Raw genomic sequence first — 57671 nt, 5'->3', positions numbered from 1 at the left:
CCTTTGCAGAACAAGAAACGTGGCGGAGTAAAACCATGTTCGACTGGTCGGTCATTACCCAGAACGTCGATCTGATCCTCAAGGGGCTCGCGATCACGCTCTACTACACCGTCGTGACAACTGTGCTCGGTCTCGTCATCGGTCTCATTGTCGCTCTGGCGCAGCTTGCAAAGATCGGCGTCATCCATTGGAGCGGCCGAATTTTCGTGGAATTCTTCCGCAATGTGCCGCTGCTGGTCTGGCTCCTTTGGAGTTACTACGCGCTGCCGATCTTTCTCGACCTCAACATCACCAAGCAACTTGCCGGCATCCTGGCGCTCAGCCTCTACGGCGCGGCCTATTACGCCGAGATACTGCGTGCCGGCATCCAGTCCCTGGACAAGGGACAGAGCGATGCGGCCAGGGCGCTCGGCATGTCGACCGGACAGGCGATGCACCGCATCATCCTGCCTCAGGCCTTCCGGCGGATGATCCCGCCGCTTGCCGGCCAGACCATCATCCAGATGAAGAACACGACCCTTCTGTCCGTGATCACCGTTCCCGACCTGCTCTATCAGGCCGGCTACATCTCCTCCTTCACGTACAGGCCGATGGAGGTCTACACGGCCGTCGGCGTGGTCTTCCTGGTCATCCTGATCCCGTCGAACTATCTGGCGCGCAAGCTGGAGACTCATAACTCATGAACATGACCAGCAAGAAGGAAGGCCAGTCCCTGGTCTCCGTCAGAGGCCTGTCCAAATCCTTCGGTGCCCACCAGGTCCTGCGCAATATCGACCTTGACGTCCATGAAGGTGAAGTCGTCGCCCTGCTCGGCTCGAGCGGGTCGGGCAAGACGACACTGCTGCGCTGTATCAATCTGCTCGAAATGCCCGACTACGGCGAGATCGAGATCGCAGGCAATCCGATCTTCAAGTGCAGCGGCGAAGGCCAGACCCGTTCCAGCATCTCGCAGAAACAGGTCAATGCCCTTCGCTCTCGCGTCGGCATGGTGTTCCAGCACTTCAATCTGTTTCCGCACATGAGCGTGCTCGGCAACGTGATGGAGGGCCCGCGCACCGTCCTGAAGGAGAAGCCGGCGGAAAACCGGGAGCGCGCGCTCGACTATCTGGCGAAGGTGGGGATGAGCGATTTCGCCGAACGCCGGCCCGACAGGCTTTCGGGCGGCCAGAAGCAGCGCGTCTCGATCGCCAGGGCCCTGAACATGCGCCCGAAGGTCATGCTCTTCGACGAGCCGACCTCCGCACTCGACCCGGAACTGGTTGGCGAGGTTCTCGAAACCATGATGACGCTGGCCAAGGAAGGCATGACGATGATCGTGGTGACGCACGAACTGGGCTTCGCCCTCGAGGTTGCGGACCGGGTCGTCTTTCTCAACGAAGGCTGCGTCGAGGCGGATGGACCGCCCGGCGACGTACTGCTGCATCCAGAAAACGAACGGGTCCAATCCTTCGTGAACCGTTTCCACGCCACAGCGGAACTCATGCGTCCCCTGCTGCAGGAAAGCTAAGCAAAACAAGCGAGAAAAACATGTCCAAGATTAACTGGAAGGGCATTCACAGTGTCCTCGTGAGCCCCTTTTTGCCTGATGGATCCATCGACTACGCCCGTTTCGCCGAGCTGGTGGAGACCAATATCGCCAATGGCGCCGACGGCGTGATCGTGTGCGGCAGCACCGGCGAATTCTACACCATGACTGTCGAGGAGCGGGTCAGGTTGTTCAAGGCGACCGTCGATGCCGTCAAGGGCCGTGTCCCCGTGATCGCCGGCGTTTCGGACCTTCAGACCGATATCGTCCTCGAGCTTGTGAAGGCTGCGAAGGAAACCGGTTGCGACGGCATTCTTGCCCTGCCTCCGATCTATGCAAAGCCGGATCTGCGGGAAACGGAACAGTTCTACCGGCGCATCGCGCAAGCAAGCGAATTGCCGGTCATGCTGTACAACAGCCCTGCGCGCATCGGCGTGAACCTGACACCGGATTTCGTCGCCAGCCTCGCGGACATTCCGAACGTGGTCGCGATCAAGGACTCCTCCGCCGACATCCAGCAGGTTACGGAACTGTGCACGAAGGTGAAGGACAAGCTGGCCGTCTTCGTCGGTTACGAGACAATGATCCGGTCGGCCCTTCCCGTCGGCTGCGTGGGCGTGGTCGCCATGGCGCACCAGCTCTCCGGCAAGCTCGTGCGCAGCTACTTTGACGCCTGCGTGGCTGGCGACGCCGCCACTGTCGACGCTCTGGAGCCGGCCCTTTTCGGCATCTACCGCTGTTTCAAGGCGGGCAGTTTTTATGCCGGCATCAAGGCGGTGATGAACGAACTCGACCAGCCGGTCGGCATTCCGCGCGAACCGCTGCTGCCCTTCTCCGATGCCCAGCTCGAGAGCGTCCGCACCATTCTCGGGACCGCGAAGGTCCGCGAAGCGATCGCTTCGGTGGAGTAGATCATGCGCAGTTCCAGAATTATCCAGGGAATAGACTCCCACACCGCCGGCTGCCCGCTGCGCCTGATCACGTCCGGCTTCGGACCGATTCCGGGCAAGACGATGGTCGAAAAGCGCGCGAACCTCATGACGCGTGACTGGCTTCGCCAGCTCGTGCTGTTCGAACCGCGCGGCAGTTTCAACATGCCCGCGGCCGTCCTGACGGAAGCCTGCTCCGAGGATGCCGATATCGGCATGATCATTCTCGAGCCCGATACCTATCCGCCCATGTGCGGTCATTGCGCCATGGCCGTTGCCACGATTGCGGTGGAGGCCGGCTATGTGGATGCCGAAGAGGGGGAAACCCTCATTCGTCTGGACACGCCGGCAGGCGTCGTCCCGGCCAGGGTCCTGGTGGAAGGCGGACGCGCCGTCTCGGTGACGCTCGAGATGCCGGCAAGCTTTCTCTACAAGAAAGACATCCTTGTGGAGACGACGAGCTTCGGCAAGGTGCGGGCGGACATCGCTTTCGGCGGCGATTTCTATCTCATCGTCAAGGCGTCGGACCTCGGTCTGGAAATTCACCCGGACCGGGCCTGGGAGATCGTTTCGGCCGCGGCCGAGTTGCGTGACGGGCTCAAGGATCATCCGGTCCAGCACCCCACTCTGGAGCACGTGAACGAGATCTACCAGATCGAGATCGTTCAGGACGGCGACGGCGAAGCAACCGACGGCAAGAATGCCGTCGTCTGCCCGCCGACCGTCATCGACCGCTCTCCCTGCGGCACCGGCACGGCCTCGCGCATGGCAATGCTGAGCGCCAGGGGCGACCTGAAGGTCGGCGACACCTTCCGGCACGCCGGTATCCTCGACACGGTCTTCAAGGGACACATCACGGGCGAGGCCATGGTGGGAGACCTTCCGGCCATCACCTGCACGGTGACCGGTTCGGCCTATGTCACCGGCACATTCAACTTCTTCCTCGACCCCAACGACCCCTTCCCCGCCGGTTTCCGGTTGACCGGGGTCTGAACGGACAAAGGAGCATACCCATGTCCAACGATTTCAATCCGGACAACGTCGGCCTGACAGCCGCCCATCTGATCGGCGGCGAACGGATCACCACCGGCGACGACCTGGCGGTGCATCGCCCGTCGGACGGACTTGCCACGAAACCGATTCCGGCAGCCGACGAGGAGACGGTCCACCGTGCCGTCGAGTCTTCTGAGAAGGCTTTCAGGACAAGCGGATGGGCGCAGGCCTCCCCGATGGACCGGGCAGCCGTGCTGCACAAGTGGGCCGACCTGCTGGATGCCAACCGGGAGCGCATCGCACGCATCGAGGCGGTCTCCTCCACCCGTCCGATCGATGACCTCCTTGCCCGGGACCTCGTGCGCGCCGCCGGTGCCCTGCGCTACTTCGCCGAGTGGGCAGACAAGGTCGAGGGACAGGTCTTTGCCGGAAAGGCAGGGGCAACCACCTTTGCCAAGCCGGAGCCCTATGGCGTTGTTGCGGCGATCGCTCCTTTCAATTTTCCCGCCATCAACGCCATCTGGAAGTCGGCGCCGGCACTTGCGGTCGGCAATGCCGTCGTCCTGAAGCCCTCCGAGGCGACCCCCTATTCCGCGGTCGCGATCGCCGAACTGGCCCTGGAGGCGGGTCTGGCCCCGGGCCTGTTCAACGTGGTTCTGGGAGGGGGCGCGACGGGCTCCGCATTGGTCCGCCATCCGCTTGTGCGCAAGATCACCTTCACCGGTTCGTCGGCCACGGGTGCCCGTGTCATGGCCGATGCCGCCATGAGCGGCACCAAGCCGGTGACCCTGGAACTGGGCGGCAAGACGCCCCAGCTCGTAATGCGCGACGTGCACGACGTGGACGCGGTGGCGACCAACATCGCCAACGGCTTCCTGGCCAACTCCGGCCAGGTCTGTACAGCCGGCAGCCGCCTCATCGCCCCGCGGAACCTGCGCGACCAGCTTCTGGAAAAGATCATCGCCATAGCAAACGGCCGCCGGGCCGGTCCGACCTGGGCCAGCGGCAACACGCTGCCGCCGATCATCAACGAGAAACAGGCGAAACGCATCGACGACATGATCGCACAAACCGTGTCTGACGGTGCCGAAGTCATCTTCGGCGGAAGCCGGGTCGCCGAGATCAACAGCGGCGCCTACTACCAGCCGACCATTCTCGCCAATGTCCCGGACACTTCCGTCGGTTTCACGGATGAGTTCTTCGGACCGGTCCTCTCGGTCTACGACTATGAGGACGAAGACGAAGGCATCGCTATGGCGAACCACCCGACGTACGCACTCGCCGCCAGCGTCTACACCGACGATCTCAACAAGGCGATGAACCTCCCCGACCTGCTGGAAGCCGGGACAGTCTGGGTCAACGCTCACGGCCGCCAGCCGGACTTCTATACGCCGCAGGGCGGGTTCAACGGTTCGGGTTTCGGCAAGGAAATGGGGCGCAGCGGGTTGGAAAGTTTCCTGCGCCGCAAGACCGTTCTGGTCAACCATGGCGGATAAGGCAATGCAGCAGACCTTCGACTACATCATTGTGGGCGGCGGTGCGGCCGGCAGCGTTCTTGCGAGCCGGCTGTCCGAAACCTCGGCATTCAAGGTGGCCCTGATCGAGGCCGGTCCGGACACCCCTCCCGGCGAGGAGCCGGACGACATCCTCGACGCCTATCCGATCGTTGCCTATTTCAACCGGTCCTATCACTGGCAGAACATCAAGGTTCACCTGGACGATCCGAAATCCGTCAAACAGGACAAACGGCGCTACGAACAGGCGAAGGTGATGGGCGGCGGCACTTCCATCAACGGCCAGTTCGCCTTCCGCGGCCTGCCCTGGGACTACGATCACTGGGCAGAGCAGGGCGCCACGGGGTGGGACTGGGAAGGCGTGCTGCCGTATTTGCGCAAGCTTGAAACGGATCTCGACTATCCGGACCACGACCTCCACGGCGACAGCGGTCCGATGCCCCTGCAGCGGATCAAGGAGGAAGACTGGTCACCGTTTTCCAAGGCCGCAGCCGAGGCCTTGTCCCGTCAGGGTGAAAGGAACATCCAGGATCATAACGGGTGCTTCGAGGACGGTTATTTCCCGATGACCATGAACAATGTTGCGGGAAAACGGGTTTCGGCTGCCAGAGCCTATCTGACGGCCGACGTGCGCAAGCGCGAAAACCTGACGATCTTTCCCCGCAGCGAAGTTCGCGAAGTGCTATTCGAGGGCAACCGGGCCTGCGGCGTCAAGCTGACGGGCGAGCGCGGCGAGACGGTCCTGAAGGCCCGGGAAATCATTCTCTCGGCAGGCGCCCTGCAATCGCCGGCCGTCCTCATGCGCGCCGGGATCGGACCGGCCGACCATCTGAGGGAGCTCGGCATCGAGGTTCGGGCCGACCGGAAGGGCGTCGGGCAGAACTTGCAGGACCATCCGATGGTTGCCCTGGCCGCCTATCTGCCGAAGGAATCCCGTCTTCCGCCGACCATGCGCCGGCACATCCAGATGGGGTACCGCTACTCGTCCGGCCTCGATCGGACGACCCCGGGCGACATGTTCGTGCTGGCGTCCAACAGGGCGGCCTGGCATCCGCTCGGTCGCCGGCTCGCCTCGATGCTTGTCTGCGTCAACCGGCCCTATTCGACCGGCTACGTGAAACTGCAGGACAAGGATCCGTCCACCGGACCGGACATCAATTTCCGGCAGCTTTCGGACGAGCGGGATCTCAAACGCCTCGAGGACGGCATGCAGCGGCTTTTCCGGATCATAGAGGATCCGGCGATGAAGAAAGTCGTTCGCGAAGTCTTCCCGGCCACATTCTCCGAGCGGGTGCGCAAGCTCGGTGCCGTGAGCAAGACGAACTGGTTCCTGACGCTGGTTGCAGCCCTGGTGATGGGAACCGGTTCGTTTTCGCGCAAGTTGATGATCGAGAATGTCATCGTTCCGGAAGTCGATCTCCAGGGCCTGAAGAACTCGGAGAACATGCTGCGGTCCTGGATCATGGACAATGCCTGCGGCAGCTGGCACGCGAGCGGCACCTGCCGGCTCGGGGAGACCGGCGACCCCATGGCCGTCGTGGACAGTTCCGGGAAGGTAATCGGCGTGGAAGGCCTCAGGGTCGTCGACGCATCGATCATGCCTTCCGTCATCAGCGGCAACACGATGATCACCACCATCATGGCGGGCGAGAAGGTCGCCGATGCCATAAAGAACGGGGCCTGATTTCCCATGTCGACGACGCGCAGGCTGACGACGGTCGACAGCCATACGGCAGGTCACCCCACCCGTGTCATCACGGGTGGGGTGCCGCCCCTCGAGGGCGATACCGTTTCGGAGAAATACGCCTGGTTCCAGGACAATCTCGACGAACTCAGACCCTTGCTGCTGCACGAGCCACGCGGCCATTCCGCCATGGTGGGAGCCGTCATGACAGGCAGCCAGGTCGCCGACTTCGGAGCCTTCTTCCTCGGCTCCTACAACTACCTTCCCATGTGCGGGCACGCGACGATCGGTCTGGCGGCGACGCTGGACTACCTTGGCCTGGTGTCACCGGACGAAAACGGCCGTGCGGCCTTCTCGCTGGAAGTGCCCGCCGGCATCGTGGACCTGGCCCTGACCTATGACGGCAACCGCCTGATCTCCGCAAGTTTCGCCAATGTGCCGGCCTTCGTGGCAGCGCAGAATGTTCGCATCCCGGCGCTGGAGATGCCGCTCACCTGCGACATCGCCTATGGCGGGAACTGGTACGCGCTCGTCGAGGCGGATGCGGCAGGCGTCTCGCTGGAGCCTTCCGGCGTAACGGCCGCCCTGGCACTCGGAAGCCGGATCAAGGCGGAAATCAATGCCCTGATCGATCTCGGCCGGATCCCGAATGCCGGCGAACATGTTCACAGTGTCCTGTTCTATCGCACGTCCCGCGAAGCCGGTCTGCTCGTGAGCCGTCAGCTTGTCGTTCTTGCGGCCAACAAGTTTGACCGTTCCCCCTGCGGCACCGGCACCTCCGCGCGCCTGGCACAACTTATCGGGCTTGGCGAGATCTCCAGCGGCGAACGCATCCGGTCAAGAAACATCCTCGATGTCGATTTCTCCGCACTCGCCAGGCCGCTCGAACAGGCCGGTCCCGGCGCCGCACCGATGTACCGGCCGTATATCGAAGGCCTCGCGCATATCACCGGCCAGCACACTTTCATTCGAACCGAAAACGACCCTCTGCCGATCGGCTTTCTCTGCCGATGACGGATGGATCTGACCAAAGGAGTCAAGCAAACATGTATGACGAAAAGATCGAACTTCTGATCGACGGCAAATTCCGTCAGGCGAGCGACAATCGCACCTGCGACCTGATCAACCCGGCCACCGAAGAGGTGCTGGCACAGGTTCCGCTGGCGAGCGATCAGGATCTTGCAGAGGCAACAGCCGCCGCCCAGCGCGGTTTCAAGGTCTGGAAGGCAATGACCGCCATCCAGCGCTACGAGATTCTCATGAAGGCGGCCGCGCTGATCGAGGCCCGCAAGGACGCCATCGGCCGGACCCTGACGCTGGAAAACGGCAAGGCGCTCGGCGAAGCCGTTCCGGAAGTCCAGTTCGCCGCCGATGCGACCCGCTGGTACGCGGAAGAAGGCAAACGCGCCTACGGCCGCATCATCCCCGCCCGCATGCCGGGTGTGCGCCAGATGTCTCTGCGCGAGCCTGTCGGACCCGTCGTGGCGTTTGCGGCGTGGAACTTTCCGGCCAGCAACGTGATCCGAAAGATCGCCGGTGCGCTTGGTGCGGGGTGCTCCATCGTCGTGAAACCGGCCGAGGAAACCCCGGGAACCGCCGTCGCGATGGCCCGCTGTTTCCAGGAAGCCGGCGTTCCCGACGGCGTGCTGAACGTCGTCTTCGGCGACCCCGATCATGTCTCCAGTACACTTCTGGCTTCGCCTGTCTTCAGGAAGGTCACCCTGACCGGATCAACGGCGGTCGGCAAACTGCTGCAGAAACGGGCCGCGGAAACCCTCAAGACGAGCACCATGGAACTGGGTGGCCATGCTCCGGTGATCGTTCATGAGGATGCGGACCTGGAACATGCCGTGAAAACCCTCGTGACTTTCAAGTTCCGCAACGCGGGGCAGGTCTGCACCTCGCCGACGCGCTTCTTCATTCACGAAAGTCTCTACAGCGACTTCATCGCGGGTTTCGTGGACCTCGCCGGCAAGATCGTTGTCGGCAACGGACTGGACGCCGGCACGCAGATGGGACCGATGATCGCCGAACGCCGTCTCGACGTCATGGAAGGCTTCGTCGAGGATGCCGTTTCGAAGGGAGCCGAAGTGGCCCTCGGCGGAAAGCGCAAGGCGAACAGGGGCTTTTTCTTCGAACCGACCGTGCTGACGAATGTTCCCGAAGATGCCCGGATTCTCTCGGAAGAACCGTTCGGACCAATTGCGCCGCTGCTGAGCTTTTCTTCCTTTGACGAGGTGATTGAACGCGCCAATTCCCTTCCCTACGGTCTGGCGTCCTTCTGCTTCACGCGCAGCGGAACCCTGGCGGCACGGACGGAAGAAGCGCTGGATGCGGGTCTGGTCGGCGTCAACCACATGGCCGTGTCCACGCCGGAAACACCGTTCGGCGGCGTCAATGAATCCGGCTTCGGATCGGAGAGCGGGGCAGAAGGCCTCGAGGCCTTCCAGCGCACGAAATTCGTCACCGAGTTCGCGCTTTAAAGCCTGTTGCGTTCAGGCGCACTCATGGATTGAGGAGAAGACCCGAGACGGCATTTGCAGTGCGGATGCAATCGGGCGCCCCCCTGAATTCAGCCTGGCGCGACATGCTACCGGCATCTGCCAGTGGCACACCCTGGAAAGCCCGGCCCCCCTCCCGGCTTTCCAGGGTGGCCCGAACAGATTGTTGCGGCCGCCGGTTGCTGACGTTCCTTCGTCAGATCCCCGGCGGCCCCGGCAAAAAGGTCGATTGGGCCAACGACACCTGCCTTGCCATGCGGTGCATACGCTCACCTGCATGTTTGAAAAACATCATATAGCTTTCGCAAAAATAGTTGTGACCGGGCTCGCCGTCGCGCGCAGTCGCAAACCGGTGTTTCGGGCAGCCGCCATTGCAGGCGAAGCGATACGAGCAGGCCTTGCATTGAGCGGTCAGAGCGTCCGCCTTGTGGCGTCCGAACTCCTGCTGGCGGTCGGTCCACAGCATCTCGCGCAAAGGTGTCTCGGTGATCCGGCCCAGCCGATACTGCGGATAGACATAGTGGTCGCAGGAATAGAGGCTGCCATCATGCTCGATCGCCAGACCATTCCCGCAGGTTTCGGCGAAGACGCACAGGGATGATCCACGGCCCAGCCACAATCCCAGCTGGACGTCAAAATGCTGCACGTAAACAGTGCCGATATCCCGGCGAAACCAGCTGTCGAACACATCACACAGGAACTTGCCATATGCGCGCGGACTGACGCTCCAGGGGGTGACGCTGTTTCCTGGATCCATGTCGGTCTGCGGCGCCCCCGCCAGACCGTCGCCCCGACCGCGTTCGGCGATCGGGATGAATTGCATGAAGACAATCCCCAGTCCCTTCAGGAAGTTGTAGACCTCCTTGCCCTTGCCGCCGTTGGCCCGGTGCACCACGGTCAGCGCGTTGTGCTCGACCTGATGGCGCTGCAGTATCTCCAGACCGCGCATCACCGCGTCAAAAGTCGGGCGTCCTGCCCGGTCGCGCCGGTAACGGTCGTGGATCCTTTTCGGCCCGTCGATGCTGATGCCCACCAGAAACCCGTTGTCGTGGAGAAACCTGCCCCAGTCGTCATCGAGCAATATTCCGTTGGTCTGCAGCGCATTGGAAATCTTCACCCCGCCGGGTGCAAATTTCTTCTGCAGCGCGACTATACGGCGGAAATAGTCCACGCCCAGCATGGTCGGTTCGCCGCCCTGCCAGGCGAATGGCACTTCGGCCATGCCCGCCTCGAGCGACGCTTCGATGACCTGACGGACATAGCTTTCCAGCACGTCGCCGGCCATGCGAAACTTCTTCTCGTCCGGGAAAAGCTTTTCCTTTTCAAGATAATAGCAATATTTGCAGTCGATATTGCAGCGCGGTCCGATCGGTTTGGACAGGATGCCGAAAGGGCGGGGCTGCTGCATTTCGCGCCTGCAGACCTAAAGAAATGCGCCATGGAGCGGCGCAGGGAACCGGCACGCAGATACCGAATGCAGGACGATCGCAATCATATCCGTTTTCCGGTTGCCCTATCAAATACATGCAGGCAGTCATCAGGCACCGACAGCGGGACGCTGTCTCCTGGCGCCAGCTGCAGGCGCTCGTTCAGACTGACCCGGAACGCCTCGCCGGCAACATCCAGCAACAGGTTCAGACGATCCCCGGTGTTTTCCGATGACATCAGCCTGCCCGAAAACAGGGCTGCGCCGGGCTCGGCGATGCGCACATGTTCCGGGCGGATTCCGACCGTTACCTCGCCCGCACCGGTGCCGGCGTAGGGGAACTCGGCGCCGAGCGCCATGATCCTGTTCCTGTCGCGGACCTCGCCTTCGACAAGATTCATCGCGGGCGAGCCGACGAAACCGGCAACAAACACGCTGGCGGGGTGATCGTACAGCTCCAGCGGCGGGGCGAATTGTTCGATCTTGCCCTTGTTCATCAACATCACCCTGTCGGCCATGGTCAGGGCTTCCACCTGGTCATGGGTGACATAGATCGCCGTCACCTTCAGTCGCTGTTGAAGATTGCGGATCTCGCTGCGCATCTGCACGCGCAGCTTGGCATCGAGGTTGGACAGGGGTTCGTCAAACAGAAACACCTTGGGTTCACGCACAATCGCGCGCCCCATGGCGACCCGCTGACGCTGGCCGCCGGACAGGTCCCTGGGTTTGCGATCAAGATAGGGCGTGAGGTTCAGCAGGTTCGCCGTTTCGGCGATGCGCCCTGCCCTGTCCGCCTTGTCGATGCCCATCAGTTCCAGCGGAAAATCGATGTTCTGGCGAACCGTCATGTGCGGATAGAGGGCGTAGGACTGAAACACCATCGCGATATCGCGATCACGCGGACTCTGCTGCGTGACATCCGTGCCATCGATGCAGATCGACCCGCTGGTCGTATCCTCCAGCCCGGCGATGATGCGTAGAAGTGTTGACTTGCCGCAGCCGCTTTCCCCGAGGATGGCAATGAATTCTCCATCCTGGATATCCGCATCGAGCCCGTGAAGAACCTCGACCGCTCCAAAGGACTTTCGCAGGGATTGTATGGTCAGCGTCGCCATCATGCGGTCTCCGCGATACGGGGCAGATCAAGTCGTGCGAAGGCCTCGGGCGGGGCATCGTTCCGGCGCATTTCGCCGGCCAGCTTTTGCGCCATCGCGGCATGAAGCGCCGCATCCTGCAGCGGCTCTTGCTGAAGCGGGTCCGTGCGGACATCGAACAGCAACGTGACGCCGTCTTCCATGGCCGCAGGTCCATGCGAGCTGTACCAGGGCGATTGCGGGATCACCGGTATCCGCATCACCTGATAGCCATCCGCATAGGCGAGATCGCCAACAAGTTCCGCATTCGCCATTTCGGCCTGCAGGAAATGCTCGCGCATGTGACTGGGAATCAGCGTGTATTGGTAAAGCGTCTGATCCAGCAGGTTTTCCGGATACCGGAAGTAACTGTAGCGGCCGTCCGTCACGTTGATCGCACCGCCGAAATAGCCAAAAATCACGCATTCATGGGTCGGCGCGGAGGGATCGGACAGCACCGGCAACAGCGACGTGCCCCGCACCGCATCCGGGATGTCACAGCCGAAGGCCTCCAGGAATGTCGGCATCAGATCAGGCGTCTGACTGAGCGCGCTACGCGACTGTCCCATCGCATCCATATGGGCCGGATGATGGATGAACAGCGGAATATGTGCGATTTCCTGATAGGCCGGCATCCTGTTCTTGGCCCACCAGTCGTGCTCTCCGGTGAGATAACCATGATCGGTCGACACAACCAGCATGGTGTCGCGCCACATGTCCAGCGCATCCATCTTGTCGAGCAGACGGCCGAGCTGTTCGTCGCAATGCGCCAGCAGCGCCTTGTAGTTGGCGCGCATCTCCTCGGGTTCGGCTTTCCCTTCGCTCACACGTGCATAGGGGGGCCAATCGCGCACCGGTCCGTCATAATCGGTGGGGAACCGGGCCCGCAGACGTTCGGGCGCATGAAACGGTTCGTGCGGATCGAAGGTTTCGATTTGCAGAAACCAGTTGTCCGCGTCCTTGTTGGTGTCGATGAATTCGCAACCGAGGTCGAAACACTGGACGGATGAAAAATCCGCCTCCTTGCGCATGTAGTCACGGTTTATCATGTTGTGCAGCGGCAGGTCGCCCGGATTTTCACTGTATTGCGCCGCGTGGTATTGCTTCCGGTAGCGTTTGAGATCGGGAGCGACATGTGCCTTCCAGCAGTCGCCTTCCTGCCCCCTCAGAAACTCGAAGCTGTTGAAGGCGTTGGGATAACCGGCGCCGCCCACTTCAAAATAGTGATAGTGGTCAGTGACAAGATGGCTGTAGATCCCCTGTTTTTTCATCACCTGGGTCATCGCCGTGTCAAAGGGCTCCAACGGTCCCCAACTGCGGTGCATGAAATTGAGCCGCCCCGTCTGAAGATCGCGGCGCGCCGGCATGCACGGCAGGCTTCCGACGTAATGATTGTCGAACCGGACGGATTTGGACGCGAGCCTCTGGAAATTCGGCGTCTGCATCAGGTCCGCGCCATAGGGCTGGAGAAAGTGACGGTTCAGGGTGTCGAACAGGACAAATATCGCACGCATGGCTAGATCGTGACCTCAGATTGGGGGATTTCGGAATTTAGCGCGATTTCGATCGAGAACCGCCGGCTGTCGCCCGGGCTCAACATGGGCATCTCGCCGGCCTCACGCGCTGCCTTGCGGGTTCTCCCGGCTGTGGAACAGGGCTCGATGCCGATCAGATTGTAACCGTCTCCCCTGACCCGCAGGACCTGGAGATAGGGAAGCGTATCGATGGAATAGGCCAGGCTGAAGGTCAGTCCCGTGTCGGGATTGCGCAGCCGGCATTCGGCCATTCCGTCTTGTGCCGCCTGCCGGTGGACCGATATTTCCGAAACCGGTGTGGCGGGCGGCTGGCCAAAGGGGGCAGTGGCGTCGTGATCGTCGCCACTCCAGACCTTCTCCGCCGGGTCGATAGACAGAACACTTGCCTGATCGACCAGCGGATATCCCAGATTGAAGTGATACAGCATCATGCTGGAAACGGCGGTCGGGCCGATATTGGTCACGGTATCGGCCAGCGTGATGGTTGTTCCACCCAGGGGCATCTCGATGCGCCGGCGCAGGCGCAACGTCCCCCGGAACAGCATGGACTGGGTCACCTCGCCTTCGCACCAGATATATGGCCGCGGGCCCTCCTCGTTCAGTCCGTAGCCGGTGAGCCGCGCGGGCTGATGCGCACCGCCGCCGTGCAACGGATAGGCAATTTGCGCTGTCGGATGCAGCGGCGCATCAAAAGCCGTTTCCCTCTCCGGCTGGCGGATATGGTCAAAACCACAGGTGGCGAGCAGGCCGGACATTCCGGTCAGGAACCCCTGACCGTCTTCCCCGTGAGCGTCGATATGGGCGGCACTGCGATAGCCCGAAGGGGCGTGCCAGGAAACGGTGGCCCCATGAAGCGCCAGCCGACCGATATCAAAGGTGCGGTCCACGACGATCTCCGCTTCCAGCCCGCCGCCGGAGCGCAATTCCAGAACCCGCACCCCGCGTTCCGCTCCATCGCCGAGCGTGACCAGTCGGACCGCGGCATAGGCGTCAAGGCTCGCATAGCGCCGGCGCATGCGCGCAAGATCGGGCGCTGTCATTTCACCGCTCCCGCAGTCAGCCCCTTGACGATGTAGCGCTGGCCGAACAGCAGGGCAAGCAGGGCCGGAATGGCGGACAGAACCGAGGCCGCCGCCATCTGGGTGTATTTGATCTCATTCTCCTGTGCGAATTTGGCGATGCCGACCGGCACCGTTGCCGAGGTGTTGTTGGTCAGGGCAAGCGCCACAGGGAATTCATTCCAGCTGAAGATGAAAACCAGAATGCCGGTCGACACCAGACCCGGCATCATGATCGGGATGACCACGCGCCACAGGGTCTTGACGAAACTCGCCCCGTCGATGAAGGCCGCTTCCTCCAGCTCGCGCGGGATCTCGCGCAGGAATGACGACAGCAACCAGAGCGCCATCGGCAAATGAAGGGTGGTGTGCGCCAGGATCAAGGCAACCGTATCGTTGGACAGACCTATTCCGCGGAACAGCTCATACCAGGCTCCGGCAAGGGTCACCGGGGGCACCAGGTTGAAGACAACCGCCCACAGCAGGAACAAGTTGACGACCCAGGCCGGCCAACGCAGGCGCAAAAGCGAATAGCCCGCCAGAAATCCGATCGTCATGGCGGCCATCGTGCTGGCGGAGGCCACCAGAACCGAGTTCAGGAAGTTCCGTGCGAAGGTGGAGGTGTTGCCGAACAGGACCTCGTCATAATTCATGCTGACGGGGGTGAACTTCACCGTTCCCATCAACAATGCGATCTGGGTTTTGAACGATGCCAGCGCGATCCACAGAAACGGTCCGATCGTCAGCACCGCCGCCAGAAACAGGAATCCCAGCAGAGCGCGGTCAACCGACAGATTTTGTTTTCTACGGGTACTCATTGGCTACGGCTCCGCTGCCGGGTCATGGCGACGGCAATCACGGCCGCGATGATGAAGATTACCGTCACGGACATGGCAGACCCGTATCCCGGATTGTCCTGGGTGAAGAAGCGCTGATAGATCGTGAAGCTGATCACCTCTGTCGCGGTGCCGGGACCACCGCCCGTCAGCAGGTAGACCTCATCGAAGACCTTGAAGGCGATGATGGCGCGAAAAACGAATGTGGTGAAGATGGCGGGCCACAGCAGCGGCAACGAGATACGGCGGAATTCCGTCCATTTGCTTGCACCGTCGATCTGCGCGGCTTCCGACACGTCCCTTGGCAAGGCTTCCACCGCCGCCAGAAGCAACAGAAACGAAAAGGGAGTCCAATGCCAGATATCGACGATAATCACCGACATCAGCGCCAGTGACGATGACCCGAGCCAATCGACAGGGCCCAGGCCGACGAGGTCGATGATCTGGTTCACGACGCCGAACTGGTAATTGTACATCAGCCGCCAGATGGCGCCGATGATGATGCCGGGAATAAGGATGGGCAGCAAAAACAAGGTACGATAGATCCGCGAGCGGCGGCCGACGCGCGAGCAGGCCAGTGCCAGCATCAGTCCGATGGTCACCTGTGCGGTGGTGGCGACACCAACGAGAATGACGGTGTTGAGGATACCGGCCTTGAACAGCGCATCCGACCCGAGAGCCAGATAGTTGTTCAGGCCGACCCAGGTCCATGTCGACTGTCCGCCCGACCAGGACACCTCGGCGAAACTGAGCGCGAAGAGGTTGAACAGCGGAAGCGCGGACAGCAGCGCCAGGAACAGGAAGGCCGGCAGTATGGAGAAATATCTGGCCGAACCACGGCCCCTGAAATTAGCCATTGGCTTTCTGTCCCCCGTCGGCAAGCTTGCACGACATCTATCTGGAAGCGTGAACTGGCGGCGGCAGGCGCCGCCAGTGTCTGTTGAATGGGATTCAGTTTGCCAGATCGGGCAGTCGGCCGACGTCATAACCGGCATCGACCATGATCTTTTCGATCTCCGCGGCCATGCCGTTCAGCGCGTCCACGACCGAAATCTCGCCCGCGACCACACGATTGAGGCCGACTTCCAGCACGGCAACGATTTCAGAGCCTTCCGGGATCGTCCACAACCGCCGCGCCATGGGCGAAGCCGAGCGCATGGTCAGCATGTAGCGGTTTTCCGGCTTGTCGGCGAAGTCGGATTCATATGCCGCGGCACTGACAGGCGAGCCCCCCAGTTCCGCATAGGCGATCTGGGTTTCAGGCTTCTGGAACCAGTCGAGAAAGGCAAGGGCTGCGACCTTGTGATCCTCGGGAATGTTCTTGGGTATGCCGCCCAGCCAATGGCCGAGAGCAGGCGCGGATGCATAGCCCGGCGCATGCGGGATCGTCATGTAGCCGATCTTGCCCGGAACGATGGACTTGTTGGGATCATCCATTTGCGACTGGGCCGCAGCCGGCAGGACGGCATGTGCCGCACGCCCGGTGACCAGATACTGGATCAGGTCGCCCTGCTCCATGCTTGCGGGGTTTTCCGGTCCGACCTCTTTTGAAATGGCCACATAGGTTTCCAGCGCCTCGCGCGCTTCCGGGCTGTTGATCGTAATGAAGAAATCCCCGTTCCCTTCATCCCGGAACAGCGATCCGCCATGACTGATCAGATAGGGCCAGTAATCCCAGGTGATGGAAATGGTTGCACGCGCACTGCGCTGCATCATACCGATCATTTCCGGCGGGTTGTGCAGGGCCTTCGCATTGGCAATCAGCTCGTCCCAGGTTTCCGGGATCTTCAATCCGTTCTGTTCGTAGAGATCCTTGCGGTAGAACATCAGTGTGATGTTGGGATTGACCGGAATCGTCAGCAGATCGCCGGTTTCGCAATTCACCGTCTTGTTCACCGCATCGAAACAAACCGTGTCGTCATAGGTGTAGATCTGCGGATCGAGTTTGAAATCCGGGTCAATATTCTTCAGCGGCTCCAGAAACCCTCCGTGATACATTTCCGGATAGAAGATGCCATTGACGATCAGGATGTCATATTCGCTCTGGTCGGAACGAACCGCATTGCGTTGCTTTTCGAGACTGCCGGCATAGGGGTTCACGTCGAGCGTGACCTTGTTGCCGGTCTCGGTTTCGTAGCGGCGGACAAGGCCCGCAAACCCATCCAGCCAGGGCGACTGGTTGATGACGATATTGATTGGCGCCAGTTCGTCAGCATAACTCACGGAAGCCGTCGTGAAGCAGAGAGCGGCCATCGCAGACAGTGCGGCGGACCGATAAATCGGTGCTAATAGTTTCATAGTTCCCTCCCTAGAAGCCCCGGCATGATCATATGTTGTCGGTACAACGACAATCTTCTTTTCTTTTGATTTGTCTAACCTGTTGGAATACGTTGAGACGCCGAAAGAAGTGTGGTGGGGCAAGGTTTTGATAAACATACGACAATTCCGTCACTTCATCGCGGTCCTTGAACATGGAAGCCTTCTTGCCGCGTCGAAGGAAGTGAACATAAGCCAGCCTGCATTGAGCAAAAGCATCATCTCCATGGAGAACTACTATCAGGTGCCCCTGTTCAAGCGCCTGCCGCGCGGCGTGCAGCCAACCGCCTATGCCCTGACGCTGGAACGGCACGCGCGGCGCATACTGCTCGACGTCGTTCAAAGCCGGACAGAGATTGCCGCCATTGCCGCGGGCTCCTCGGGGCGGATCGCCATCGGGACCGGTTCCTCCTTTGTCGGCATCGTGTCGGAAACGATGCATGAACTCGATCAGCAGCTGCCCGCAGCCGAGTTCACCGTGATGACCGACCACGCCCAGAACCTGCGCCGCGCTCTGCTGGACAATCGCATCGATTTCTACATCGGCATGGCAAATACGGAATTCGACGACGGCGCCTTTGAAGTCCAGATCCTGTTCACCGACCGTTTCACGGGGCTATGCAATCCAGGCCACCCGTTCGAGGGAAAGGCAATCGGCCCGGCACAATTGGCAAAGTCCGAATGGATCTTCCCCAATATGGAGGAACCTGCCCGCAAGGCACTCGATGCCTATTTCATCAATCACAACCAGGTGCCACCGCGCGTCAAGATCACCACAAATGCAGAATCCGTGATGAAGCGGTTTCTCACCGGCACCGACTATCTGAGCGCGACGCCACTGACAAATATCGACCTGCCGGAATTCAAGGGGTTCGGGCGTTTCACCCTGCAAGGATTTGATTTCGAACGAAAGGTCGGGATCGTGCAGCGTTCCAATGCACTCACCAACCCGCTGATCGAAAAATTCATCGACTCCCTGTCGACCAGGATCCTGAAACTGCGGCAAACTGCAGCCTGAAGCCGTGAAGGATTGTACATCGGCGTCAACTCCGGCCTGCGTCGCGCTTGCCTGACGTTTGCCCGTGGCCCGGGAATACTGCCTCCCGCTTCCGACCCTGGGCCGCTCAACCGGCGCCGTTCGGGTCGACGCTTCCGGCCGGAGGCGGACTTCAGGTGAAGACAGGCAGAATGCATTTGCATGATGCGGAGTATCGGCCTAATTGCGAAAGCGGAACGAAAGGGCCCCAGTATGAACATACCGTCCGACGACATCGCCTGGTTTGAAGGCGGCGCAAGTCACGTCGGTACCGACCACCCGGAAATCAAGACGGATGGTGAGGGCCCGGCTCGCAAGGTCAGGTTACGCGCCTTCGGTATCGGCAAATACGCAATCACCTTCAGCCAATTTGCCGAATTTGTTGATCAAACCGGATATGTCACCGATGCAGAGCGTTATGGCTGGTCGTTCGTGTTTCGCGGATTGCTGGAGCGGGACAATATCCCCACACCCGAAATCCTGCCCTGGTGGACCACGCTGGACGGCGCGTCGTGGCGCAGCCCGCTGGGCCCGCAAAGCGATTGGCGTTCCACGCCAGACCATCCGGTGGTTCACGTGTCCTGGAATGATGCCAGAGCCTATGGCGCATGGGCCGGAGGTCGCTTGCCCACGGAAAACGAGTGGGAGCATGCAGCCAGAGGCGGTGCTCACAAAGCTCGTTATCCCTGGGGGGACGACGAGCCAAGCGACACGAATGCAGTGCATTGCAACATCTGGCAGGGCGCCTTCCCGGAAACCAACCTGGAGGCAGACGGCTATTATGGCACCGCTCCCGTGCACAGCTTCCCCCCCAATGCGGCGGGGCTCTACAACATGGCCGGCAATGTCTGGGAATGGTGCGAAGACCTGTTCCGCATCCGCTCGCTGAGCGCCCGGGCCAAGAAACGGAATGCCGAGGCCCTGCGTGAAAACGAACGCGTGCTCAAGGGCGGGTCATTCCTGTGTCATCATACCGTATGCTGGCGCTATCGGATCGCCGCCCGCTCGGGAAAGCAGGCCGACAACGGCACCTCCAACGCGGGCTTCCGACTGGCCTTCGATCCGGATTGAGCGCGCGCCCATCAGGATATCTGACCCGCGCAGCCAGCCTTCCGTTCAGCTCCCGTTTCACAGTGAGTTGAGCCTGACCGGTGCCGTCGGAACGGACTGCGTCAACTGGTCGAGAAGATGTCCTGCCGTTTCACAGGCGGTTCTTCTTCATTGCGAGCCTGCACCCGGTTCGGGCGCGCCCCCCGGCCGGGCCGGGGATGGCTTCCGGGCAACATGGTGGAGTTGCCCGGAAGCCCCTTTCTTCCTCAGAGGTTGCCCGCCCCCATCTCGCGCGCGATGTAATCCGCCTGGCGGATCGCGAGCGCCACGATCGTGAGTGTCGGATTTTCCGACGCTCCGGTCGTGAACTGTGAGCCATCGGATATGAAGAGGTTCTCAATGTCGTGGGTCTGGCCCCACTTGTTGACCACCCCGTCTCGCGGGTTTTCGGACATCCGGTTGGTGCCGAGATTGTGTGTCGACGGATAGGGCGGTGTCGGGAAGGTCCGGGTTGCCCCGACCGCGTCATAGATCGCCTGCCCTTGTTTGTAGGCATGATTTCGCATGGCGATATCATTGGGATGATTGTCGAAATGCACGTTGGCGACCGGAAGGCCCCATTGATCCTTGACATCATGGTTGAGGGTGATGCGGTTGGTTTCCTGCGGCATGTCTTCGCCGACGATCCACAAACCGGCCATGTTTTCATAGGAATCCATGGCGGAGGTGAATTCCCGGCCCCAGGCGCCGGGATCGAGGAACGCGGCCATGAACGGCAGGCCGAGCGACAGGGTTTCCATCTCGTAGCCGCCGACGAAGCCGCGCGAGGGATCATGGCGGGCTTCATCCTGGACGATGCCGGCCATGGTCGTTCCGCGCCACATTCTGACCCGCTTGTCGAAAACCGCGTAGACCGAGCCCGTCATGTGCCGCATGTAATTGCGCCCCACCTGGCCGGAGCTGTTTGCCAGCCCGTCCGGGAACATTGCCGAGGCCGAGTTGAGCAGCAACCGCGGGCTTTCGATGGAATTGCCCGCGACACTGACAAGCCGGGCCTTCTGCAGCTGAAGATTGCCGTCCTTGTCGAAATATTCGACACCCGTCACCTTGCCCTGGTCGTTGTGCAGGATGCGCGCCACATGCGCGTGATCGCGCACTTCGAGGTTGCCCGTCGCCTCTCCGCGCGGAACGTCGGTATAGGCGGAGGACCATTTGGCGCCCCATTTGCAGCCCTGGAAGCAGAAGCCTGTCTGCTGGCAGGAGACCCGCTCGTCGTAATCGACCGAATTGATCGCCATCCGGCCCGTGTGAACCTCCTTGTAGCCAAGCGCCCTGGCGCCCTTTTCAAGAACAAGAAAGTTGTTGTTGCCCGGCAGACCGGGCCGGCCGCCGGTGCGCGTCACACCGAGCTTGTCTTCGGCCAGAGTATACCAGGGATCGAGGTCCTCGCCCGTAATCGGCCAATCGAGCAGATTCGCGCCCTGGACGGCACCGTAAGTGGTCTTCGCCTTCCATTCATGCGGCTGAAAACGCAGGGAAGCCCCGGCCCAGTGGATCGACGTTCCCCCGACGGCCTTGACGATCCAGGCGGGCAGACCGGAAAAATCCCTGGAAACGCGCCAGTCACCGGACGTCGTGCGCGGGTCCACCCACGCCAGTTGTCCGAAACTTTCCCATTCGTCATTGACGTAGTCTTCCGGCAGATAGCGTCCGCCTGCCTCGAGGGCGACGACGCTTACGCCTTTCTGCGCCAGTTCATTTGCCAGAACGCCTCCCCCGGCGCCGGTTCCGATGACAACAACAACGCTATCGTCGTTCAGGTCAAAAGGTGCAGCCATGGTTATTCCTCCCGCAGGCTCAAAGCCAGTTTATGTCGTTGAAGCCCCGATCGATGTATCCACCGAACTCGAAGGACGCCCCTTCGTATCCAAACAGCGGCCAGACGGCCTTCTGGTTGTAGAGGCCGGTCACAAGACCGCCGCGGATCTTCTGGAAGAACGGGCTTTCCTCCATGGACCGGAGGATACGCACGCGATCGGCCTCCCAGCCGATATCGAGATAGGACGCGAATCCCCTGCCAAGGGCGGCCGCATTCAAGGCCTCGATTCCGGCTTCGATATCCTCGGCATTGTCAGGGGTGTCGTATCCCTTCACCGCCAGGACGTAGTATTCGTCCCCGATCCGGTCATGCGGGTAGATGTCGCGGGCCATTTGCACCAGGGACGCAAAGGTCTCCGGCTTCAAAACCGTCAGTTCCGTTGCCCAGGCTGCGTCCCTGGCCGCCATGAAACCGGACCCCACCACAAAGGCGGCGCCCATGGCACTCCCCCGGGCGAGAAGCTGACGCCTGGTCAGGCCTTTCGGACCCTTGGTATTTTTCATTTTCTCTCCTCCCACTTGCATTACTTGAACCGGCCTCCACGCTCCAGCACCTCGATCTGGTAGCCGTCCGGATCGGCAACAAAGAAAAACCGCGCAACGACCTCCCCGGCAGGCGCGAATTCGACGAGTTTTCTGGGGTGTAGGCCTTCGGCTTCGAACCGGGCATGTTCCGCGTCGAGGTTGTCGACGGAAACCGCCAGGTGACCATATCCGTCACCCAGCTCATAGGGGTCCGTGCGTCCCTTGTTGACGGTCAACTCGAGCTCAAACCCGGATTCGGGATTGCTCAGATACACAAGGGTGAAATCGGGAAAGTCCAACCGGTCGGCGACTTTCAGGCCGAAGGCCTTGTCGTAGAAATCGACAGACCGGCGTTCGTCCAGAACCCGGACCATTGAATGGATTGCTTTGGCCAAATGCTGCTCCTGCTGGATTTGTCACATCACAACAGGAGCGTAGCGCCACAGGGCCGGGCCGCGGGTAGTATGTCCATACTGCGACCCGGAAATTCCCGGCGCAGGCCCGACGGCTATTCCGCCGCGATGGAAGCAGCGTGGTGGTCGGGTGACATTTCCATGAATTTCAGGCAGGCGCAGCGCAACAGCGATGTGAAGTTCGAGGGCTCCCCTCTCAGCTGCAAGACCTCCGAATGCAATGTGGAAATGAAGACTGGCGTGGTGACGCCTTCGGTCATGGCGATCTGGTCAAGAATTTGCCAGAACGAGTTTTCAAGGCGAATGCTCGTGCTTTGCCCGTTCAGGCGCAGCCGCCTCGTATGACTTGCATATCTCTCCGGTTCCTGACCGGCAAAAACATGGCACATCGGCTCTCCTCCAACGATGCACTGGTTATGCCAGAACTTATCCTTTTGATGACATACCGAATTTTGGATACGAAATAAGGGTATTCTCTCTTTCGAATTGGTCAAGCTGGAATTAAACCACCCCCTGTTCGAGGGCAACCCGCGAAAAACCACGCAACAGAAGACAGGCTGGATCAAACTGTCGCAAATCACCTGTCGCGCAGGACCGCCAGGTCCTGTGTGATGTCATCCGCACCGGGGCATGCGACCTGCGGAAAGGCGGACACAGGGTGAGACCGCCGCAAACGCGTTATTTTCCGGCAATCTGCCGACAACGCCCCTGCCATTTTGAACGCCAGGCAGCCCGCTGCAGTAGTGGCAAAGGTCTTTCGCGCCTCTGTTTTTCGGCACGGTTCCGCGGGTTTGGCAGCGCTGCGCGGACCGGGGACATACTCATGTCTTCCCCGTCGGAGCATTTGCCGGGGCGCCAGGCCTGAACCCGGCCGCCGCCGGGGACAGGCATGCCTGACCGTCGGGAAAAGGCCCCACGCCCCGCCAGCCCCTTCCAGAACATTGCGGACCGCCCCCTTGGCTGAAGCTTTGCGCCGGGACTTCCCCGTCGGTCTCTTGCGTGCATTTCGCCCGTCTCTTGCGGCGCGGCCTTATGTCTCGTCCTCGCTCCCCTGACGGGTTGCGATACGGCACAACTCCGCGTCAAGAAATCTCGCCGGACCGTTTCAGGGCTACTCACCGGAAGCAGGTGGTGCGGTATAAATCGTGTTGCCTTCCTTGATGGTCTCCATGACCTTGATATCATGAAGCTTCTCCGGATCTATTGCCGTCGGATTGTCGGACAGGATCACGAAATCGGCCAGTTTTCCAGGAGCGATGGATCCCTTGGTGTCTTCCTCGAAGTGCTGGTAAGCGGGCCAGATCGTCATCGCTTTCAGCGCGGTCACGACATCGACCCTCTGATCCGGTCCGATGATGTCGCCGGAGCGGGAGCGCCGGGTCACGGTGGCGGACAGAATGCGCATGGAATCCGGCAGGGCCACCGGTGCGTCATGATGTGACGAAAACGCCAATCCCCTTTTTCGGAACCAGCCGGTCGGGGAGATGTTGTCGGCCAGTTCCGGCCCGACAGTCCGGTCCCGGTGCCAGTCGCCCCAGTAGAATGTGTGCATCGGGAAGAGTGACGGGAAGACCTTCAAGGCCGCGGCGCGGTCGACCTGATCTTCGCGCAGGAACTGACCGTGGATCAGCACCGGACGGCGGTCGGCACGCCCGTGCTTTTCCTCGGCAGTCTGAATTGCTGCAAGCAACAGGTCGCTGGCAGCCTCGCCGTTGGAGTGCGTGAGGATCTGAATGTCATTTTCGAAAGCCCAGTCGATTGCATCGAAGACCTCATCGGACGTAGCAGCAGAAAATCCGGCGTAGTCAGCCCTGTAGTTTTCCGGAGGGTTGTAGTACGGGCGGTCGCGCCATGCGGTGAACCCTTGCGGTGAGCCGTCGATCGTCAGTTTTGCACCGACCACCCGAAGCCGGTTTGTGTAGTCGCGGGAAACCTTCTCCTTGATCATGTCCCGATCGACCAGCACGTCCGGATAGACCGTCACGTCAATTTCCAGTTTGCCCGCCGCAGCCGTGGCTTCCATCGCCTTGACCTGCCCCGGCATGGCGCGGCCTTCCTGGGCGGTGGTGTATCCGTAGCTTTTGGCCATATCGGTACCGGCCAGGAACATGGCCTCGGCACCAGCGGCATCGATGGAGGACGTCAATTTGACCAGTGCCTCGAAATGCGCGGTTTCTTCCAAAACGCCAGTCGGATTTCCCTTGTCGTCACGCCTGATCACTCCGCCGGGCATGTCTTTCGTCCTGGCGGTATAGCCAACGATTTCCAGTGCCTTGGAGTTCGCGACGCCAAGATGGCCGGACTGGTGAATGATATAGATCGGTGTGTCCCTGGACACGGCGTCCAGATCGTCCCTGGTTGGATGACGCTGCTCCGACAGCTGGCTGTCGTCATAGCCGAATCCGGGGATCAGGTTTGTGCTCTTGATCTGGGCTTCGTTGCCTTTCATCCAATCCTGGATCTGCTTCTGCAGCGCTGGGATATCGTTGGTCTGGCCATCTGGAGCAGGCAACAGATTGGCTGACTTTGCCTGAAACCCGACCATGAAGACATGCCCATGGGCATCCACGAAACCGGGGATCATTGTCTGGCCGCCCAGGTCGACCAGCTCCGTGTTGGCCCCCTTGTGCTTTTCAAGGTCGGCACTTGCGCCCACGGCCAGGATCTTGCCGTTCTTGACGGCAACGGCTTCAGCCTGCGGCAGCGAGTCTTCCATGGTCAGGACCGGACCACCGGAATAGATCTTGTCAGCCACTTCCTGCGCAAGAGCGCTCGGCAGCCCCGCTGCCTGAAGAGCTGCCAGCAAAGCGAAACGCTTCAGGAAATGATATCGCATGGAGAGGGCCTCTTGAACTGTAACATGTGATTTACGTGTGAACCGGATACCGGCTTCCCACACAGATTGGTGTCTCTCGGTACTCGCGCCCGAGAGACAGGGATTTCTTTGATTTTCCGGCAGCGCCGGGACCGGGCCCCGCCTTTCGCTCCGATTTCGGCGACAGGAGAGGCCCGGCCGCCATGAACTGGTTGAATCCCTTTTCTCAGAACTTGACGTTGAGGCGCGCATAGCCGCCAAATCCATATGCGCTGGGGGAAACGGCCGACTGCCCCAGAACGGACAGGCTCACGCGCTCGCTGATCTCGGTGTTCAGACCGGCTTCAAAGTTGAGCTCGAAGCGCTCGTTTTCGATCAAAAGCTCCAGATCCCCGAGGTCGGCCCCGACATCCGACAAGCGGGTGGTGACGGCGAACTCCGGATCCGTCAACTGTGTTGCAAGGCCAGCCCGAAAGAACGCCACAGCTGATGACCCGGACCAGGAAAACGCCTTGCCAACTTCAATCGCCGGGCGGGCGGTGACCGTTGTGTGCGAAATCGCATCTATTTCCCAGTTCAATCCGCCGGTACCGTATTCCGTATATTCGTCCTGCCACATCTGCGAGACCGAAAGCGCCGCACTTGGCTTGATATAGATGCCCCCTTGCTCGAAGACGCCATAGACCCGTGCCTCGGCCGAGAGGAACCGGCCATCAATGTCCGAAGTCGCTTCGCTGGTGCCCGTACTGGACGCATAATTGCGTTGATGGCCGAACTGGTAGATGCCCCCGGCAAAACTGCTAGAGAAGGTGAAGGCGCCGACTTCCCTTTTGATGGCCAGTCCGCCTCCAAGACGGAACCCGTCCTGAGCAAACTGCGCGCCCTGAATCTGGACGTTTTCATACTGCCCGCCAACTTCGACAAACCAGTCGTCAGCAACCTCGAACTGAGCCGCGGTGGCCAGACCGGTCACAGTCTCGTCGAAGGAAGGCTGGGTGTCCGTTTTCTTCTGGTGGGTCACACCTCCCAGAGCCTGGGCCCAAACGCATTCCTGCTGACGAAAGAAGCCCTCCGGATCTGCCGGGTCCAGTCGCGGGCAACTCTGAAGCAGTCCGTGTACGGCATGGCTGGAGGCAAATGCGCGACTGACGCCATTGCCGGCTTCGTCGACAATGTGCTCGGCGTAAACTTCAGCCAGTTCGCTTGAGGAGCGGGCATTCAGGGCAACCAGGCTCAAGGCCTTCAGTTCATCGGACACAAGCCCTTCCATCTCCTCGATCGCGCCGAATACGTTTCCGAAGTAGGATCCGAAGGAGCTTTCGTTCTTCGACAGAGTCGCCCCGGATGCCTTTCCGGAATAATCCACCTTGTACTTCAGTTTGACATTCGTGCCCTCGTCATTGGCTTCAAGTGAATAGGCTGCTGCAGTTCCGGTATCCGTTCCCAGCGCGGTGATATCAAAGGACTTGCCTTCCGCTGCATTGAGGTCGAGGACGTCAAGCACTCCGGTCGCGCCGTCCTGGACGCCCTCGGTTCCCACCCAATGCGCGGCCAGCACACCATCGAGCGTTCCGCCTTCCGCAAAATCGAGGACCAGTTTTCCGTTGGCCATCGAGTTGGATGTATCCACATTGAAGAGCATTTCACCGGTGCTGGTCTGATCGAAGGTGCCAGCCGATTTCAGCGTGACAATCGGCGTTTCCTTCGCCCAGCCCGGCGTCAGCGTGCCACTGTTTTCAAAACGTGTGTAGGAGTTGGTGCCAAACTCCGAATTGCCAATATTCATAGTGCCGCCGCTCTTGTTGATAACGGAGTTCTGGGCGGTCCCGTCGGCCTGGAAATTCAGACGTCCATAAAACGTCCCGTAGTTGTGAAAGCGAAACGCGCTGGTTCCATCGGTTTCAACGGCATAGTTCTTGCTGAAAACCTCACCGTAGTTGATCAGAACATTGGAATTCTTGATCTCGTGGTTATCATCGATGACTTCACGGCCGGAAAGAAAGGCGATGGCTGCATAGGAGTCCTCATGATCCGTCTTGTTGACGTTGCCACCCTTTTCGATCTTGACATAAGATACTCCGGTGCTTGTGCCGGCGCTGTCGTAATCGGTGCCGTTTTCATCAGCCTGCACCAGAATTGCCCTGCCGTTCGCCCCGCTCGCGGTGACAGTCCCGGCAACGTCGACCTTCACACCACCGGCATAGCTGTCGTCACTTCCGCCGGCCGCGCTCTGCGCGAAGATGCCGACGGCCCCGTCACCTTCCACCTTGACCGCGGCGCCCCGGGACACAGTGACCTCCACCATGCCGGCATTGCCCTTCATGCCCGTACTTCCGATATAGCCGGGGTCATCGTCGTGCCCTTCGGCAATGAGCTCGCCCTGCGCGCCACCGCCACCACCGACCGACTGAGCGAAGATGCCATGAGCGTTGACGCCAGACGTGAGGATTGAACCATCGTTGACAACGGTGATATCGCCACCGTCACCGCCATCGCCACCGTCATCAACATCGAAGATCTGGGAGCCCAGGGTCTCTACAAGATCGTCAAGTTCATGGACGATGTTCGTTTCGATATCTCCACCAGCACCGCCACCGCCACCGATTGAATGAGCGAAGATGCCCATGGCTCCACTGCCCTTGGTCGAGATCGTTGCATCGGTTTTGTTGGTGACACTGACCGCGCCGCCGTCACCGCCACCGCCGGAGTTTCCAGCGACCGTCAGCGATGTGATCAATCCCTGGCTGCCGTCTCCTCCCGAGCCACCGCCACCGCCAACCGACTGGGCATAGATTGCCGTCGCTGAGTCGCCTTCGGTCGAAATGTTGTCACCACTTTCCACAACGACCTCTCCGCCGTCGCTGCCCTCGCCTGCACCGCCACCGACATCAACCGAAAACCCTTCAAGCAGACTTCCCGGGAACTCCTTGTACTGGTCGTAGATTTCCTTGAGTGTGTTGAGCTTCTCGTAGTCTTCGTAGACATCGGCCAGCCACCCTTCCAGATCAGGTTCGCCGTTGCCGCCGGTACCGCCGGAGCCGCCTACCGACTGAGCGAAGATACCGTAGGAGGCAACACCGCTGGTCTTGATCGAGCCGCCCTTTGCATTGGTCACCGTGACCGCATCACCATGGCCACCGCCGCCGGCAAAACCGCCCATGGTGTAGCTGAGGCTCACGCCTTTGGACTCGGCGCTCTCGCCTTCCTCATCCTTCGGTGCCAGCGTATAGCCGATCGAATAGGCACCGGCATTGCCGCCATCACCGCCGCCGCCGCCAACGGACTGCGCATAGATGCCGTAAGACGTGTCCTGCTGGGTGGTGATAGTGCCGGTATTATCGATCGTGACAGCGCCGGCATGATCGCCTGACCCGCCATAGCCCCCGACCTGCGAATTCGCTGAGATCTTGAGGTATTCCTCCTTCTCGCGAGCGAAGTCACCGAAGAAACCGTAGCCAGCTCCGCCATCGCCGCCACTGCCGCCGAGGGATTGCGCGAAAATGCCATGCGCATTTCCGCCTTGCGTTGACAGTGCCGCCGAGTTTGAAACCGACACATCGCCGCCCAGTGACCCACCACCACCAGCACCGCCGACCTCGACGTTGACGGAGATATCGCTACCGGTTCCCGCGGACAGCGTTCCCCCGTAACTCAGCCCGCCTGAACCGCCGTTGCCGCCCACCGATTGGGCAAAGATTGCATCCGCATAGTGTCCGCTTGTGGTGATCGCACCCTTGTTGTCGACAGTCACCTTTCCGGCCTGGCTGCCGCCGCCGCCCTTGCCGCCAACGGTCACATTGGCAGTACCGGCTCCTTCCGTGGAAATGTCGATCGTGCCGGAATAAACAGCGCCGCCCATGCCGCCATCACCGCCTATCGACTGAACCGCTATGCCCGATGCATAAAATCCATCCGTGAGAATGGTTCCGGAATTGTCGATTTGGACGTCCTCGGCGATACCGCCGTCACCGCCATCGCCGCCCACCCCGACGGTGATCGATCCCGTAAATTCGCCACCGGTCGCAGTGCCCTGAGCCAGCATTCCCGCGTTGCCGCCGGATCCACCGCTGCTCTGTGCCGCAATCCCGATCGAATAGTTACCCTTCGTGGTGAGGTTACCCGTATTCGTGACGGTCGCCTTGCCCCCCTGCCCGCCTTCGCCGCCATTGCCACCTACACCTATGTTGAGCGCGGCGACGCTAACAGCGCCAGATGCCGTAAGCGCACCATTCCCGCCACCGCCGCCAAGGCTCTGGGCGAAGATCGCAATCGCGCCGTCATTATCGGTAGTGATCCCGTTCCGGTTGTCGACGGAGACATCGCCGGCAGTGCCGCCCGCCCCGCCATCACCGCCGTGCGTATAGTCAAGGCTGAGGCCCAGATCTCCATTTACAGTGGTATTGGCCTGGCCGCCGCCGCCGGCAACGCTCTGGGCGAAGATACCGCCTGCCAACACACCCGAGGTGTGGATCTTGCCTTTGTTGATGACATTGACATCGCCGCTCACACCGCCGTCGCCGCCTGACTGGCCCAGCGTCACCGCACCGGCGGAAAGACCCGTGGATGCATCGATTGTTGTGCCGGCTTTACCACCGCCGCCAGCGAGCGATTGTGCAAAGATGCCGAAAGATGCCGAACCGCTTGTGGTAATCTGCCCGTTCGAGGTCACGGTCACTTTACCGCCATTTCCGCCAGCGCCGCCGCTGGCGCCCTGGTTCATGACGTATTGACTGAAGTTTACGCCAGCGTTTGCATCGATCACATTGCTCGATTGGCCGCCACCGCCACCGACTGACTGGACAATGATGCCGTCCGATTCTGCGCCTGTGGTCTTGATGACCGCATCGCTGCTAAGGGTTACGGCACCGCCATCGCCACCGGCGCCGCCGTCAACGCCCATGTCGTGATTGAACTCGAAGGCAACTCCAGCCTGAATGCTGTTGCCGGCAGCACCGCCACCACCACCTAGAGACTGAATCAACACGCCCGCCGAATTGTGTCCCGAGGTCTGGATCTTTCCGCTGATGGAACCGGAAACCGTACCGCCATCACTGCCCGTCGAGACGTTCGATGAGCCGGTATTCGAGTTAAATACCAGACCGATATTGATCTCGGTCGCATTGCCACCAACTCCGCCGCCACCGCCCACGGACTGTGCAAAATAACCACGCGAGTGTGCGCCCAGGGTCGTGATGCTGTCCTTGCCGGTTCCGGTGAAAGTGACATTGCCCCCCGATCCACCATCGCCGCCGCTCGCACCAACCAGGGGCGCGATCACGTCAACCGCCGCGAAGGAGCTCGCGCCCTTGCCGCCGCCGCCGCCCAATGACTGCAGCAGCACTCCATCAGAATGAGCACCTTCGGTTTTGACCGAGACGCCACTGTTGCTGCTCGTGAAAACGATCTTGTCGCCGTCCCCGCCACCGCCACCGTCCTGACCCAAGGCGAATGCACCGCTCGGCGAATAGGCATCTCCGCCGCCTGCGCCGATACTTTCGGCAAGAATACCGACCGAACTTATGCCCTTTGTCGTGACCGTGACCCCCTGGACGGACAGATCAATGGTGCCTCCGTCGCCGCCAAGACCACCACTGCCGCCAACTGCATAGAAACCTTCCGCAGCCCCCGAGCTGCCGCCACCGCCGCCAATAGACTGGACCTTGACGCCGACCGCGTTGAGCCCTTCGGTTGCGAAGGTGCTGTTCTTGAGCGAAACCGCAACCTCGGCGCCACTCCCTCCGGCCCCGGCCGAAGAGCCAAGCGCAACAAGTCCCGAGCTCTTGCCGGCCTTTCCGCCACCGCCCCCGACCGATTGAACGTGCAATGCGCTTGCGTGGAGGCCTGAAGTCGAGACATCCGTCGAACTGATCGTTGCGGTCACCTTGCCGCCAGCGCCTCCCGAACCGCCGGAGGACCCGTAAGAGATGAAACCGGAGACATCACCACCGGAACCGCCCATCCCACCGACGCTCTGCACCAGGATTGCATCCGCCTCGAGGTTGTCCGTGCTTACGCTGGAGTCAGTGAGGGTCAGCTTGACCTCGCCGGCTTCACCCGGGTCACCCGGATTGCCAGCGTTGCTCGAGAAAGCCCCGCTGCTGCCACCGCTTTTCCCTGCAAGACCACCTGCGCTTTTCAAATGGATTCCGTAAAAAGCGTCAGCCCCTTTCGTCGTGACGTCCACCTTGAGATCTGCAGTCACGTCGCCGCCGTTGCCAGCCTCGCCGCCGCTGCCGCTGCGGGAGCCGCTGCCGCCTTTGTCATCGCCGCCGTCGCCGCCGTCACCACCAACGCTCACGAGCTGGATGCCGATCGGCCCAGTCGTTACGATGGTGCTTAACGCTGAGGTCGCTGTAACGTTGATGTTCCCGCCATTGCCACCCTGACCGCCCGCACCCCCATAGGAACTGTCGGCACCGTGCACTTCTGCATAATTTCCATCTCCACCGTTGCCGCCATAGGTGAGGACCTGGATGCCGAAGCCGGCACCATTGTAGTCGAGATAATGCCCATCACGGAGAGTCAGAATGGCGTTGCCGCCGTTGCCACCCGCGCCGCCATCGCCGCCATTTGCATCTTTCAGGCCTCCCTTTGAGTATGCCCAACCGCCGTCGCCGCCATTACCGGCGAAGGTGGTAAGCTGGATGCCATGCGAATCCGAGCGCTGACCCGTGGCCTGGATTGCACCGACACCCCCGTCGTCCGACCCGGCTCCGAGCGGATTCTGTTGCCCAACAAATGTCAGATCACCACCATCGCCGCCAGCGCCCCCCTGACCACCGGTGGCGTGTTTGTCCGTGTGGCTTGCTTCATGGGCATCACTGCCGTCCCATCCCCGGGTGACGAGTTCCACCGCACTCTCACCGGTGATACCAATGCTCTTGAAGTCGAGGCTCACATTGGCGGTCAACGCATGCCCTGAACTGCCGTCAATGCCGTCCTGTCCGTTGCGGTTGGAGCTCGACCAATCATCGGGCGAGGGTGTTTGACCGCCTATATCGCGCAAATAGATGGCAGGTCCAAAACCGTCACCGCCATTGTGGGCGTCGATTTCCTCTCTCAGGTCACGGAGTTCGATCGTGTCGACACCGTCAGCGGCGTAGTCGTCATAGACGACCGGATCACTGAATGCGCCCATGCATGTGGCGGTTCCGTCCACGACCGAGCATTGCGCCGCAGCCGGAGTGAGTGACGTTGCTGACAGCAACACCGCAACAAGCGGTGACGTAGAGGAAATAAACCTGGAAGAAGTCACACACGCCACCAGAGCATTGATGTTTCAAGGAAAAATTGGTCCCGGACACCGTCTGGCCTTGATGGTTAACAGGATCTTAATTTTTCAACTGGAAACACAGAGAAAAAGAAAAGTGCACACAAAAGCGCTCCGCTGTTCGAGACTTGGACCTTTTGCATCCGGAATTTTCTCAGGGGTGCTCAGGAGCACTGCCATGGACTGCCGGATTCTTGAGTTTTCCGCCTCCGACCACGGTGACGGCAGGCCGTGCCATCGGGAATTTGCGATGCGGTCGGCGCCCTGCAACCGGCCTTATCATAAGAACACCCCTCATTCCGGTCTCTGCGTCAGTCCTCGATATCTACATGCGCTTCCGCAAATGCAAGGAACCGATGCGCGTTCGGGCGCTAGGCTGGCCGTGAGACGTTTCGGGCCCAGGACCTGAGACCTGCAGCTTCGGGTTCGGCCCACATCTCACCGAGACATCCCAGCAACCGGAAACCGAGCGGGCGTTTCAAAAACCAGGTCTGAAACCAGATCACCGCCGGACGAATCCCAGGCAGCATCGGGTCAGCTCTTCACGAACAAGGGGTCCGTTTCGGGCTTTGACAAGGACGCAACATCCGCTGTCGGCGACTGCCGCCCTCAACTCCGGCGTCGTGTGTCCGGTTTGTGAATTTTTTATGAAACAATGACTTGGCAGGTGTGAGGCGATTGCAAAACCCGATTATTTTAATTATTCATGAATTATTGACTAGTTGAATCCGGCATCTGGGCGGGGCCAAACGGCGCCGGCAGAGCCGAACAGGTTGGGTGGGCTACTTGATGCGATCGACATGCGACCGTTTCACATGGTCACCCGGGTCTGAGCCGTCGTCCGGGCGTCCTGCGCCTGTCATGGACGTGTAACGGGACGCGGCGGAAAATTTCACCAGGAGAAATATATGATGCTTCGCAATCTACTCGCGGCAACCGCTCTGCTCGCGCTGTCAATGCCGGCTTCCGCCGAATTCGCCTTGGACAGCCGCTACACCGATGCCGATGGCGACCTGATCGCCGACATTCCGACCGATGCGCAAGACCTCAAGGATCCGTCGGTTCTGATCTTCGCCTATACGCCGGTGGAAGACCCGGCCGTCTATGCAGAGGCGTGGAAGGACTTCCTGACTCACATGGAAAAGGTGACCGGCAAGAAGGTCCAGTTCTTCCCGGTCGTTTCCAATGCGGCCCAGATCGAGGCCATGCGCGCCGGGCGTCTCCATGTTGCAGGCTTCAACACCGGTTCGAATCCGCTGGCGGTTGCCTGCGCCGGTTTCCGTCCGTTCACGATGATGGCCAAGGAAGACGGGTCCTTCGGCTACGAGATGGAGATCATCACCTATCCGGGCGCCGGGATCGAAAAGGTCGAGGACATCAAGGGCAAGACGCTTGCCTTCTCCTCCGAAACCTCGAATTCCGGTTTCAAGGCACCGTCGGCGATCCTGAAGGCCGAATATGGCATGGAAGCCGGCAAGGATTTCGAAGCGGCATTCTCCGGCAAGCACGACAACACCATCCTCGGCGTTGCCAACAAGGACTACCCGGCCGGTGCCATCGCCAACTCCGTCCGCAAGCGGATGATTGCCCGCGAAGTGATTTCCGACGATCAGGTGAAGATTATCTACACCTCGCAAACCTTCCCGACCACCGGCTACGGCGTTGCTCACAACCTGACGCCCGACCTTCAGGAAAAGATCAAGGAAGCGTTCGAAACCTTCGAATGGGAAGGTTCCTCCCTCGAAGCCGAATTCTCCAAGTCCGGTGAGGCACAGTTCATCCCCATCACCTTCAAGGACAACTGGGCGGTGATCCGGCAGATCGACGAGGCCAACGGCGTCTCCTACGCCTGCCAGTAACCTTCCTCGAGTTCCCGGGGCACGGACGGCGCAATCCGCCCGTGCCGCCTCTTTCTGGAGCCATCATGCTCGAACTGAATTCCCTTCAAAAGACCTACAGGACGGGAGACAAGGCGCTCAACGACGTGACCCTGTCCGTTCCGGAGGGGCAGATCGTCGGCCTGATCGGCCCTTCCGGGGCCGGCAAGTCCACTCTGATCCGCTGTATCAACCGCCTGGTCGAACCGACGTCCGGATCGATCACCCTGTCCGGACGCCCGATCACCGGCCTGGGACACCGGGAGCTGCGCGCCATGCGTCGGCGGATCGGCATGATCTTCCAGGAGTACGCTCTGGTTGAACGGCTGACGGTGATGGAAAACGTCCTGTCCGGGCGGCTCGGCTATGTCGGCTTCTGGACAAGTTTCACCCGCCGCTACGGCGCCGACGATATCAGCCGGGCCTATCACCTGCTGGACCGGGTCGGGCTGATGGATCACGCGGACAAACGCGCCGACGCCCTGTCGGGCGGGCAACGGCAGAGGGTCGGCATTGCGCGCGCGCTGGCGCAGGAGCCCGAACTGCTGCTGGTGGACGAACCCACGGCCAGTCTCGACCCGAAGACCAGCCGGCAGATCATGCGGCTCCTGACCGGGATCTGTGCGGAGCACGGCCTGCCTGCCATCGTCAACATTCACGATGTGCCGCTGGCACAGCAATTCATGCAGCGGATCGTCGGGCTGCGGGCCGGGCAGATCGTGTTCGACGGCGCCCCCTCGGCGCTGACGGAAGATGTGCTGTCGGAGATTTACGGCGCCGAAGACTGGCATGCCATGCGCCGGGGCGCGGAAGAAGACAGGGCGGCCGAAGCGGACAGCGTTGCACACCTCGAGCGGATCGGCGCATGAACGGATATCCGGCCACCTGGAAACGCCCGCCGCAGATTTTCACCCACCGCGGCTGGCGGATCGGACTTCAGACCGGCTTCGCCGTCTGGCTTGTCCTGGCCCTGGCAACGCTTGATCCGAACTGGGCGCGGATCGTTGAAGGCTGGGAACGCGGCCTGCGCTTTGCCGGCGGCTTTCTGCAGCCCGACTTCACAAGCCGCTGGAGCGACATCTCGAAAGGGCTTGTCGAAAGCCTGACGATGACACTGACCTCCACCGTGGCCGGCATTGTCATCTCCGTGCCCATCGGAGTCGGCGCGGCGCGCAACATCGCGCCGCGTGCGGTTTATCTGGTTTGCCGGTCGATCATCGCCCTGAGCCGGGCGCTTCAGGAAATCATCATCGCGATCTTCTTCGTCGCCATGTTCGGTTTCGGCCCCTTCGCCGGCTTCCTGACCCTGAGCTTCGCGACCATCGGATTTCTGTCCAAGCTGCTCGCCGAGGACATCGAGGACATCGACGAAGCGCAGGCCGAGGCCATTCGCGCGACGGGCGCCTCCTGGCTGCAGATGATCAACTACGCCATCCAGCCGCAGGTCATGCCCCGGCTGATCGGCCTGTCGCTCTACCGGCTCGATATCAATTTCAGGGAAAGTGCCGTGATCGGGATCGTCGGTGCGGGCGGCATCGGCGCCACGCTCAACACCGCGATCGACCGCTACGAGTATGACAGCGCCGGCGCCATCCTGCTGCTCATCATCGCGCTTGTGATGGTCACCGAATACGGCTCCAGCTACCTCCGGAAGTTCCTGCAATGACAGACGCATCTCATCGTGACACCTGGCGCCGCCACACACAGCGCCAGGGACTGACGATCTGGCTCGCCTGGCTGGGGCTGGTGGCGCTCACCGTCTGGTGCTGGCAGATCATGACCCGCGACACGATCTGGTTCTTCGTCACCGACGCCCCAACGCAGGCTGCCGATATCGGCAGCCGCATGTGGCCGCCGCGCCTGTCCTATCTGCCCGAATTGCTCTGGCCGCTGTGGGACACGCTCAACATGGCAACCCTCGGAACGATGCTCGGTATCCTTATGGCCGTTCCGGTGGCGTTTCTGGCGGCGCGCAACACCACGCCCTCCGCACTGGTGCTGCGGCCCGCGGCGCTGTTTGTGATCGTGGCCAGCCGTTCGATCAACTCGCTGATCTGGGCGCTTCTGCTGGTGGCGATCATGGGGCCGGGCCTTCTGGCGGGGGTGATCGCCATCGGTCTGCGCTCGGTCGGCTTCATCGGAAAACTGCTCTACGAGGCCATCGAAGAGGTGGACAGCGTGCCTGTCGAAGCCGTCATCGCCACCGGCGCCGGCCGGGCGCAGGTGCTCGATTACGCCATCGTTCCGCAGGTGCTGCCCGCCTTCTGGGGCATTTCGGTCTTCCGATGGGACATCAACATCCGCGAGAGCGCCATTCTCGGGCTGGTGGGGGCCGGAGGCCTGGGACTGAAGCTGCAATCCTCGCTCAACGTGCTGGCGTGGCCGCAGGTCACCATGATCCTGCTGGTGATCCTGGCGACCGTGGTCGTCTCTGAATGGGTGTCCGCCCGGGTGCGAAAAGCCATCATCTGACATCGGCCCGGATCGCGGTCAGGTCAGGCCTCAGGAGAATTTGGCAAGGAGCCGGACGCTGCTGCATGCCGGCCGATCTCGTCCAGGCGGCCCTGCAGGGAAATCCTGTCCAGGGTGACGAGCGGCAGGGACATGAAGGCCGAAAGGCGGTCCCGGAGCATTGCGAATGCCTGGTGAAATGCATGCGCCTTTTCGGCCTCCGTTCCCTCGACGCAAACGGGATCGGGCACGCCCCAGTGCGCCGTCACCGGTTGCCCCGGCAACGGTGGGCAGTCGACATTCGCCGCGCGGTCGCAAACCGTGAAGACGAAATCCATTTGAAGCGACTTGTCGTGAACGAAGTCGTCTATGGCTTTCGGTCTGAGCGCCGAGGTGTCGAAGCCCTCCGATCGCAGCGTTACAAGCGCCAGAGGGTTCACATCCCCGGCAGGCCGGGTTCCGGCTGAAAAGGCCCGGAAAAGGCCCTTGCCCTCCTGCTGCAGGATGGCTTCGGCGAATATCGAGCGCGCGGAATTTCCCGAGCAGACGAACAGCACATTGAATACGCGATCGGAACCTGTTCCTTCTTGCGGCGGCGCGTCCCTGGGGGTCATCACCGGAGCAAGAACTTCAGGCCGTCCCCGACAGCAATCGTCTACAAGAAACCCCAGAAGGTCGCCCACATTGCGCAGGTCGGCGGTATACAGGATCGAACGTCCTTCGCGCCTGGACTGCACGAGACCGCACCGCGACAGAATCGAGACATAGACGGACAGTGTGCTCGGTTTCAGGGACAGGGCTTCGGCGAGTTCTCCCGCCGGCACCCAGTCGGGAACCCGCCGCACAAGCAGGCGGAAGACCGACAGGCGCCCCTGATGGCCGAGGGCGACCAGGGCCGCAACATAGTCATCTTTTAGATTCGTATTCATTGCCGGGACAATTATCACAGTTTGCGCGACCTGATACAGGGTGCGGCCCATGTGAGCCAATGCCTGAAGATCGCGAAGCCTTCGGGCCTGAACTCATACCTGACGGCGCATTGGCACCGGATACGTCGAAACGCCGTCGGGTGCCACACCGTCAGTTGCTTACGCGCTCGACAGCAGGAGCCTTCCAGTCGCCATCAAGCGCGGCCTTTTTCGGCCAGTAGAGACGCATGATGACCCAGAAGGGGCCCTTGGGCGCGGGCAGCCAGTTCGGTTCCGTGTCCTTTCCGGGAGAGTCATTCTGGAAGTAGAGGGTGACGCCGCCGTCGGCATCCTTGACGAATTGCGACAGCATGGTCGAATTCAGAAGGTAACGGTCGATCGGATTGGCAACGAGCAGGCTCTCCGGCAGTTCATACATCGTAAGGGACCAGAACGCATTCACCGGGGGCAGCTCATCTGCCGGGAAGTGGACGGTATAACGGTTCGCGCCCTCCAGTTTCTGCCCCTTGGCATCAACCGCATAAACCGGATACATCGCCTCCTGTTTCGAATTGCCGTAAATGCCGAGAACCGCGCCGGCCATGCGGTACAGATAGTTGTTCTTCAGGTACGCGCGGGTTCCGAAAAAGTCCCCGGAGGTCGCTTCACCGGTGTCGACCTTGTCTTTCCGGAACGTGTCGAATTCAGTCCAGGCGTCTGCCATGCCCTTCTCGACCGCCGTCTTCAGCTCCGGCGTCAGTGAGGCGGCGCCGAATGTCTTTCCGGGACCGACGCCGATTTTGGCAAAGCGCGCCATCAATTCGACTTCGGACGGGACGGTCGGCGCATAGCCCAGGGCGAAATTCAGAATGTCAAAAAAGGCGGGCGAGGTTTTCTCTTCCTCCGGTGTCAGGGGCTTGAGAAAATCAATCGCCGGGTCCGCGGCTGGCGCCGGCTTGCCGAGAAACGACGAAAGCGTCTGGACCTTGTAGCCCGCCTGTATCTTCTTCACGTTGTCGATATCGGCCGGATTGAACAGCTGGGTCCGATAGATCGCCACACCAAGGTCCGTCTCCGACCGAAAGACCTTGTCCACGCCTTCAGGGGCCTCACCCTTCCATTCAGGTCCCGCAACGACGAACACACCGCCATCGTTGCCGGTGGTCCGCGTCCCGATGTAATCGAAGTTCTGGGTATAGGCATCGATCAGCTGGACGCTGAAATAGCGGTCCTTTTCCATCGCCGGCACCGTCAGCACGATCGGTTCGGCCCGCAGGTCCATGCCCATCCAGGAATAGGGGGTATCGGAGTTCGCCGTCTGCACGGTCGTGTCCGCCGGGGTGAAGACCCGCGCGATGTTTGCAATCCGGTTCCAGGGCGCCTTGAAATCCGGATCGCTCTTGTCGGCGAAATAGACATAGGAAACGCGGTAGTTGTCGACGATCGGGAAGCCGTAGATGTAGGCCTCCTTCGCGATTGCCCGCGCTTCTTCCGGGGTGACATCCTGCGCGTGAGCGGCAGGCGCAAGCATGGCTACTGCCCCCACCACGATAGCGAGCCTGAGTTTCGATAATTTCATTGAAAAATTCCCATTTGAAGAACTCGGTTGCGTTACAAACCAATTTGCCGGCCAACCGTATTGCCGCCGGCTCGTCAGGTTTTGGTGAAAGGCCACGGTAGCGGAGAGGCTTTTCTCCGCCTGCCCTGGATCACCAGGTGGTGCCGCAGCTATTTCCGCGGCAAATCAAATGACTTACGTAGAATGCGCGCCCTTGACAGAAGAGCGTGCCGTCCTGATCCGTCGTTGGCACAAGGACCTTTGCCGAGCACGCGAAAACCACCCGTTGCCAGGACGACCGGGTGTCCAGGAATGAATGCCCACGCTGAGAACCGGGCCATGCAAGGCGCTTTCGTAATCGAACCTGCCGGCGCCCGACCCCAACCAAGTGATATCATTTCCTTGCCGGCGTGGTTGTGATTTTTATTCCGGAACATCTTGACTTGACCCGCCCTGTCCTGCCGCCGTGAAAGCACTAAAGTTTCAGTGGCTGCTCTCTGCGCGTTGGGGCTCGATGCCCGGCCCGAGATTGCCGGCAGTCCCGGAGCATCGGGCGTTCCCAAACCGCGTATGGCAGCGGTCCCGTCTGCGCACTGGCATGTCCGCTTTCACCAGGCCGCGAACCGGAAGGGACCGTGCGGTGGCAGACGCTTCGGGCGGGATGCATCCGGCCGCCCTGGCGGGCGGACGTGGAGTGTCAGGAAATGGTCAGTTCCAGCGCCGGGTGCAGCCGCTGCAGGTTGCGGAGGGACTTCGATTGCCAGGGGATCGACTTCGATCCGAGGACCCGGACGCCGACGTCCGGCTGCTTCCTGATTTCGATGGTGAACTTGGCAAGCAGGTTGATGCCCGAGCTGTTGAGAAACTGCAGGCTGGTCAGGTCCAGGGTGATGAGGTCCGGCTTTGCGGCCAGAATGGCGTTCATGCCTTCCAGGATCGGCGCATAGGCATCGGTGCCGGACAGCCGCATCGTCCCTTCGTAGTGGATGGTCGAACCCTCAGTCCAAACGCGGTAATCGTTCGTGCTGATATCCATTTTGGTGTCTTCCTTCGGAATATTTCAGCGATCAGGAAAGTCGCAAAGACGCGCAGGTTGTCAATTCAACGCCTTCACTTGCATGCTCGGTCGCGAAAGACCAGCCCAATTCGGCTTCGTAATCGCTCATGAGCGTGAGGATGCCAAGCCCCGAACCGGTGGAGTCCGGATTGAGAGCATTTTCTTCAATGCGTTCCAGAAGAAGCTCTCCGGGCTCGCGTTCGAGCAGTTTGATCAGGTGCTTCTGAAAGGTCTCGGCTGTCCCGGCATCGATGCGGTTGGTGATCCGGATTTCGAACTTACCGGCCTCCAGACTGCCGGTCAGGTCGATGTCGCCGCCCTTGCGGAACTTGATGGCGTTCTCCAGGATCTCGTTGATCATGTAGCTGATGCTGTGGCGCGCGTCCACGGCATCGATGCCTTCCCCGCAGGACCGGCTGAAATACTCGCCGATGAAATCGGACGTGACACCGCAGTGGTGCCAGCCCAGTTCCAGTGGCTCCGCCATCAGTCTGAGGGCAACGCGCTTTGCATCGGCGCCGTTCACGGTGGCCGTGTTTCCGTAATCCTTGACCATACCCTACCTATGCTTCAGGACGACAAGCGTGATGTCATCGAAGACCTTGTGTCCGCCGATATGCGACTTCACATCAGTTATGACCGCTTCCGCAATGCCCTTTGCGGATTTGAGCCGGTTTTCATGGGCACTCTGGCTGAGGCGGTCGAGGCCGAACATCTCGCCCCTGTCGTTTTCCGCCTCGGTGATGCCGTCCGTGTGCAGGATGAGAATGTCCTCCGGCCCGAAAGGCAGGACCAGCGTCGCCACGAAGGGCAGGATGTCCTCTTCCAGGCCGACCGGGAAGCCGAGATCCATGGTGTCGATCCGCTCCGTCTCGCCGTTGGCCCGGATGATCAGCACCTCTTCGTGCTGACCCGACAGGGTCACCTTGCCCTCATGGTAGTCGACAAAGGCGAGTGTCAGGTGCTTGTCCGAACGGGTTCTGGCGATGTTCTTGTAGACGGCCCGGTTGAGGACATCGAGGAAGGCGACAGGATCCCGGTCGCCCTTTTCCTGCAGCGCCCGCGCCACCGACTGGACCATCAGCATCAGGACGCCGCTTTCCAGGCCGTGCCCGGTCACATCGCCGATACCGACCTTGATGTGCTCACCGTCGAAGAGAACATCGTAATAATCGCCGCCGACCTCGTCCGCCGGTTCCATGAAGGCGGCAATCTCGATCTGCGGGATGATGTCCAGCTCGCTGCGGCGCGGCAGCACCATTTCCTGGATGCGCCTGGCCACGTCCAGTTCCGCACCCAGCCTGAGGTTTTCGGACTTCAGGCGCGCATTGAGCGCAACGATCTCGCTGTTGGCGTTTTCAAGCTTTTTGGTGCGTTCCTCGACCAGGTTCTCCAGGTTTTCGGTGTGATAGCTGATCTCTTCCGCCATGCGGTTGAAGGCAAGGCCCACTGCCGCGACCTCGTCGCGCGTGGGGATCTCCACCCGCACGGAATAGTCCTTGTTCTGGAGCGCCTTCGCCGCATCGGCCAGCCGCGACAGGCCCTTGGTGATGCGGCCTGAGATGGCATAGACGGCCAGGAAGACCACGACGATACTGAAAAGGAAAGCAATGACCTGATAGTTCAGAATGCGCGTGGTCGCCGCGGAGATATTGTCGGTCGCGTCGATCAGGGACTGGTAGATCTCCCGTTCGGAGACCACAAATCCGAGGGTCATGGTTTCGCCGGTGATGCCCGCTCCGTCCCACAGGTTGGTGGGATTGAGCTGCTTGAGCACGAGAAGATAGGGAACCTCCTCGCCGCCGTGATCGAGGAAGATATGCTCGATCACCGTGTCGCGGGTGGCACCCAGATCAAGCGAGGCGATCGCGGCCTGGCTGCTTTCCGTGAGGTTCCGGTTGACCCCGGTCACGCCCTGGCCGCTGACATCGGTGGACACGAGGCCCAGCGTCTTCTCGCCGATGCTGTTGGTCGCCACGACATTGCCGTCGGACATGGCCAGAAACCCGAAGCCGGTCTCGGAAATTTCCAGGCTTTCCACCAGTGAGGTCAGCTGTTCGAGGGTAATGTCGACCGCGACCATCCCCGCCAGATCCTTGCGGTCGGCGCTCCACAGAGGATGGAAGAAACTGACGATCAGTTCGCCGGTGATCGCATCGACATAGGGCGCCGTGGTGACGATATCGGAGGCAACCGGCCGCGAGGAGGGATCCTCGATCCAGCCCTGCCAGCCTTCGTAGACACCGGGGAAGAAGAAGTCCCAGAAATTGGGGCCTTCGTTGTGTCCGGGATAGAGCAGATCGAAGGTCTGCGCCTGCTCGGAATAGGGGGTCGCCCGCATGATCGAGGCGTCCTTCGGACCGACATAGTAGATCTGCAGCTTCGGGGCGCCGGTGGACATCATGGAGGGGCCGACAAGGCTGAGGAAGGAACTCTTCTTCAGCTCCTCGGCTGCTTTCGGCACCGGCTGCATGTTTTCGTCGAGCAGATAGCCCCAGACGCTGACGGCCGAGGGCACACCGGCCTCGTTCTGGACCCAGCCGCCTTTGGGGTCATAGACCAGTGGCGAAGAGAAGTCCGGACTCTTGCTGACCGTTTCGCCGACCGCCTCCTGGATGTCCGGATGGTCGATCAGGGTCTGCATGGTCGAGGCGAGCGTTGCCAGCTCTGAATGGACCCGATTGATCAGGAGATCGGCACGGAAAGCCGTCGTGTCGATATAGGTCTGGAGATATTCCTCTGTCGCGGTGGTCAGTCCGTCGCCGACCTGTTTTGTGGCGTCCCTGGAAAGCCGCTGGACGTTCCAGATCCCGATCCCGCCAGCAAGCGCGAGGTCGAACAGCACCGCGATCCCCACGACCAGCATGAACTTGGCGCGGAAACTGCGCAGCGAAAAGCGGCCGATCTGCCTTTCGTTCTGCGGTGTTGGTGCCGGTGCCGTCATTGCGGCTTGCGTCCCGAGGCGACCCAGATCGGCCAGCCCGCATATCCCTTGGGATGAAGCGCGGCGAAGATGTGGTCGTCGAAGCCCTTGGCGAAGCGCTCGATAAAGGCCGGATCGTCGCCGCGTTCCTTGGCCATCTTGCCGGCGAAGAGATTTTTCCAGGAGGCGATGATATCGGCGAAGCCCTGGGGATCTCCGTCGGCGCTGGTGACCATGAAGGAGCCGATGGAGACATCCTCGAAGCCGCCTTCAAGCAACAGGCGCCGGCTTTTCGGGCCGATCTCGATATCCATGTCGAAATGATGCCAGAGCCTGGCAACCTCGTTGTAGGTCCACTGGATCGACTCGCCGCGCGGCTCGCCCAGGCAGTGGGAATTCTTCTCGTTGGTGACGTAGACACGGCCGCCCGGCTTGCAGATCCTGAACAGTTCCTTGAGGATCAGCTCGGGACGATCGAATACCTGAAGGGAATGCCGGCAGGTGACGAAATCGAACTGATCGTCTTCCAGCAGCATGTCGGCCGCATCGCCGAACACATAGTCGATGCCCCGGATGCCGAAATCCGCCGCCACCTGGCGGGCGTAATCGAGGCTCGATCTGGAGTGATCGAGGGCGACCAGCCGGTCCGGGCTGAATTCCTTCTGCAGCAGGACCGCGAAATCGCCGATCCCGCAGCAGATGTCCGCAACCTGCATGCCCGGCCTCAGGCCGTGCTTGTGCAGCAGTTCCTTTTCGTGCCGCCAGGTCAGTTTCGTCTGGGTGCGCAGGACGTGGATGAACTCGCTGTCCTCGACAAAGGACTGCCCCGGGTAGAACTCGCTGTCATACTCGCTGACCGTGATCTTGTCGGACATGGTTTCGAGAACCGCGAATTTGCGCGTTGCCCAGCCGACAACACTCGACGTGGTGACCTGAACGTCCAGATCGGCGCGGGCGCGGACCAGATCCAGGATCTTGCAGGCAATGGCCTGGAAGGCGACATTGTTCATGCGCACCAGGCGGCGGACGTTGACATAGAACTTGCCGCTTACCTTGGCGACCGACTGCTCGAGCGCCGAAATGCAGTTGCTGAGTTCCTCCGGCTTCTGCGGACGGAGGCTGCCCTGCAGGGCGAACTCCTGATCGTTTTCGTTATAGGTCCACTGGAACGCCTGGGTGGTGTTTTCCGCAATCATTCGTTTTCGTCCTCAAGCGTGAGTTCGGCGACCAGACACATCCGGTCGTTCCCGACCCGGTCGATGGTGAGCCGGGCGCCGTAGTCGACGCCGAGTTCCAGAAGTCCAAGGCTGGCATCCGGCTGTCCCTCGGTGAACAGCGCCTCCAGGTAAAGCTTTTCCGCATTCTCGCCAGAGAGTTTGTCAATCGCCTCGCGGTAGACCCGAAAGATGTCTTCATCCGCCGGAAAGACCAGCTCGATCCGGTCCAGTCCACCCTGCCGCCGGACGGAGCATTCCAGCTTGCCGGACGCACCGTGCACCCTGAAGACAGTTTCCAGAAGCTCATTGAGGGCGGAGGAATAGAGATTTGAAAACAGGAGAGAATCGAGCCTGTTGTGGCTGACCATCCGGGCCAGATAGGCCGAGAGAAGATCGCAATGGGACCAGTTCGAACAAAAATCCCCTATATCCAGATCCATCTGAAGCATCTGCGGCAATTCCGAGCTCGGCAATGATCCTTCAGAAGGTGCAGGCATTTCTATTCCCCCGTTGGCGTGTTCCATTGCAATCCGGTGCAGCGGGATACGGTTTTACAATAAACCTGGAAATTACGCCGCTGTCATTCGTGTCATCGGTAGATCAAGTCATTCACTATACGGTGCCGCTCGTTGCCAAGAATATAACAACAGCCGACGTTCCTGCCGTTTTTCCGGGATGGCTACCCCGAAGATCCGATTTTCACGCATCGACTTGCCTTTCTTCTCCCTGAGTCGGGTCAGGGTTTCAAGGTCATCATGGAGGGGGGCGGCGCGACGGGATTTCCATCAGCGCCGCTTCCTGCTTCCCGTTTCAGGGCGGGCTGCCCCCGGCATGAAAAGAACGGGACCGCGCCGCCGCGGCCCCGTCCCTTCCTGCCGAAAGATGCAAACCGGCGTCAGCGGCTTGCGATGATGTTGTGCTCGGGACCGAACGGAAATCCGGTGATGTTGTCCGCACCGGTTTCCGTCACGATCAGGATGTCGTGCTCCCGGTAGCCGCCCGCCCCGGCTTCGCCTTGCGGCACCATGATCATCGGCTCCATGGAGACGACCATGCCCGGCTCAAGCACGGTGGCAACATCCTCGCGCAGTTCGACGGAGGCCTCACGGCCGTAGTAGTGGCTGAGCACGCCGAAGGAATGGCCGTAGCCGAAACTGCGGTACTTGAGCAGATCATGGCTGCGGTAGATGTCGTTGAGTTCCGCGGCGATGTCGCAGCATCTCGCACCCGGGCGGATCAGCTTCAGGCCTTCCCGGTGCACATGGCAGTTGATTTCCCACAGCCGCAGATGTTCGTCGGACGCATGGTCGCAGAACAGGGTGCGCTCGAGCGCGGTGTAATAGCCGAAGATCATCGGGAAGCAGTTCAGGCTGAGGATGTCGCCGGACTCGATGCGCTTGTTGGTCACCGGATTATGGGCCCCATCGGTGTTGATGCCCGACTGGAACCAGGTCCAGGTGTCCATCAGCTCCACGAAGGGGAAGGCGCCGGCGATCTCGCGGATCATGGCGTTGGTGGAGGCCATCGCCACCTCATGTTCGGGGACGCCCGCCGCGATGGCATCCACAAGGGCGGCGCCGCCGACATCGCCAATCCTCGCCCCTTCGCGGATGAGCTTGTGCTCCTCCGCGCTCTTGATCGTGCGCTGCGCCATGGCGTCCGCCGCCACATCCACGAACTCGACGCCCGGCAGGGCCGCTTCGAGCTGCCGGAGGAAATCGAGGGAGGCATGATCGAACTCGATGCCGATCCGCTTCACCGAAGGGTTCGGCATCGCCAGCAGCGACTGGACGGCATGGAAATAGTTGTCACGACGCCAGTCGGTATAGATGAGCGCGTCGCCATGGGTCCGGCGCCAGGGCTGGCCGCCGTCAATGCCGGCGGCGATGGTGGTCGCCTTGTCCCGGGTTACCAGGAAGCCGTATTTGCGGCCGAAATAGCAGTAGAGGAAGCCGGAATAATAGCAGATGTTGTGGTAGGAGGTGAACAGACACGCGTCGATCCCCCGGTCCGCCATCAGCTTTCTGAGTCCCGCCTGACGGCGGTCCATCTCGTGCGGAGAAAAGGGCGAGAAAGCCTTTTCTCCGTTGTTCATCTCGTAGATGCGGATCATGTCGTCACTCATCGGATCTCTCCTTTTCTCTTCGGGTCCACGCCCGGTTCGCCTTCGGCCATTGCCGGAATCAGGGCCTGAAACGCAAAACGGGCCGGCTTCCCAAGAGAAGCCGGCCCGCCAGGCCCAAAATCAGATTGTCCTGCTGCCGGGAAGATCCCTCGGATCCTCCACCCGGTGACTGGCGTTCCGCCACCGGCTCCTGCGGAATGCAGCGGGGCCGGTCGCGGCCCCTGCCACCGGGTCAGCCCGGTGACAGCCCCCTCAAACGTTCGGACCGCCGGCGCAGCATCTCGAGCACGGTCAGCAGCACAATGGAGATCGCCACCATCAGCGATGCCACCGCCAGGATGGTCGGCGAGATCTGTTCGCGAAGTCCGGTGAACATCTGCCAGGGCAGGGTCTTCTGACCGGCAGACCCCAGGAAGAGCACCACGACCACTTCGTCGAAGGAGGTGATGAAGGCAAAGAGGGCGCCGGAGACGACGCCCGGAACGATCAGCGGCATCTGCACCTTGAAGAAGGTGGTTACCGGATTCGCACCCAGGCTCGCGGAGGCCCGCACCAGGGAGCGGTCGAAACCGACCAGCGTCGCGGTCACCGTGATGATCACGAAGGGTGTGCCGAGCGCGGCATGGGCCAGTACGACACCCCAGTAGGTGCCCTGCAGACCGATGCGGGAATAGAAGAAATACATGCCGGCGGCCGAAATGATCAGCGGCACGATCATCGGCGAGATCAGCACCGCCATGATGGCCGGCTTGTAGGGCACGTGGGACTGTGACAGGCCAACGGCCGCAAGCGTTCCGAAGGACGTCGCCAGCAACGTCGCGATCGGCGCGATCATCACCGAATTGGTCAGCGCCTGCTGCCAGTCCGGGTTGGTGAAGAAGTCATGATAGTGCTTGAAGGAATAGCCGGCCGGATCCAGCGCCAGCATTTCCTTGGTGAAGGTGAAGAAGTCCTGTGCGTTGAAGCTCAGCGGCAGGATCACCAGGATCGGAAAGATCAGGAAGAAGAAGATCAGTCCGCAGATGACCCGGAAACTGTAGAACCAGATCCGCTGGACAGGGGACGCGTAGGGGGGAAGTGCACTCATGTCGCCGTCTCCTATCCGAGTTTCACGTTATCGATGCCGACGATCTTGTCGTAGACAGTAAAGAGAACCATCACGGCGACGAGGAGCAATGTCCCCAGAGCGGCCGCCAGGCCCCAGTTCAGCGACGACGATATGTGATAGGCGATCCGGTTCGAGATGAAGATGCCCGAGGTGCCGCCCACCAGTTCCGGCGTGATATAGTAGCCGATCGACAGGATGAAGACGAGCACCGCTCCCGCACCGATTCCAGGTACGGATTGCGGGAAATAGACCCGCCAGAATGCGGTCCAGTCATTGGCGCCAAGGCTCTTGGCGGCGCGCACATAGGTCGGAGAGATGGTTTTCATCACCGAATAGAGCGGCAGTATCATGAAGGGCAGCAGGATATGGGTCATCGCGATGATCGTGCCGGTCTGGTTGTTGATCATGACCAGACGATTGGCATCGCTGATGAGGCCGATCCAGACCAGGAAGTCGTTGATCACCCCCTGCTGCTGCAGGAGCACCTTCCACGCGGAGGTGCGCACCAGAAGACTGGTCCAGAAGGGGAGCAGCACCAGAATCATCAGGAGATTGGAACTGCGTAACGGCAGGGAGGCGAGAAGAAACGCGATCGGGTAGCCCAGGACCAGGCAGGACACGGTGATCACGATCGACAGGAACAGGGTTCTTCCGAACAGGAGCATGTAGATCCGCTCGTTATCCGGCTTCATCTCGATGCCGTCAGCCGTTCTCTGCGCGTCGAAGGCACTCAGGAAATAGCCGTCGGTGAACCGCGGCGAGAATTGCCGCAGCACATTCCATGTGGCGAGCTCGCCCCACTTTCTGTCCGCCTCGAGAAACTGTTCCTTGAAGGGGCCTGCCTCGTCCATGCGCTTGATGCGCCGTCCCGTCTTGCGGAACAGGCTGGACATGCCGCCTTCCTCGTAATTCAGACGGGAGCCGAGGCGGGTGTGCGTCTTCTCCTCCACGGCCACGGCAAGGTCCGCGTAGAGGGCGGCATAGACGGCCTCGTCGGGAACCTGTCCCGAATCCGCGTCCCACTCGCGCAGGGCGACCACTGTGCGGGGAAGCGTCTCCTCGACGATGCTGTTTTCAACGGACCGGAAAAGCATGTCCACGATCGGCGCGACAAACGTCAGCAGCACGAAAATGAGCAACGGGGCAATCAGTGCCAGGGACCGCAGTTTTTCCCTGCGCAGGGCCTTGGCCAGCGCCACCTTGAGCGGTTGTCCGTCCTTCGTGGTGAGAACTTCACCGGCTGTGGTATCGCTCATGAATCAAGTCTTTCGCAAATCAATCCCGGCCATCCCCTCGGGCTCGGCCGGCCTTCCGCCACCTGGTGATGTCACGCGGAGCGGGTGAATGAAGCCGGACCGGGCAGCAGCATGGCCGCCCGGTCCAAAGTCCTGAAACGGCTTACTGAGACAGCCACGCCTGGAATTTGGCGTCGATGTCGTCGCGGTAATCCGCCCACCATTCGTAGTTGTACAGGAAGGTGTTCTTGGCATTCTCCGGATCGGTCGGCATGTGCGGAGCCATGTCGATGCCCAGATCAGCATGCTTGCCGACGAGCGGCGCGGACGACTTGCGGGCCGGGCCGTAGGAGATGTATTTCGCCTGATCGGCCAGACGCTGGGTGTCGGTCGCGAATTTCACGAAATCCTTCACACGGGCAAGGCGATCTTCCGGAAGACCTGCCGGAATGATCCAGCCGTCAAGGTCGAACACCTGGGCGTCCCACAGCATCTTGACCGGCTGCTTCTGCTCTTCGATCAGGGAGAACAGACGACCGTTGTAGGTGGAGCCGATCACGACTTCCTTGTCGGCCAGAAGCTGCGGGGTTTCCGCACCGGCAGACCACCACACGACGTTGTCCTTGATGGTGTCGAGCTTCTTGAATGCCCGTTCCAGGCCTTCGTCTGTTTCCAGAACGCTGTAGACTTCATCCTTCGGAACGCCGTCGCACAGGAGAGCCCACTCCATGTTGTTGATCGGACGCTTTTCCAGGGACCGCTTGCCCGGGAAAGTTTCCAGGTCGAAGACGTCGCAAATGTCGTCAGGTTCCTTGCCGCCCCAGTCATCGATGTCCGAACGGTAGCCGAATGTGGTGGAATAGACGATCTGTGGAATGAAGCACTCGGAAACCAGCAGGTCGCCGAAGTCGTCAGCGGCCGAAGTGCCGTCCGGAGCGTCCGCAAGGTCGGTTGCCGGATCGATTTCCAGGGCAAGACCTTCGTCGCACAGACGGATGGCGTCGGATGCGACCACGTCGACCAGATCCCAGGTGACATTGCCGGCTTCGTTCATCGCGCGCAGCTTGGCGACCGCTTCGTTGGACGATTCATCCCAGATCACGTTGATATCCGGATGGTCGGCAACATAGGGGTCCGCGTAGGCTGCCTTCTGGGAAGCCTGATAGGCGCCGCCCCAGGAGACCAGGGTCATGTCTTCCGCGACGGCTGCGCCGCCGGCATAGGCAAGTGCAGTACCTGCGAGAATTACGGTTTTGAGCTTCATGGATTCTAGCTCCCTCTTTTAGGATTATAACGGATGCTCTTCCGTTGTTGTCGCTGACGGCCGAGATCCGGCCGCCGGGCGATTTCAGGCAACCGCGTCGAGCGCCTTGCAGTCGTTCTGAGCCCAGCCCACCTGGACTGTCTCACCGACATTCAGCTTGCGCTTTTCTCCACGGTTGCGAACCTTGACAATAAACTCGTCATTGCCAGCCACGTTCATGCGAACGCGAATATGGTCGCCGAGATAGATGAGTTCCTCGATCCGTCCGTTGACCAGATTGTCCATCGACGTGTTGGTGTCGAATTCGACCCGTTCCGGGCGCAGCGACAGGGTCGTCCTGTCGCCGATAGCCGAGACATTCACCCGATCAGCCTTGAGCTGCGTACCGTCATCGAGCTCAACGAGACATCCGTCTCCCTGGACCCCGATCACCTTGCCGTTCAGCTTGTTGTTCTCGCCGATGAACTGGGCCACGAAGGAATTCTGCGGATCCTCGTAGAGATCGTCCGGTGTCGAAAGCTGCTGAATCACGCCGTCATTGAACACGGCCACGCGGTCGGACATGGTCAGGGCTTCGGTCTGGTCGTGGGTGACATAGACCACCGTCACACCGAGATTCTCGTGAATGTGCTTGATCTCATACTGCATCTGCTCGCGCAGCTGCTTGTCGAGCGCCCCCAGCGGTTCGTCCATCAGCACCAGTTCCGGGTCGAAGACCAGCGCACGGGCAACGGCCACGCGCTGCTGCTGTCCGCCGGACAGTTGCGCCGGACGGCGGTTGCCGAATGCGCCGAGTTCGACCATCTCCAGCGCCCGCTGCACCTTCTGCTGCTGATCGGCCTTGCCGACACCGCGCACCTGAAGCGGAAACGCCAGGTTTTCGGCCACTGTCATGTGCGGAAAGAGAGCATAGTTCTGGAAGACCATCCCGATGCCGCGCTTGTGCGGCGGCACGTTGTTGATCGGCCGGTCGTTGAGAAAGATCTCGCCGTGGGTCGCCGGCTCGAATCCCGCCAGCATCATCAGACAGGTGGTTTTTCCGGATCCCGACGGTCCGAGCATGGTCAGAAATTCGCCAGGCGGGATGTCGAGGTTGAGGTTCTTTACGACAAGGGCTTCCCCGTCATAGCTCTTTTGAACGCCGTCATACTTAACAGCAGCGCCCCGTGTGTTCGCCATTTTGTCCCCAAGTCCGGTTTCATTCATTATTATTAAATGCGCAACCAATAACCCTCAGGTGACGATGATCCCCTTAGAGCTATCGATTGACACGAACCTGCATAGAAAAACAAAAATGCAGCCGCATTGAAAGGGGGCATTGAAAAAAAATGAGATTTTTTTGAGCAGGAGATGATTTAATATTTCGCAGCAGCGGCACTGCCGCAAATTTTTACTCAAGACAAAGGCGCCGGAGAAAAGTATATCTTCCTCCAGAGGAAAGCATCTCCAGATCAACCTGCCTCAGGAAAAAAGCGGCAGAATTGTCCGATCCTGATGCGTCAGCGCCATCAGTTCGCGTTCACCCCTGTGAAGAATTCCTCACAGGCACGGCAAATCACTCGCCGTCCTGAAGAGTATATCTCACAATTTCTTCTTCCAGTTGTCCGCGAACGTCATGAAATACTCCCGAAACGGCAAGTCCCCGGCCCCTGCACGTCTGCCGGTTTCGCCCTGCCGTCGGTGCCTCAAAGAGACGCAGGATCTGGCGAAGGTCCCTGCGAGCGGTATAATCGGGAAAACACCTCTCACAGGACCTGCAACCATGAATGACATCCGCGCGCATGAAGTTTCCGTCCAGGCGCCCGAGCCTGACGATGCCCGGCTCCGTTTCATAGGGCGCATACATACGCCGTGGACCGACAGGAAAGACTGTCCGCACCAGGGCAAATCCGACGGCCCCGAATGCCGGATCGAGATTTTCGAACCCTGGGTCCGGGCGCTCGAAGGCATCGAGACATTCGAATGGATCGAAGTGCTCTACTGGCTCGACAAGTCCCGGCGGGACCTGGTGATCCAGAATCCCGGTCATCGTGACAGACCCATGGGTACCTTCGCCCTGCGCTCTCCCGTGCGCCCGAACCCGATCGGGACGGTGAGTGCCCGGCTGGTTTCGGTGGAGGGCGCCAGCCTGATCGTGCGCGGACTCGATTGCCTGAACGGGACCCCGCTCATCGACCTGAAGCCCGACCGGTGCATGCATTCACCGAAAAGCTGATCCGGAGCAGCCGGACACGGCCTGCGCTTGACAAGCCAGCCGGAGAAATGACAATCCCGGCAAAACCGCTCACCCGAAGCGGCTCCGGGAGAACCACATGCAGCCAGATCCGCGAACCGGCGAGACCGGTCCCAACGATGTCGTGTCCATCGAACGGCACGGCCCGATCGCGCTTGTCGCCCTCGACAATCCGCCGGTGAACGCCGCTTCCCATGCGCTGCGAACCGGTCTGTGGCAGGCTGTCGAGCAGCTGCAGGATGCTCCGGAAATCAGGGCCATCGGACTTTACGGGAAGGGCCGGACCTTCATCGCCGGTGCCGACATCCGCGAATTCGGCAAGCCGCCGCTCGACCCGTGGCTGCCCGACGTCTGCAACTTTCTGGAAAATTCGGCCAAACCCATTGCCTGCATCCTGCACGGCACCACGCTCGGCGGCGGCTTCGAGATCGCGCTGTCCTGTCATGCCCGCGTCGCGCTGAAGGGCACGAAAGCCGGTTTTCCGGAAGTGACGCTCGGGATTCTGCCCGGCGCCGGAGGAACCCAGAGGGCGCCGCGGCTGGCGGGCATGGCGGCGGCGCTCGACATGATCACCAGCGGCCGGCAGATCAGCGCGCAGGACGCGCTGGACCACGGTCTTGTCGACGGCCTGAGCGAAGACGATCCCCGCGAGGCAGCGCTGCAGGCGGCACGGGACATGCTCGACGGCAAACTGCCCGTCCGCAAGACGGGCGCCCTCGAAGTCACCCACGACGAAGCCGCGCTGCAGGCGATGCGGGACAAGCTCGCCAAGGCCCAGCCGCTTCTCTATTCGCCGCACAAATGTGTGGAGGCGGTCGCCGCAAGCAGCCAGCCCATCACCGAAGGGCTCAAGGAGGAGCGCCGGCTCTACAATGCCTGCATGGAAAGCCCGCAGCGGGCGGGGCTGATCCATGCGTTCTTCGCCGAGCGGGCGGTTGCCAAGATCCCGGAAGCGGCCGCCAGGCCCCGGAACATCGCGTCGATCGGCGTGATCGGCGGAGGCACCATGGGGTCCGGCATCGCGACGGCGGCACTTCTGGCCGGGTTTCCGGTCACATTGAGCGAACGGGACCAGGCGGGACTGGATCGCGGCACGGCCGCCATCAGCCGCAATCTGGACGGCGCGGTAAAGCGCGGGAAACTTTCGCCGGAAGGGCGCGAGGCGATCCTCGCCTCGAAACTTGCCACCTCCACCGATCTTGCCGCCCTGTCGCAGGCGGACCTGATCATCGAGGCAGTGTTCGAGGAGATGAACGTCAAGCGCGAGATCTTCGAAACCCTCGACAGGATTGCCAGGCCCGGCGCGATGCTGGCGTCCAACACGTCCTATCTCGACATCAACGAGATCGCGGCCATGACCGGGCGGCCGGAAGATGTCATCGGCCTGCATTTCTTTTCCCCGGCCCATGTGATGCGGCTTCTGGAAGTGGTCGTGGCGGAGAAGACAAGTGCCGAAACGGTCGCGACCGGCTTCGCCCTCGCCAAGGCCCTGAAGAAGACCGCCGTGCGCTCCGGTGTCTGCGACGGCTTCATCGGCAACCGCATCATGACCTTCTACAAGAAGGCAGCCGATTACATGATGATGGACGGCGCCGCGCCGGAAGAGATCGACCGGGCGATGACCGGCTTCGGCTTTGCCATGGGGCCCTATCAGGTCGCCGATCTTGCCGGTCTCGACATCAGCTGGGCGGCCAACAAGCGCCGCGCGGCCACGCGCCCGGCCGAGGAGCGCTACATCCCGATTGCCGACCGGCTATGCGAGAACGGCTGGTTCGGCCGCAAGAGCGGCCAGGGCTTCTATGTCTACGATGAGACGGGCGTGCGCCCCAATCCGGCCGCGCTCGAGATCATCGGCGCGGAACGCGGCAAGGCCGGGATTACGCCACGCGCCTTTACCTCCGACGAGATCGTCAGCCGGTTCATGACCGCCATGATCCTGGAAGCCACCCGCGTGCTGGAAGAAGGCATTGCGCTCCGGCCCATCGATATCGACGCCGTATTCCTCTTCGGCTACGGCTTTCCGCGCTTTCGCGGCGGGCCGATGCATACCGCCGACCTGATCGGTGCCGGGGAACTGGTGCGCCGGATCGAGGCCTATGCGGCCGAAGATAGCTATTATTGGCGCGTCCCGGAGCTGCTTCGCAAGATGTCCGAAACCGGAGAGAGCTTTGCCGAGATGAACGGCAAAAGGTGACCGATCCGGTCCGCAGACTCCGGTTCGCGCCGGGGACTGCCCGGGACTTCAGGTCCTGCCCTGACCCTGCTTCGCAGCTTCCAGCCCGCCGGCCGCGTAGCGCGGCACGGCGGAGGCCAGGCGCAGCCCGATCTCCGGGTTGGAGGCATTTCCGTCGAGCGCGCGCTTCCTGACGCCCTGAAGGATCGCACCCATGCGGAAGAAACAGAAGGCCAGGTAGAAGCCGAAATCCGGAATGCCGGAGAGGCCGGTGCGCGCGCAATAGCCGTCAATGAACGCCTGGTCCTCAGGCAGGCCCAGCGCTGCCCGGTCAATTCCGGCAAGGCCCCGCCCTTCCGCTCCCGGCGGAAGCCGCCATTGCATGATCAGCGCCGCAAGATCCGCAAAGGGGTGACCGATCGTCGACAATTCCCAGTCGAGAACCGCCACACAGGCAGGGCCGTCTTCCGCGAAGAGCAGATTGTCGATGCGGTAGTCGCCATGCACCAGGGTGCGCCTGCCGTCTTCCGCCGGCACATTGGCATCCAGCCAGGAAATCAGCTCGTCCATGGCGGCAATGGTCCCGGTTTCGCTTGCCCGGTACTGTCTGGTCCAGCGGTCGATCTGCCGCCGGTAATAGTTGCCCGCGGGCCCGAAATCCGCAAGGCCGCGCGCCTGCAGGTCGATACCATGAATGGCCGCGAGAACCCGATTCATCTCCTCGTAGATGGCCACGCGCGTGTCAAGGCCGGTTTCCGGCAGGCGCGGGTCGTCGAAACTGCGGCCCGCGACATGCGCCATCACGTAGAAGGCCGAGCCGATGACGGTTTCGTCCTCGCACAGGACATGCATCCGTGCCACCGGAACCTCCGATCCGGCCAGCGCCTTCTGGACCCGGAATTCCCGCTCGACCGCATGGGCGGATTTCAGCAGCACGCCGGGCGGCTTGCGGCGCAGGACATAGTCACCGGAGGCCGCGCGCAGCCGGTAGGTGGGATTGGACTGGCCCCGGTTGAACTTGTCGAGGCGCACCGGCCCCGAAAATCCAGGCAGGTTCCGGCCCAGCCAGTCCGTCAGCGCCCGAAGATCCGGATCCGCCCTGTCCTGCACCATGATCAGCTTCCCGAACCGGCATATTTTCGCAGTTCCGTGCGCGCCACCTGACGGCGGTGCACTGCGTCAGGACCGTCGGCGAAGCGCAGCGTTCTGAGATGCGTCCACATGGCCGCGAGCGGAAAGTCCTGGCTGATGCCGGCGGCACCATGCACCTGCATCGCCTCGTCGACGACTTTCAGGGCCATCAGGGGCGCGACCACCTTGATCTGGCTGATCCAGGGCTGGGCGGCGCGGGTTCCCTGCGTGTCCATGACCCAGGCGGCCTTCAGACACAGCAGGCGCGCCATCTCGATCTCCATGCGCGCATTGGCAATGATGTCGTGATTGGCGCCCAGATCCATCAGCGGTCTGCCGAAGGCCTCCCGGCTCATCGCGCGCCGGCACAGAAGCTCAAGCGCCTTTTCCGCCTGGCCGATGGCGCGCATGCAGTGGTGGATACGGCCCGGTCCGAGGCGTCCCTGCGCCACTTCAAAGCCCCGGCCCTCACCCAGGATCAGATCCTCCTGCGGGACGCGAACACCGGTAAAGCGGATATGCATGTGGCCGTGAGGCGCATCGTCGGCGCCGAAGACATGCATCGGCCGCAGAACCTCGATACCCGGCGCATCCGCCGGCACCAGAAACATGGAATGGCGGCTGTGCTTGTGGGCGCCCGGGTCGGTGCAGGCCATGACGATATGGAGCGCGCAGCGCGGATCGCCGGCCCCCGTCGCCCACCATTTTTCGCCGTTGAGCACCCAGCCGTCGCCGTCGTGTTCGGCCGTCAGGGCAATATTGGTGGCATCGGACGAGGCAACCTCGGGTTCCGTCATCAGATAGGCGGAGCGGATTTCCCCTTCGAGCAGAGGCTTCAGCCAGCGCTCCTTGTGCGCCTGGGTGCCGTAGCGCTCCAGCACTTCCATGTTGCCGGTATCCGGCGCATTGCAGTTGAAGACTTCCGCCGCGATGCCGACCTTGCCCATTTCCTCGGCGAGATAGGCGTATTCGACGGTGGTCAGCCCGTAGCCGCGGTCACTGCCGGTCAGCCAGAAGTTCCACAAGCCGCGCTCCCTGGCCTTCGCCTTCAGTTCCTCCAGGATTTCAAGCTGCCGGTCGGTGAAGCGGAAGCGGTCTGCCGAGGGATGGCGGCCGACCTCAGAATGAAATTCGGCATCCAGCGGCGCGATCTCGGTCTCGACCATATGCCGGACCCTGTCGACAAGCGGGCGCACCCTGTCCGACATGCCAAGATCCATGTTTGCTCCCAAGTCCTTGTCCCCTTCAAAAGTTGTCCCGCTCCGTCGCCTGGCGGCGGGAATCCGGTTTCATTCAGACCGGCACCGGATGCCGGCCTGACGTTCACTCATAGGCTTCCTGGAACAGGTCCGGCCCCGTCTCGACGTTGATACCGCCGCTGAGCGGCAGGATCGCGCCGGTGACATAGGCACCGCCAGGCCCGCACAGAAACTGCATGGCGGCCGCGATGTCCTGCGGCCGGCCGACACGCCCGAGCGGTACCTGCGCGCCGACACGGGAACGGACCTCCTCGTCCGCAGTGGCGAAGGCGGTCATCCTGCTGACGAAGGGGCCCGGAGCCAGCGCGTTGACCGTGATGCGTCTTTGCGCCAGTTCGCTGGCGAGGATCCTGGTCAGATGATGCACGGCGGCCTTGGAGGCCGCGTAGCTGTAGGCCCGGTCGCCATGAGGCGTTTCGCCCATGACCGACCCCACATTGACCACCCGGGCCGGGTCGTCGTCGCTTGCGGCCCGTTCAAGCAGCGGCAACAGGTCCTGGGTCAGCTGGAACAGCCCGGTCACATTCACACGCATCACCCGGTCCCAGGCGGAATAGGGAAACGCGCCGAGCGGCGTGCCCCAGCTGGTACCGGCATTGTTCATCAGAATGTCGAGTCGGTCGCAGCGGTCGCCGACACCGGCAACCAGGGCGGCAATGCCTTGCTCGCTCGCAACATCGCCGCCGAAGCCTTCCGCCTGTCCCCGAAGGCCCAG

General features: G+C 61.2%; 44 protein-coding genes (1 of these 44 cut by a window edge). 16 read left to right on the top strand and 28 right to left on the bottom strand.

All coding sequences use genetic code 11. From position 1 onward, the window contains the following. The first annotated feature begins 35 nt into the window (after nt 1-35). Genes DCO57_RS08455 through DCO57_RS08420 form a run of 8 tightly spaced genes read left to right on the top strand, consistent with a single transcriptional unit; the run spans nt 36 to nt 9128 of the window. Nucleotides 36-683 (top strand): amino acid ABC transporter permease, encoded by a 648-nt coding sequence (locus DCO57_RS08455; RefSeq protein WP_116698441.1) that lies wholly within the window; start codon nt 36-38, stop codon nt 681-683. Next, nucleotides 680-1507 (top strand): amino acid ABC transporter ATP-binding protein, encoded by an 828-nt coding sequence (locus DCO57_RS08450; RefSeq protein ID WP_279629130.1) that lies wholly within the window; start codon nt 680-682, stop codon nt 1505-1507. The genes DCO57_RS08455 and DCO57_RS08450 overlap by 4 nt, the downstream gene beginning before the upstream one ends. A gap of 20 nt (nt 1508-1527) precedes the next feature. Further along, nucleotides 1528-2436 carry a 4-hydroxy-tetrahydrodipicolinate synthase gene (gene dapA / locus DCO57_RS08445; RefSeq protein ID WP_116698440.1) on the top strand — a complete coding sequence of 303 codons (909 nt, stop codon included), beginning with the start codon at nt 1528-1530 and terminating at the stop codon, nt 2434-2436. A gap of 3 nt (nt 2437-2439) precedes the next feature. Then, nucleotides 2440-3447, top strand: coding sequence for a proline racemase family protein (locus DCO57_RS08440; protein WP_116698439.1), 1008 nt, complete (start codon nt 2440-2442; stop codon nt 3445-3447). Between the two features lie 20 nt (nt 3448-3467). Then, nucleotides 3468-4943 (top strand): aldehyde dehydrogenase family protein, encoded by a 1476-nt coding sequence (locus tag DCO57_RS08435; RefSeq protein WP_116698438.1) that lies wholly within the window; start codon nt 3468-3470, stop codon nt 4941-4943. A 4-nt stretch (nt 4944-4947) separates the two neighbouring features. Further along, nucleotides 4948-6645 carry a GMC family oxidoreductase N-terminal domain-containing protein gene (locus DCO57_RS08430; protein ID WP_116698470.1) on the top strand — a complete coding sequence of 566 codons (1698 nt, stop codon included), beginning with the start codon at nt 4948-4950 and terminating at the stop codon, nt 6643-6645. 6 nt (nt 6646-6651) lie between these two features. Further along, the gene (locus DCO57_RS08425; RefSeq protein ID WP_116698437.1) at nt 6652-7659 is read left to right on the top strand and encodes a proline racemase family protein; all 1008 of its coding nucleotides are present in this window, start codon (nt 6652-6654) and stop codon (nt 7657-7659) included. Between the two features lie 32 nt (nt 7660-7691). Then, nucleotides 7692-9128, top strand: coding sequence for an NAD-dependent succinate-semialdehyde dehydrogenase (locus DCO57_RS08420; RefSeq protein WP_116698436.1), 1437 nt, complete (start codon nt 7692-7694; stop codon nt 9126-9128). A 214-nt stretch (nt 9129-9342) separates the two neighbouring features. Here DCO57_RS08420 and DCO57_RS08415 read toward each other — a convergent pair whose 3' ends face one another. The 7 genes from DCO57_RS08415 to DCO57_RS08385 form a co-directional block, all read right to left on the bottom strand. Further along, entirely contained in the window at nt 9343-10554 is a 1212-nt protein-coding gene (locus DCO57_RS08415) for an anaerobic sulfatase maturase (protein ID WP_116698435.1), read from the bottom strand. 83 nt (nt 10555-10637) lie between these two features. Then, nucleotides 10638-11687: a sn-glycerol-3-phosphate ABC transporter ATP-binding protein UgpC gene (ugpC, locus tag DCO57_RS08410; protein WP_116698469.1), complete on the bottom strand. Its 1050-nt coding sequence runs from the start codon at nt 11685-11687 to the stop codon at nt 10638-10640. Continuing rightward, nucleotides 11687-13219 carry a sulfatase gene (locus DCO57_RS08405; RefSeq protein ID WP_116698434.1) on the bottom strand — a complete coding sequence of 511 codons (1533 nt, stop codon included), beginning with the start codon at nt 13217-13219 and terminating at the stop codon, nt 11687-11689. Before DCO57_RS08405 ends, ugpC begins: the two co-directional genes overlap by 1 nt. Nucleotides 13220-13221: 2 nt before the next feature. Beyond that, nucleotides 13222-14280 (bottom strand): DUF4432 family protein, encoded by a 1059-nt coding sequence (locus tag DCO57_RS08400; protein ID WP_116698433.1) that lies wholly within the window; start codon nt 14278-14280, stop codon nt 13222-13224. Continuing rightward, on the bottom strand, nt 14277-15116 hold the full coding sequence (locus tag DCO57_RS08395) for a carbohydrate ABC transporter permease (protein ID WP_116698432.1): 840 nt from the start codon (nt 15114-15116) through the stop codon (nt 14277-14279). Before DCO57_RS08395 ends, DCO57_RS08400 begins: the two co-directional genes overlap by 4 nt. Then, nucleotides 15113-15991 carry a sugar ABC transporter permease gene (locus tag DCO57_RS08390; protein WP_116698431.1) on the bottom strand — a complete coding sequence of 293 codons (879 nt, stop codon included), beginning with the start codon at nt 15989-15991 and terminating at the stop codon, nt 15113-15115. Before DCO57_RS08390 ends, DCO57_RS08395 begins: the two co-directional genes overlap by 4 nt. Nucleotides 15992-16085: 94 nt before the next feature. Next, complete coding sequence (locus DCO57_RS08385; protein WP_165814688.1) at nt 16086-17432, bottom strand: extracellular solute-binding protein; 1347 nt, start codon at nt 17430-17432, stop codon at nt 16086-16088. A 109-nt stretch (nt 17433-17541) separates the two neighbouring features. Here DCO57_RS08385 and DCO57_RS08380 point away from each other — a divergent pair, with 109 nt between their 5' ends. Together DCO57_RS08380 and DCO57_RS08375 are read left to right on the top strand one after the other, a co-directional pair. Continuing rightward, nucleotides 17542-18468, top strand: coding sequence for a LysR family transcriptional regulator (locus DCO57_RS08380; RefSeq protein ID WP_244287907.1), 927 nt, complete (start codon nt 17542-17544; stop codon nt 18466-18468). A 231-nt stretch (nt 18469-18699) separates the two neighbouring features. Beyond that, entirely contained in the window at nt 18700-19557 is an 858-nt protein-coding gene (locus DCO57_RS08375) for a formylglycine-generating enzyme family protein (RefSeq protein WP_116698428.1), read from the top strand. 245 nt (nt 19558-19802) lie between these two features. On the opposite strand, the gene DCO57_RS08370 is transcribed toward DCO57_RS08375, so the two are convergent. The 6 genes from DCO57_RS08370 to DCO57_RS08345 all read right to left on the bottom strand — a co-directional run bounded on the left by DCO57_RS08370 (nt 19803) and on the right by DCO57_RS08345 (nt 32326). Then, complete coding sequence (locus tag DCO57_RS08370) at nt 19803-21374, bottom strand: GMC family oxidoreductase (RefSeq protein WP_116698427.1); 1572 nt, start codon at nt 21372-21374, stop codon at nt 19803-19805. Between the two features lie 19 nt (nt 21375-21393). Next, nucleotides 21394-21918, bottom strand: coding sequence for a Twin-arginine translocation pathway signal (locus DCO57_RS08365; protein WP_116698426.1), 525 nt, complete (start codon nt 21916-21918; stop codon nt 21394-21396). Between the two features lie 20 nt (nt 21919-21938). Next, nucleotides 21939-22334, bottom strand: a complete 396-nt coding sequence (locus tag DCO57_RS08360) for a VOC family protein (RefSeq protein WP_116698425.1) — start codon at nt 22332-22334, stop codon at nt 21939-21941. 113 nt (nt 22335-22447) lie between these two features. Further along, the gene (locus tag DCO57_RS08355) at nt 22448-22846 is read right to left on the bottom strand and encodes a ribbon-helix-helix domain-containing protein (protein WP_244287903.1); all 399 of its coding nucleotides are present in this window, start codon (nt 22844-22846) and stop codon (nt 22448-22450) included. Nucleotides 22847-23463: 617 nt separating this feature from the next. Further along, the gene (locus DCO57_RS08350; protein WP_116698423.1) at nt 23464-25188 is read right to left on the bottom strand and encodes an amidohydrolase; all 1725 of its coding nucleotides are present in this window, start codon (nt 25186-25188) and stop codon (nt 23464-23466) included. A 205-nt stretch (nt 25189-25393) separates the two neighbouring features. Then, on the bottom strand, nt 25394-32326 hold the full coding sequence (locus DCO57_RS08345; RefSeq protein ID WP_133192642.1) for an autotransporter outer membrane beta-barrel domain-containing protein: 6933 nt from the start codon (nt 32324-32326) through the stop codon (nt 25394-25396). A gap of 1019 nt (nt 32327-33345) precedes the next feature. On the opposite strand from DCO57_RS08345, the gene phnD reads away from it, so the two are divergent. From phnD to phnE (DCO57_RS08325), 4 genes are all read left to right on the top strand, one after another. Continuing rightward, complete coding sequence (phnD, locus tag DCO57_RS08340) at nt 33346-34296, top strand: phosphate/phosphite/phosphonate ABC transporter substrate-binding protein (protein WP_205756108.1); 951 nt, start codon at nt 33346-33348, stop codon at nt 34294-34296. 65 nt (nt 34297-34361) lie between these two features. After that, nucleotides 34362-35183 carry a phosphonate ABC transporter ATP-binding protein gene (gene phnC / locus DCO57_RS08335; protein WP_116698421.1) on the top strand — a complete coding sequence of 274 codons (822 nt, stop codon included), beginning with the start codon at nt 34362-34364 and terminating at the stop codon, nt 35181-35183. Further along, nucleotides 35180-35980 carry a phosphonate ABC transporter, permease protein PhnE gene (phnE, locus tag DCO57_RS08330; protein WP_116698420.1) on the top strand — a complete coding sequence of 267 codons (801 nt, stop codon included), beginning with the start codon at nt 35180-35182 and terminating at the stop codon, nt 35978-35980. The genes phnC and phnE (DCO57_RS08330) overlap by 4 nt, the downstream gene beginning before the upstream one ends. Next, nucleotides 35977-36786, top strand: a complete 810-nt coding sequence (phnE, locus tag DCO57_RS08325) for a phosphonate ABC transporter, permease protein PhnE (RefSeq protein WP_116698419.1) — start codon at nt 35977-35979, stop codon at nt 36784-36786. Before phnE (DCO57_RS08330) ends, phnE (DCO57_RS08325) begins: the two co-directional genes overlap by 4 nt. 23 nt (nt 36787-36809) lie before the next feature. Here the strand turns inward: phnE (DCO57_RS08325) and DCO57_RS08320 are convergent, their stop codons facing one another. From DCO57_RS08320 to DCO57_RS08265, 12 genes are all read right to left on the bottom strand, one after another. After that, entirely contained in the window at nt 36810-37694 is an 885-nt protein-coding gene (locus tag DCO57_RS08320; RefSeq protein ID WP_116698418.1) for a helix-turn-helix domain-containing protein, read from the bottom strand. A 151-nt stretch (nt 37695-37845) separates the two neighbouring features. Further along, nucleotides 37846-39252 (bottom strand): DUF1254 domain-containing protein, encoded by a 1407-nt coding sequence (locus DCO57_RS08315; protein WP_116698417.1) that lies wholly within the window; start codon nt 39250-39252, stop codon nt 37846-37848. A gap of 676 nt (nt 39253-39928) precedes the next feature. After that, nucleotides 39929-40267: a hypothetical protein gene (locus tag DCO57_RS08310; protein WP_116698416.1), complete on the bottom strand. Its 339-nt coding sequence runs from the start codon at nt 40265-40267 to the stop codon at nt 39929-39931. A 31-nt stretch (nt 40268-40298) separates the two neighbouring features. Then, nucleotides 40299-40844, bottom strand: coding sequence for an ATP-binding protein (locus DCO57_RS08305; RefSeq protein WP_116698415.1), 546 nt, complete (start codon nt 40842-40844; stop codon nt 40299-40301). 3 nt (nt 40845-40847) lie between these two features. Beyond that, the gene (locus tag DCO57_RS08300; RefSeq protein ID WP_116698414.1) at nt 40848-43232 is read right to left on the bottom strand and encodes a SpoIIE family protein phosphatase; all 2385 of its coding nucleotides are present in this window, start codon (nt 43230-43232) and stop codon (nt 40848-40850) included. Next, entirely contained in the window at nt 43229-44407 is a 1179-nt protein-coding gene (locus DCO57_RS08295) for a class I SAM-dependent methyltransferase (protein WP_116698413.1), read from the bottom strand. The genes DCO57_RS08300 and DCO57_RS08295 overlap by 4 nt, the downstream gene beginning before the upstream one ends. Then, entirely contained in the window at nt 44404-44868 is a 465-nt protein-coding gene (locus DCO57_RS08290; protein ID WP_165814686.1) for a ubiquinone biosynthesis methyltransferase UbiE, read from the bottom strand. Before DCO57_RS08290 ends, DCO57_RS08295 begins: the two co-directional genes overlap by 4 nt. A gap of 455 nt (nt 44869-45323) precedes the next feature. Beyond that, a complete protein-coding gene (locus DCO57_RS08285) occupies nt 45324-46553 on the bottom strand; it encodes a M24 family metallopeptidase (RefSeq protein WP_116698411.1) in 1230 nt (409 codons plus the stop codon). Between the two features lie 232 nt (nt 46554-46785). Continuing rightward, nucleotides 46786-47640, bottom strand: coding sequence for an ABC transporter permease (locus tag DCO57_RS08280; protein WP_116698410.1), 855 nt, complete (start codon nt 47638-47640; stop codon nt 46786-46788). 11 nt (nt 47641-47651) lie between these two features. Then, nucleotides 47652-48917, bottom strand: coding sequence for an ABC transporter permease (locus DCO57_RS08275; RefSeq protein ID WP_116698409.1), 1266 nt, complete (start codon nt 48915-48917; stop codon nt 47652-47654). A gap of 142 nt (nt 48918-49059) precedes the next feature. Then, on the bottom strand, nt 49060-50160 hold the full coding sequence (locus DCO57_RS08270) for an extracellular solute-binding protein (RefSeq protein ID WP_116698408.1): 1101 nt from the start codon (nt 50158-50160) through the stop codon (nt 49060-49062). Nucleotides 50161-50244: 84 nt separating this feature from the next. Then, nucleotides 50245-51339: an ABC transporter ATP-binding protein gene (locus DCO57_RS08265; protein ID WP_205756107.1), complete on the bottom strand. Its 1095-nt coding sequence runs from the start codon at nt 51337-51339 to the stop codon at nt 50245-50247. A 583-nt stretch (nt 51340-51922) separates the two neighbouring features. On the opposite strand from DCO57_RS08265, the gene tsaA reads away from it, so the two are divergent. Together tsaA and DCO57_RS08250 are read left to right on the top strand one after the other, a co-directional pair. Next, a complete protein-coding gene (gene tsaA, locus DCO57_RS08255; RefSeq protein ID WP_116698405.1) occupies nt 51923-52375 on the top strand; it encodes a tRNA (N6-threonylcarbamoyladenosine(37)-N6)-methyltransferase TrmO in 453 nt (150 codons plus the stop codon). Between the two features lie 97 nt (nt 52376-52472). Beyond that, complete coding sequence (locus DCO57_RS08250) at nt 52473-54587, top strand: 3-hydroxyacyl-CoA dehydrogenase NAD-binding domain-containing protein (protein ID WP_116698404.1); 2115 nt, start codon at nt 52473-52475, stop codon at nt 54585-54587. Between the two features lie 48 nt (nt 54588-54635). Here the strand turns inward: DCO57_RS08250 and DCO57_RS08245 are convergent, their stop codons facing one another. The 3 genes from DCO57_RS08245 to DCO57_RS08235 all read right to left on the bottom strand — a co-directional run. Further along, the gene (locus DCO57_RS08245; protein WP_116698403.1) at nt 54636-55679 is read right to left on the bottom strand and encodes a phosphotransferase family protein; all 1044 of its coding nucleotides are present in this window, start codon (nt 55677-55679) and stop codon (nt 54636-54638) included. Nucleotides 55680-55681: 2 nt separating this feature from the next. Next, complete coding sequence (locus tag DCO57_RS08240) at nt 55682-56917, bottom strand: acyl-CoA dehydrogenase family protein (protein ID WP_116698402.1); 1236 nt, start codon at nt 56915-56917, stop codon at nt 55682-55684. Between the two features lie 103 nt (nt 56918-57020). Then, nucleotides 57021-57671, bottom strand: the 3' portion of a protein-coding gene (locus tag DCO57_RS08235) for an SDR family NAD(P)-dependent oxidoreductase (RefSeq protein ID WP_116698467.1). Its footprint extends 171 nt past the window's final position; 651 of the gene's 822 nt are visible here — the last part of the coding sequence; the start codon falls outside the window, past its right edge; the stop codon is at nt 57021-57023.

It is taken from the genome of Labrenzia sp. 011 (assembly GCF_003075075.1).
Lineage (GTDB): Bacteria > Pseudomonadota > Alphaproteobacteria > Rhizobiales > Stappiaceae > Roseibium.
Note: the sequence above shows the minus strand (reverse complement) of the source record. Positions and strands in the feature narration are given on the sequence as shown.

Bases quoted from the DNA above. Each gene is read 5' to 3' on its own strand.
- DCO57_RS08275 (WP_116698409.1), bottom strand. From the start codon at position 48,917: ATGAGCGATACCACAGCCGGTGAAGTTCTCACCACGAAGGACGGACAA.
- DCO57_RS08440 (WP_116698439.1), top strand. From the start codon at position 2,440: ATGCGCAGTTCCAGAATTATCCAGGGAATAGACTCCCACACCGCCGGC.
- DCO57_RS08310 (WP_116698416.1), bottom strand. From the start codon at position 40,267: ATGGATATCAGCACGAACGATTACCGCGTTTGGACTGAGGGTTCGACC.
- phnE (WP_116698420.1), top strand. From the start codon at position 35,180: ATGAACGGATATCCGGCCACCTGGAAACGCCCGCCGCAGATTTTCACC.
- dapA (WP_116698440.1), top strand. From the start codon at position 1,528: ATGTCCAAGATTAACTGGAAGGGCATTCACAGTGTCCTCGTGAGCCCC.
- DCO57_RS08250 (WP_116698404.1), top strand. From the start codon at position 52,473: ATGCAGCCAGATCCGCGAACCGGCGAGACCGGTCCCAACGATGTCGTG.
- DCO57_RS08350 (WP_116698423.1), bottom strand. From the start codon at position 25,188: ATGCGATATCATTTCCTGAAGCGTTTCGCTTTGCTGGCAGCTCTTCAG.
- DCO57_RS08390 (WP_116698431.1), bottom strand. From the start codon at position 15,991: ATGGCTAATTTCAGGGGCCGTGGTTCGGCCAGATATTTCTCCATACTG.
- DCO57_RS08370 (WP_116698427.1), bottom strand. From the start codon at position 21,374: ATGGCTGCACCTTTTGACCTGAACGACGATAGCGTTGTTGTTGTCATC.
- DCO57_RS08290 (WP_165814686.1), bottom strand. From the start codon at position 44,868: ATGGATCTGGATATAGGGGATTTTTGTTCGAACTGGTCCCATTGCGAT.
- DCO57_RS08320 (WP_116698418.1), bottom strand. From the start codon at position 37,694: ATGAATACGAATCTAAAAGATGACTATGTTGCGGCCCTGGTCGCCCTC.
- DCO57_RS08265 (WP_205756107.1), bottom strand. From the start codon at position 51,339: ATGGCGAACACACGGGGCGCTGCTGTTAAGTATGACGGCGTTCAAAAG.
- DCO57_RS08430 (WP_116698470.1), top strand. From the start codon at position 4,948: ATGCAGCAGACCTTCGACTACATCATTGTGGGCGGCGGTGCGGCCGGC.
- DCO57_RS08300 (WP_116698414.1), bottom strand. From the start codon at position 43,232: ATGACGGCACCGGCACCAACACCGCAGAACGAAAGGCAGATCGGCCGC.
- DCO57_RS08295 (WP_116698413.1), bottom strand. From the start codon at position 44,407: ATGATTGCGGAAAACACCACCCAGGCGTTCCAGTGGACCTATAACGAA.
- ugpC (WP_116698469.1), bottom strand. From the start codon at position 11,687: ATGGCGACGCTGACCATACAATCCCTGCGAAAGTCCTTTGGAGCGGTC.
- DCO57_RS08315 (WP_116698417.1), bottom strand. From the start codon at position 39,252: ATGAAATTATCGAAACTCAGGCTCGCTATCGTGGTGGGGGCAGTAGCC.
- DCO57_RS08385 (WP_165814688.1), bottom strand. From the start codon at position 17,432: ATGAAACTATTAGCACCGATTTATCGGTCCGCCGCACTGTCTGCGATG.
- tsaA (WP_116698405.1), top strand. From the start codon at position 51,923: ATGAATGACATCCGCGCGCATGAAGTTTCCGTCCAGGCGCCCGAGCCT.
- DCO57_RS08280 (WP_116698410.1), bottom strand. From the start codon at position 47,640: ATGAGTGCACTTCCCCCCTACGCGTCCCCTGTCCAGCGGATCTGGTTC.
- DCO57_RS08450 (WP_279629130.1), top strand. From the start codon at position 680: ATGAACATGACCAGCAAGAAGGAAGGCCAGTCCCTGGTCTCCGTCAGA.
- DCO57_RS08305 (WP_116698415.1), bottom strand. From the start codon at position 40,844: ATGGTCAAGGATTACGGAAACACGGCCACCGTGAACGGCGCCGATGCA.
- DCO57_RS08240 (WP_116698402.1), bottom strand. From the start codon at position 56,917: ATGGATCTTGGCATGTCGGACAGGGTGCGCCCGCTTGTCGACAGGGTC.
- DCO57_RS08270 (WP_116698408.1), bottom strand. From the start codon at position 50,160: ATGAAGCTCAAAACCGTAATTCTCGCAGGTACTGCACTTGCCTATGCC.
- DCO57_RS08375 (WP_116698428.1), top strand. From the start codon at position 18,700: ATGAACATACCGTCCGACGACATCGCCTGGTTTGAAGGCGGCGCAAGT.
- DCO57_RS08395 (WP_116698432.1), bottom strand. From the start codon at position 15,116: ATGAGTACCCGTAGAAAACAAAATCTGTCGGTTGACCGCGCTCTGCTG.
- DCO57_RS08405 (WP_116698434.1), bottom strand. From the start codon at position 13,219: ATGCGTGCGATATTTGTCCTGTTCGACACCCTGAACCGTCACTTTCTC.
- DCO57_RS08415 (WP_116698435.1), bottom strand. From the start codon at position 10,554: ATGCAGCAGCCCCGCCCTTTCGGCATCCTGTCCAAACCGATCGGACCG.
- DCO57_RS08285 (WP_116698411.1), bottom strand. From the start codon at position 46,553: ATGAGTGACGACATGATCCGCATCTACGAGATGAACAACGGAGAAAAG.
- DCO57_RS08455 (WP_116698441.1), top strand. From the start codon at position 36: ATGTTCGACTGGTCGGTCATTACCCAGAACGTCGATCTGATCCTCAAG.
- phnD (WP_205756108.1), top strand. From the start codon at position 33,346: ATGATGCTTCGCAATCTACTCGCGGCAACCGCTCTGCTCGCGCTGTCA.
- phnC (WP_116698421.1), top strand. From the start codon at position 34,362: ATGCTCGAACTGAATTCCCTTCAAAAGACCTACAGGACGGGAGACAAG.
- DCO57_RS08365 (WP_116698426.1), bottom strand. From the start codon at position 21,918: ATGAAAAATACCAAGGGTCCGAAAGGCCTGACCAGGCGTCAGCTTCTC.
- DCO57_RS08400 (WP_116698433.1), bottom strand. From the start codon at position 14,280: ATGACAGCGCCCGATCTTGCGCGCATGCGCCGGCGCTATGCGAGCCTT.
- DCO57_RS08435 (WP_116698438.1), top strand. From the start codon at position 3,468: ATGTCCAACGATTTCAATCCGGACAACGTCGGCCTGACAGCCGCCCAT.
- DCO57_RS08245 (WP_116698403.1), bottom strand. From the start codon at position 55,679: ATGGTGCAGGACAGGGCGGATCCGGATCTTCGGGCGCTGACGGACTGG.
- DCO57_RS08420 (WP_116698436.1), top strand. From the start codon at position 7,692: ATGTATGACGAAAAGATCGAACTTCTGATCGACGGCAAATTCCGTCAG.
- DCO57_RS08425 (WP_116698437.1), top strand. From the start codon at position 6,652: ATGTCGACGACGCGCAGGCTGACGACGGTCGACAGCCATACGGCAGGT.
- phnE (WP_116698419.1), top strand. From the start codon at position 35,977: ATGACAGACGCATCTCATCGTGACACCTGGCGCCGCCACACACAGCGC.